The organism is Saccharopolyspora sp. NPDC045839, from assembly GCF_056431645.1.
Genome location: NZ_JBWKKH010000028.1, coordinates 80801 through 126140 on the forward strand (window position 1 = coordinate 80801; position 45340 = coordinate 126140).

Annotated in this window: 47 protein-coding genes; 31 read left to right on the forward strand and 16 right to left on the reverse strand. The window is 70.3% G+C overall.

All coding sequences use genetic code 11. The annotated features are described in order from the left end of the window. Positions 1-83: 83 nt before the first annotated feature. From AC07EQ_RS31425 to AC07EQ_RS31500, 16 genes are all read left to right on the forward strand, one after another. On the forward strand, positions 84-449 hold the full coding sequence (locus AC07EQ_RS31425; protein WP_478391461.1) for a DUF397 domain-containing protein: 366 nt from the start codon (positions 84-86) through the stop codon (positions 447-449). Between the two features lie 207 nt (positions 450-656). After that, positions 657-2468, forward strand: a complete 1812-nt coding sequence (locus AC07EQ_RS31430; protein WP_478391462.1) for a type VII secretion-associated protein — start codon at positions 657-659, stop codon at positions 2466-2468. Positions 2469-2472: 4 nt separating this feature from the next. Next, entirely contained in the window at positions 2473-2877 is a 405-nt protein-coding gene (locus tag AC07EQ_RS31435) for a hypothetical protein (RefSeq protein ID WP_478391463.1), read from the forward strand. A gap of 138 nt (positions 2878-3015) precedes the next feature. Further along, positions 3016-3327: a WXG100 family type VII secretion target gene (locus AC07EQ_RS31440; protein ID WP_478391464.1), complete on the forward strand. Its 312-nt coding sequence runs from the start codon at positions 3016-3018 to the stop codon at positions 3325-3327. A gap of 61 nt (positions 3328-3388) precedes the next feature. Further along, entirely contained in the window at positions 3389-3679 is a 291-nt protein-coding gene (locus tag AC07EQ_RS31445; RefSeq protein WP_478391465.1) for a WXG100 family type VII secretion target, read from the forward strand. Positions 3680-4046: 367 nt separating this feature from the next. Further along, positions 4047-4493 carry a 50S ribosomal protein L13 gene (gene rplM, locus AC07EQ_RS31450; protein ID WP_132491634.1) on the forward strand — a complete coding sequence of 149 codons (447 nt, stop codon included), beginning with the start codon at positions 4047-4049 and terminating at the stop codon, positions 4491-4493. Beyond that, positions 4490-5020, forward strand: a complete 531-nt coding sequence (rpsI, locus tag AC07EQ_RS31455) for a 30S ribosomal protein S9 (protein ID WP_478391466.1) — start codon at positions 4490-4492, stop codon at positions 5018-5020. The genes rplM and rpsI overlap by 4 nt, the downstream gene beginning before the upstream one ends. 327 nt (positions 5021-5347) lie before the next feature. Continuing rightward, positions 5348-6682 (forward strand): phosphoglucosamine mutase, encoded by a 1335-nt coding sequence (gene glmM / locus AC07EQ_RS31460; protein WP_478391499.1) that lies wholly within the window; start codon positions 5348-5350, stop codon positions 6680-6682. Between the two features lie 51 nt (positions 6683-6733). Next, on the forward strand, positions 6734-6889 hold the full coding sequence (locus AC07EQ_RS31465; RefSeq protein ID WP_165968348.1) for a hypothetical protein: 156 nt from the start codon (positions 6734-6736) through the stop codon (positions 6887-6889). Between the two features lie 9 nt (positions 6890-6898). Then, entirely contained in the window at positions 6899-7042 is a 144-nt protein-coding gene (locus tag AC07EQ_RS31470; protein ID WP_478391467.1) for a hypothetical protein, read from the forward strand. A gap of 212 nt (positions 7043-7254) precedes the next feature. Continuing rightward, positions 7255-7473 (forward strand): hypothetical protein, encoded by a 219-nt coding sequence (locus AC07EQ_RS31475; RefSeq protein WP_478391468.1) that lies wholly within the window; start codon positions 7255-7257, stop codon positions 7471-7473. Between the two features lie 14 nt (positions 7474-7487). Continuing rightward, positions 7488-7694 carry a hypothetical protein gene (locus tag AC07EQ_RS31480; protein ID WP_478391469.1) on the forward strand — a complete coding sequence of 69 codons (207 nt, stop codon included), beginning with the start codon at positions 7488-7490 and terminating at the stop codon, positions 7692-7694. A gap of 145 nt (positions 7695-7839) precedes the next feature. Continuing rightward, the gene (locus AC07EQ_RS31485) at positions 7840-8145 is read left to right on the forward strand and encodes a hypothetical protein (RefSeq protein WP_093265582.1); all 306 of its coding nucleotides are present in this window, start codon (positions 7840-7842) and stop codon (positions 8143-8145) included. Next, on the forward strand, positions 8145-10889 hold the full coding sequence (locus AC07EQ_RS31490) for a WXG100 family type VII secretion target (RefSeq protein ID WP_478391470.1): 2745 nt from the start codon (positions 8145-8147) through the stop codon (positions 10887-10889). The genes AC07EQ_RS31485 and AC07EQ_RS31490 overlap by 1 nt, the downstream gene beginning before the upstream one ends. Before the next feature lie 5 nt (positions 10890-10894). Then, positions 10895-11323 carry a hypothetical protein gene (locus AC07EQ_RS31495; RefSeq protein WP_478391471.1) on the forward strand — a complete coding sequence of 143 codons (429 nt, stop codon included), beginning with the start codon at positions 10895-10897 and terminating at the stop codon, positions 11321-11323. Between the two features lie 497 nt (positions 11324-11820). Beyond that, positions 11821-12405 carry a hypothetical protein gene (locus AC07EQ_RS31500; RefSeq protein WP_478391472.1) on the forward strand — a complete coding sequence of 195 codons (585 nt, stop codon included), beginning with the start codon at positions 11821-11823 and terminating at the stop codon, positions 12403-12405. 1 nt (position 12406) lies between these two features. On the opposite strand, the gene AC07EQ_RS31505 is transcribed toward AC07EQ_RS31500, so the two are convergent. Then, positions 12407-13243, reverse strand: coding sequence for a dienelactone hydrolase family protein (locus AC07EQ_RS31505; RefSeq protein ID WP_478391473.1), 837 nt, complete (start codon positions 13241-13243; stop codon positions 12407-12409). A 116-nt stretch (positions 13244-13359) separates the two neighbouring features. Between AC07EQ_RS31505 and glmS the strand changes: the two genes are divergently transcribed. The 6 genes from glmS (at position 13360) to AC07EQ_RS31535 (ending at position 20864) form a co-directional block, all read left to right on the forward strand. After that, positions 13360-15222: a glutamine--fructose-6-phosphate transaminase (isomerizing) gene (gene glmS, locus AC07EQ_RS31510; protein ID WP_478391474.1), complete on the forward strand. Its 1863-nt coding sequence runs from the start codon at positions 13360-13362 to the stop codon at positions 15220-15222. A 290-nt stretch (positions 15223-15512) separates the two neighbouring features. Then, entirely contained in the window at positions 15513-17030 is a 1518-nt protein-coding gene (locus tag AC07EQ_RS31515; protein ID WP_478391475.1) for an NAD(P)H-hydrate dehydratase, read from the forward strand. A gap of 399 nt (positions 17031-17429) precedes the next feature. Then, complete coding sequence (gene alr / locus AC07EQ_RS31520; protein WP_478391476.1) at positions 17430-18623, forward strand: alanine racemase; 1194 nt, start codon at positions 17430-17432, stop codon at positions 18621-18623. Further along, positions 18620-19714, forward strand: a complete 1095-nt coding sequence (locus AC07EQ_RS31525) for an alpha/beta fold hydrolase (RefSeq protein ID WP_478391477.1) — start codon at positions 18620-18622, stop codon at positions 19712-19714. The genes alr and AC07EQ_RS31525 overlap by 4 nt, the downstream gene beginning before the upstream one ends. Next, on the forward strand, positions 19711-20190 hold the full coding sequence (tsaE, locus tag AC07EQ_RS31530) for a tRNA (adenosine(37)-N6)-threonylcarbamoyltransferase complex ATPase subunit type 1 TsaE (RefSeq protein ID WP_452619464.1): 480 nt from the start codon (positions 19711-19713) through the stop codon (positions 20188-20190). The genes AC07EQ_RS31525 and tsaE overlap by 4 nt, the downstream gene beginning before the upstream one ends. Then, a complete protein-coding gene (locus AC07EQ_RS31535) occupies positions 20187-20864 on the forward strand; it encodes a DedA family protein (protein WP_478391478.1) in 678 nt (225 codons plus the stop codon). The genes tsaE and AC07EQ_RS31535 overlap by 4 nt, the downstream gene beginning before the upstream one ends. 95 nt (positions 20865-20959) lie before the next feature. Here AC07EQ_RS31535 and AC07EQ_RS31540 read toward each other — a convergent pair whose 3' ends face one another. Continuing rightward, the gene (locus tag AC07EQ_RS31540) at positions 20960-21739 is read right to left on the reverse strand and encodes an IclR family transcriptional regulator (protein WP_478391479.1); all 780 of its coding nucleotides are present in this window, start codon (positions 21737-21739) and stop codon (positions 20960-20962) included. Between the two features lie 240 nt (positions 21740-21979). Between AC07EQ_RS31540 and aceB the strand changes: the two genes are divergently transcribed. Both aceB and AC07EQ_RS31550 read left to right on the forward strand, forming a co-directional pair. Next, entirely contained in the window at positions 21980-23569 is a 1590-nt protein-coding gene (gene aceB, locus AC07EQ_RS31545) for a malate synthase A (RefSeq protein WP_478391480.1), read from the forward strand. Positions 23570-23707: 138 nt separating this feature from the next. Then, entirely contained in the window at positions 23708-24961 is a 1254-nt protein-coding gene (locus tag AC07EQ_RS31550; protein WP_452619383.1) for a DUF6986 family protein, read from the forward strand. 43 nt (positions 24962-25004) lie between these two features. On the opposite strand, the gene AC07EQ_RS31555 is transcribed toward AC07EQ_RS31550, so the two are convergent. Then, complete coding sequence (locus AC07EQ_RS31555) at positions 25005-25184, reverse strand: hypothetical protein (protein WP_478391481.1); 180 nt, start codon at positions 25182-25184, stop codon at positions 25005-25007. Between the two features lie 287 nt (positions 25185-25471). Here AC07EQ_RS31555 and AC07EQ_RS31560 point away from each other — a divergent pair, with 287 nt between their 5' ends. Next, on the forward strand, positions 25472-26575 hold the full coding sequence (locus AC07EQ_RS31560; protein ID WP_478391482.1) for an alcohol dehydrogenase catalytic domain-containing protein: 1104 nt from the start codon (positions 25472-25474) through the stop codon (positions 26573-26575). Between the two features lie 132 nt (positions 26576-26707). On the opposite strand, the gene AC07EQ_RS31565 is transcribed toward AC07EQ_RS31560, so the two are convergent. Then, positions 26708-27103: a nuclear transport factor 2 family protein gene (locus tag AC07EQ_RS31565; RefSeq protein ID WP_478391483.1), complete on the reverse strand. Its 396-nt coding sequence runs from the start codon at positions 27101-27103 to the stop codon at positions 26708-26710. 150 nt (positions 27104-27253) lie between these two features. Between AC07EQ_RS31565 and AC07EQ_RS31570 the strand changes: the two genes are divergently transcribed. Then, positions 27254-27580: a hypothetical protein gene (locus tag AC07EQ_RS31570; protein ID WP_478391484.1), complete on the forward strand. Its 327-nt coding sequence runs from the start codon at positions 27254-27256 to the stop codon at positions 27578-27580. 5 nt (positions 27581-27585) lie between these two features. Here AC07EQ_RS31570 and AC07EQ_RS31575 read toward each other — a convergent pair whose 3' ends face one another. Continuing rightward, positions 27586-28188, reverse strand: coding sequence for a TetR family transcriptional regulator (locus AC07EQ_RS31575; RefSeq protein ID WP_478391485.1), 603 nt, complete (start codon positions 28186-28188; stop codon positions 27586-27588). Positions 28189-28262: 74 nt separating this feature from the next. Here AC07EQ_RS31575 and AC07EQ_RS31580 point away from each other — a divergent pair, with 74 nt between their 5' ends. Next, entirely contained in the window at positions 28263-29156 is an 894-nt protein-coding gene (locus AC07EQ_RS31580) for an SDR family NAD(P)-dependent oxidoreductase (RefSeq protein WP_478391486.1), read from the forward strand. A 1-nt stretch (position 29157) separates the two neighbouring features. Here the strand turns inward: AC07EQ_RS31580 and AC07EQ_RS31585 are convergent, their stop codons facing one another. The 8 genes from AC07EQ_RS31585 to AC07EQ_RS31620 form a co-directional block, all read right to left on the reverse strand. Next, complete coding sequence (locus AC07EQ_RS31585) at positions 29158-30069, reverse strand: serine/threonine-protein kinase (protein ID WP_132491674.1); 912 nt, start codon at positions 30067-30069, stop codon at positions 29158-29160. A gap of 405 nt (positions 30070-30474) precedes the next feature. Continuing rightward, the gene (locus tag AC07EQ_RS31590) at positions 30475-31536 is read right to left on the reverse strand and encodes a S8 family serine peptidase (RefSeq protein ID WP_478391487.1); all 1062 of its coding nucleotides are present in this window, start codon (positions 31534-31536) and stop codon (positions 30475-30477) included. Between the two features lie 612 nt (positions 31537-32148). Further along, complete coding sequence (locus AC07EQ_RS31595; RefSeq protein ID WP_478391488.1) at positions 32149-33654, reverse strand: nucleobase:cation symporter-2 family protein; 1506 nt, start codon at positions 33652-33654, stop codon at positions 32149-32151. 280 nt (positions 33655-33934) lie between these two features. Then, positions 33935-34825 (reverse strand): factor-independent urate hydroxylase, encoded by an 891-nt coding sequence (gene pucL, locus AC07EQ_RS31600; RefSeq protein ID WP_478391489.1) that lies wholly within the window; start codon positions 34823-34825, stop codon positions 33935-33937. 7 nt (positions 34826-34832) lie between these two features. Continuing rightward, positions 34833-35168, reverse strand: a complete 336-nt coding sequence (gene uraH, locus AC07EQ_RS31605) for a hydroxyisourate hydrolase (RefSeq protein ID WP_478391490.1) — start codon at positions 35166-35168, stop codon at positions 34833-34835. Next, complete coding sequence (gene uraD / locus AC07EQ_RS31610; RefSeq protein WP_478391491.1) at positions 35165-35674, reverse strand: 2-oxo-4-hydroxy-4-carboxy-5-ureidoimidazoline decarboxylase; 510 nt, start codon at positions 35672-35674, stop codon at positions 35165-35167. Before uraD ends, uraH begins: the two co-directional genes overlap by 4 nt. A 359-nt stretch (positions 35675-36033) precedes the next feature. Beyond that, on the reverse strand, positions 36034-36432 hold the full coding sequence (locus AC07EQ_RS31615) for a helix-turn-helix domain-containing protein (protein ID WP_478391492.1): 399 nt from the start codon (positions 36430-36432) through the stop codon (positions 36034-36036). Then, on the reverse strand, positions 36410-36667 hold the full coding sequence (locus AC07EQ_RS31620) for a thiamine-binding protein (RefSeq protein WP_132491684.1): 258 nt from the start codon (positions 36665-36667) through the stop codon (positions 36410-36412). The genes AC07EQ_RS31615 and AC07EQ_RS31620 overlap by 23 nt, the downstream gene beginning before the upstream one ends. A gap of 208 nt (positions 36668-36875) precedes the next feature. Between AC07EQ_RS31620 and AC07EQ_RS31625 the strand changes: the two genes are divergently transcribed. From AC07EQ_RS31625 to AC07EQ_RS31640, 4 genes are all read left to right on the forward strand, one after another. After that, positions 36876-37673 (forward strand): hydroxypyruvate isomerase family protein, encoded by a 798-nt coding sequence (locus AC07EQ_RS31625; protein ID WP_478391493.1) that lies wholly within the window; start codon positions 36876-36878, stop codon positions 37671-37673. Between the two features lie 14 nt (positions 37674-37687). Then, entirely contained in the window at positions 37688-38629 is a 942-nt protein-coding gene (locus AC07EQ_RS31630) for a 2-hydroxy-3-oxopropionate reductase (protein ID WP_478391500.1), read from the forward strand. Between the two features lie 266 nt (positions 38630-38895). Continuing rightward, the gene (gcl, locus tag AC07EQ_RS31635) at positions 38896-40599 is read left to right on the forward strand and encodes a glyoxylate carboligase (protein ID WP_478391494.1); all 1704 of its coding nucleotides are present in this window, start codon (positions 38896-38898) and stop codon (positions 40597-40599) included. 265 nt (positions 40600-40864) lie between these two features. Then, complete coding sequence (locus tag AC07EQ_RS31640; RefSeq protein WP_358575032.1) at positions 40865-41992, forward strand: glycerate kinase; 1128 nt, start codon at positions 40865-40867, stop codon at positions 41990-41992. A 186-nt stretch (positions 41993-42178) separates the two neighbouring features. On the opposite strand, the gene AC07EQ_RS31645 is transcribed toward AC07EQ_RS31640, so the two are convergent. From AC07EQ_RS31645 to AC07EQ_RS31655, 3 genes are all read right to left on the reverse strand, one after another. Continuing rightward, positions 42179-42835, reverse strand: a complete 657-nt coding sequence (locus AC07EQ_RS31645; RefSeq protein ID WP_478391495.1) for a GntR family transcriptional regulator — start codon at positions 42833-42835, stop codon at positions 42179-42181. Between the two features lie 275 nt (positions 42836-43110). Next, positions 43111-44019, reverse strand: coding sequence for a polysaccharide deacetylase family protein (locus AC07EQ_RS31650; RefSeq protein ID WP_478391496.1), 909 nt, complete (start codon positions 44017-44019; stop codon positions 43111-43113). Between the two features lie 80 nt (positions 44020-44099). Then, on the reverse strand, positions 44100-45239 hold the full coding sequence (locus AC07EQ_RS31655) for an aspartate racemase/maleate isomerase family protein (protein ID WP_478391497.1): 1140 nt from the start codon (positions 45237-45239) through the stop codon (positions 44100-44102). Positions 45240-45340 lie beyond the last annotated feature (101 nt).

The window sequence follows — 45340 nt, forward strand, 5'->3', positions numbered from 1 at the left end:
ACCGGCGTTTCGCGTGCGTGGCGGCGCCGGTTTCGCGCGAAAACGCCACCTCCACCCGGACGTGTCAGGGGCGGGCGGCGAGGATGCGCCAGCAGTCCATATGCAGGTGCAACTCCAGCATTGCCTACGTCGAGAGCCTGACGAGCTCCGACTGCTTGTCTCGACCCCAGCACACCCGCGCATATAGCCTGGTCTTCGACCGGTTGCGGGTCGCGGCTCTGAGCGACCGGGACACCTTGCCCTTGATCAACCGAGAGATCGAAGCGTTGAGCTCGGACGGGATGATTTGGCGGAAGTCCAGCCGCAGCAATGGGGCGCCGAACTGCGTCGAGATCGCTCTGGCCGCCGGGTTGGCCGGGGTTCGGGATACGAAGGATCGAGCCGGCGGCACCGTGGTGTTCCGTCGTCGGCAGTGGCAGGACTTCATCGCAGGATTGCGTCGCGGCTGATCGGTTGGACGAGGACCCCTGCGGTGCCGTCGGATGGCAACAATCCGTGACGGGTGCTCGCGCTGATCGCCCGGTCAGGGGCAGACTGTTGGTGCGCTCGCACCCTTAACCTCTAGGGTGCTCGGGGGGGAGTCGGCGCGCCGGATCGGCGGTCGGACGACAGACGTCGCCGGAAAAGGCGCTTCGGCGACGGTGAAGGAGTTCTGGGTGTCCCTGCACGTCTCGATCGACTTCGGCACCTCGAGCACATGCACGGTGGTGTCAGTCGGCGGTGCCGAACCGCAGGTGGTCGTCATCGACGGGCAGCCGCTGGTGCCGTCCGCGGTGTTCGCCGCGGCCGACGGCACGCTGTTCGTCGGGCACGAGGCCGAACGCCAGGCCGCGGTCGACCCGGCCCGCTTCGAGCCGCACCCGAAGCGCCGCATCGACGAGGGCGAGCTGCTGCTCGGCAGCAGCGTGCTGAAGGTAGCCGACGTGATCCGCGCCGTGCTGCAGCGCGCGGTCGGCGAGGCCCGCCGCTTCGCCGGCGGCGCGGCCGTCGACCTGCTGGTGCTGACCCACCCCGCGGACTGGGGTTCGATGCGCACCGCGGCGCTGCGCCAGGCCGCCGCCGGCCTGGGCAAGGAACTCGTCATGGTGCCGGAACCGGTCGCGGCGGCGGTGTTCCACTCCGCCGGGCACGGGCTCCCCGACGGCGGTGCGCTGGCGGTGCTCGACCTCGGCGGCGGCACCGTGGACGCCAGCGTCGTGCGCAAGCAGGGCTCGTCGTTCCAGGTGCTCGCCACCCGCGGCGAACCGAACTTCGGCGGCGCCGACATCGACCAGGCGCTGCTGGACCACATCGGCCGGCTCGTCTCCGGCACCGATCCCGAGGCCTGGGAGAAGCTCGTCGAAGGCCGCGAGATGCCGGATCGCCGCCGTCGCCGGGTGGTGCGGCAGGACGTCCGCGGCGCCAAGGAAACCCTGTCCCGGCACGCCTACACCGACGTGCCGATGCCGCCGCCGTTCTCCGACGCGCACGTCACCCGCGTCGACCTGGAGGCGCTGGTCGCCGCGCCGCTGGCCAAGTCCGCCGACCTGGTGCTGACCACGCTGCGCGAGGGCAAGGTCGCCCGGCAGCAGCTGGCCGGGGTGTTCCTGGTGGGCGGTTCGAGCCGGATCCCGATGGTGGCGCGGCTGATCCACGAGCGCACCGGCGTCGTTCCGACCACATTGGACCAGCCCGAGACGGTCGTGGCGCGTGGCGCGTTGCGCGCGGTCCGGCTCGACCCGGACCGCAGCGGTGGGCTGGCGCCCGCCGGCGCCTGGGCGGGCACCTCGACGGTGCGATCGCATCCGCTCCCGGTGGTCCCGCCCCAGGCCGGCCCCGGCGTGACCGCGGGCGACTCGCTCAGCGGGGCCCGGACCGTCGTCATCGGCGGCAGCGATCAGACGATGCCGGTCGCGCACCAGCGCAGCCGCGAGAAGAACAACAAGCTGCCGTGGCTGATCGGCGCCGGCGCCGCGGCCGTGGTGGCCGCTGGCGTTGTGCTGACCCTCGTCCTGACCAGCACCGGCCGGCCGCAGGCCGGGCCGGAGGTGCCGCCCCGGATGATCGTGCAGTACGACTACGAATTCGCCTATCCCAGCGACTGGAAGCAGATCGGCGGCGACGCGAAGAAGTGGCAGACCATGATCGGCCCGCAGAACGATGAGCAGGACTCGCTGATCGCGGTCGAGGAGGGCAAGCTCAACTTCGACACCGACACCGACCGGAACCGGGCGGTCCAGCAGCTGTTCGGCGAGTACCAGCAGAACGTGGCGAACGGCGCGCAATTCTCCCTGTTCAACGCATCCACCAGTTTCGCGGGCCGGGACGTGGTCTACTACCGGCAGAAAATGCAGGCCGCGACGGTCGAGTGGTACGTGGTGCACCAAGGGCAATTCCGGGTCAGCGTCGGCTGCAAGTACGGCGAGGTCGGCAAGGATGACGTGCTGCGCGCCTGCCAGCAGGTCGTCGGGTCGCTCAAGCTGCGTTGAACCGATGGTGAATTCGCCGCGGCGGAATGGTTTTCGCGCGGCCGCCGGACAGGGAGGCATTGTCATGGCAGATCCAGCGGATTCCGTCCGGAGGTTGCGGTCCGAACTCGCGGATGCGGTGGGACGCGGCCGGCGAGCCCGCGGCGAAGCGAACCACCGCGCACAGGATTTCCAAAGGCACACAAGGGAACTCGCGGGAACGAAGCCGGCGGGTGCCGAATCGGACCGGCGGGCCGAGGCGATCGCCTACCGCGCCCGGATGGGATTGGAAGTCGAAGAGCTCGCCGAAACCGAGTCCAATGTGCGCCCGGACACCGCCGAGAACGAGTCGGCGACCGGGAAATCGCAAGAGCAAACGCCTTCCGACGGCAGTGATCTCGACTTTTCGCAAGCGCGAATCATGCGATGACCTGCGGGTTCCCCGTTCGGCGTTTACATCAGCAACGGGTTCCGGAGAAATCCAGGACAACATGGAACCGAACATGGCAATGTCTGCGTCGCAGGTTCATCAGGACTTGATGACGAGTTTGAAGGGGGTCACCCGAACATGGCTGGAATTGGTGCAGACACCGAGGCGATTCAGCAGGCGTCGGTCGACATCGACGAGGCTCGCAACGCGGTCGAGCAGGCGCTCTCGCAGCTGAGCGGCCAGCTGGAGGGGCCGGTCGCGAACTGGAAGGGCGCGGCTGCGGACGTGTTCCGCAAGCTGATGGACTCCTACGAGGACAGCGGCAAGAAGATCCTGCAGAAGCTGGACGAGCTGGGCCAGAACGTGCAGAGCTCCGGTGCCGACTACGCGGCGACCCAGGAGGAGCAGGCCGCGGAGATCTCCAAGATCACGAGCATGCTCGACGGCTGAGCCGGACTTCGACCTTCGCATCTTCCGTAATCTTCACCATAGGCATTTGAGGGGATAAGCAATGAGCGAGATCGCAGTCAACTTCGCGGAGCTGCAGCAGGCCTCCGACGACCTGCAGGCCGCCGCGCAGAAGATCCAGGGCGAGCTGGACGACCTCGAGGGCAAGATCCAGAAGCTCGTGGCCACCTGGGAGGGCGAGGCCGTGGCTTCCTACCAGGAGGCGCAGAAGTCCTGGGACGAGGAAGCGGCCCGCATGCAGGAGACCGCCGCGAAGATGGGCATGGCCGTTGGTGCCGCCAACGAGTCCTTCCAGGCCGGTGAGAAGAAGAACGCCGGTCGCTTCGGTGGCTGATCCCACCTGCTGAAGAGCGAGCTGCGGCCCCGGCGAACGCCGGGGCCGCAACGCTGTCCGGGGCCGCGCGGGTGCCGCGCCCGGCGTTCGCTATCCTGATAGCGGCGATCTGCCAGGTCAGAATCCTCCGAGCAAGTATCGAGGACCCGTTTTGACCGGGCCAGAAGCCACCAAGTACCCTCATTCTTTGTTGTGCGGTGCGCGGCTGCAGTTCGCGCCAGCGGATCGGGCCCCCAGCGGGTCACGGTCCCGGCGGCGGTACTGGCGGACGTGCCGGTTCCCAGGAGAGTTCCTGCGGGACCGACCGGCGTGATCGAGACGGGCTCCGCACTGACGATTCCGACGCGAACGACGACGAGGTAGATCCGTGCGCACGTACAGCCCGAAGCCCGGCGAGGTGACCCGCGCCTGGCATGTGATCGACGCCGAGGATGTGGTGCTCGGCCGGTTGGCAACTCAGGCCGCGACGCTGCTGCGCGGCAAGCACAAGCCGACCTACGCGCCGCACATCGACACCGGTGACTTCGTCGTCATCGTCAATGCCGAGAAGGTGGCCCTGACCGGTAACAAGCGCACCCAGGCGTTCCACTACCGGCACAGTGGTTACCCCGGTGGTCTGCGTAAGCAGTCCTTCGGTGAGGTGCTCGAGAAGCACCCCGAGCGGCTGCTCGAAAAGGCGATCAAGGGCATGTTGCCGAAGAACAAGCTCGGCCGCGCGATGGGCAAGAAGCTCAAGGTCTACGCCGGCGCGGAGCACCCGCACCAGGCCCAGAACCCGCAGCCGTTCGAGATCAACGCGAAGGTCGAGAAGTGACTGACGAACTTCAGCAGGAAGAGAACGTGACCCCGGCTCCCGAGGAGACCGCCGAGGTCACCGACGTCGCCGACGAGGAGACCGTCGAAGAGACCGGCGAAGAAGAAGCGGTCGCCCCGGCCCCGATCCCGGTGCCGACCGGCCGCCCGGTGCAGACCGTGGGTCGCCGCAAGGAAGCCGTCGTCCGGGTCCGGCTGGTGCCGGGCACCGGTGGCTTCAAGCTCAACGGCAAGACCCTCGAGCAGTACTTCCCGAACAAGGTGCACCAGCAGCTGATCAAGGAGCCGCTGGTCACCGTCGAGCGCGTGGAGAGCTTCGACGTGCTGGCCACCCTGCGCGGTGGCGGCCCGTCGGGCCAGGCCGGCGCGCTGCGCATGGCGATCGCCCGTGCGCTGGTCGCCTACGAGGCCGAGGACCGCCCGGCGCTGAAGAAGGCCGGCATGCTCACCCGTGACGCGCGGGAGAAGGAGCGCAAGAAGTACGGTCTCAAGAAGGCCCGCAAGGCGCCGCAGTACAGCAAGCGCTGACGCGAATTTCATCCGATCTGCGGGAGCAGCCTCGTCCGTTGTGGACGAGACTGCTCCCGCAGTCGTATGCACCGAAGGCCGGTCTCAAACTCGATCTGCGCAGGTGGTCCCGAAGCGGAACCTCAGACGTCCCTCGGTCCGGGATCCCCGACTCGTGTATGCCTGTCGGGGCTGTCCTCCCGGGGAGACGTCCGGGAATCCGCGGGTGGTCGCCTTGATCGCGTGGGCCAAGCGGCTTCGCCGCTGCAAGGACAAGAACTCGACGTGGCGCGTCCGGTCTCGCGCCCCGCGGAGTTTTCCGCGTCACACGAGGAGGACGTGCTGCTGATGGCTCGGTTGTTCGGCACCGACGGGGTGCGCGGGTTGGCCAACGCCGATCTGACGCCGGAGCTGGCGATGTCGGTGGCCGCTGCGGCGGCACGCGTGCTCTACGACCGGGACGATTCGCAGCGCCGGGTGGCGCTGGTGGGCCGCGACCCCCGCGCCAGCGGCGAGATGCTGGAGGCGGCGGTCACGGCGGGCCTGACCTCGGCCGGAGCCGATGTGCTGCGGGTCGGCGTGCTGCCCACCCCGGCCGTCGCGCACCTGGTCGCCGAGCTGGGCGCGGACCTCGGCGTGATGATCTCCGCCTCGCACAACCCGATGCCGGACAACGGGATCAAGCTGTTCGCGGCCGGCGGGAACAAGCTCCCGGACACCGTCGAGGACGAGATCGAGGCACGCCTGAACGAGCAGGTCGACCGGCCCACCGGGGCCCAGGTCGGCCGCGTCCGAGATGTCCCCGACGCGGTGCGGCGTTACGTCGATCACCTGCTGACCGCTGCTCCGCAGCCGCTCGGTGGGCTGAAGGTCGTCGTGGACTGCGCCAACGGCGCGGCTTCGGTCGCGGCGCCGGAGGCGTACCGCCGGGCGGGCGCCGAGGTGATCGCGATCAGCGCCGAGCCCGACGGCATCAACATCAACGCCGGAGTCGGCTCCACCCACCTCGAGGTGCTGCAGGCGGCGGTGCTCGAACACGGCGCGGACCTGGGCATCGCGCACGACGGTGACGCCGACCGCTGCCTCGCGGTGGACGCCACGGGCGCCGCGGTGGACGGCGACCAGATCATGGCGGTCCTCGCGGTGGCCATGCACGAGGCCGGCGAGTTGACCGAGAACACGCTGGTCGCGACCGTGATGAGCAACCTCGGCCTGCACCTGGCGATGCGCGAGCAGGGTGTGGCGCTGCGCACCACGGCCGTCGGCGACCGGTACGTGCTGGAAGAACTGCGGGCGGGCGGGTTCGCGCTCGGTGGCGAGCAGTCCGGCCACGTCGTGCTGCCCGGCCACGCCACGACCGGCGACGGCCTGCTCACCGCGCTGCGGCTGATGGGCCGGATGGCGGCCACCGGCACCCCGCTGGCGTCGTTGGCCAAGGTCATGCGGCGGTTGCCGCAGGTGCTGATCAACGTGCGGGTGGCCGACAAGGCCGCGGTGTGCGCGGCGGCCGACGTCGCGTCGGCGGTGGCGGCGGCAGAAGCGGAGCTCGGCGACACCGGCCGCATCCTGCTGCGCCCGTCGGGCACCGAGCAGCTGGTTCGGGTGATGGTCGAGGCGCAGAGCGAGGACCGAGCGCAGGCGGTGGCCGAGCATTTGGCCGAACTTGTTGCCTCAATCCGGTGATCTTGTGATTTTGATCTCTTGCGACGAGACGATCTGTGAGACCCTGCTCACATGGGTGCCATCGTTGTCGCCATGGTTGTCGGGCTTGTCGCTGTCGGGCTCGTCGTCGGTATCGTGATCTTCTCCGCGCTCGCGCTGGCCGGCATGAAAGCCGTCAACGCCGCGCACGAGAGCAGGTCGTGGTTCATCAACCGCAGGCGGAGCTGAGCGTGAGCCATGCGCGGACAACTCTTCGGTGACCTGCTGATCGTCCTGGTGGTACCCGTGGTGCTCATGATCCTGGGCGCATTCGTGTTCGCCGTCGTGCTGGCGCAGGGCTGGGGCCTGCCGTTGATCTTCGGGGGCGGGGGCCACTCCTGACCGCCGGCTGAGCCCGCGCGGTGTGATCCGGGATCATTCGGTGTTGTGATCTCCATCGATCTGCGACTCATCGTTCTGCTGCTCGGCCTCCTGGCCGCCATCGGCCTCATGGTGCTCGTGGTGGTGCTGTTCCGGCGACGTTGACTTCCCGCTGCCCGCCCGCCGACGCGGTGCCCTCCGATAGGTTCGGGGCCGGACGATTGGAGGCCGTAGTGATCTTCTCGATCCTGATCGTGATCGTGCTGAGCGTGATCTTCGGTGCCGGTGGCGGCGCCGTCGTCGCGCTGATCATGAAGAACAAGGCTCCGGCGCAGCAGCCGATGCCGCAGTTCCCGCCGCAGCAACCGCAGCACCCCCAGCCGCAGCCGCCGCAGCAGTTCCCGCCGCAGCAGGGCTTCGGGCAGCCGCCGCAAGGTCCCTACCAGCAGTGAATACAGGAGGAACGTTGCAACTGCTGATCGCGCTGGTGGGCAGCCTGATCTTCGGCGGCGGCGCTGGTGCGCTGACGGCGATGCTGATCCTGAAGAGCGGTGGTGGCGCGCAGCGGCCCGCGCCGTTCCCGCAGCAGGGCTTCGCCCCGCAGCCACCACAGCAGTTGCCGCCGCAGCAGGGCTTCGGGCAGCCGCCGCAGGGGCCGTACCCGCCGCAGTGATCGACTTCTCGCTTCGCGGATGCAAGCACCTCGCCGGATCTGCCGTTTCGCCTCGGGGAACCTGTCAAGATGAGGAACCGGTGAGGCACACGTGCCGTCACACCCCTGGTGCGACGTGCGCGACAGGTCCGGTGAAGGGGGCACTATGAGCGGGGCGCAGACCTCGGGGACCGACATCTCGAAGGCGGCCAATGCGTTCTCCGACGGTGCTGGGTCACTCAAGGAGCAGGCCAAGAAGGCCACCGATACGAAGCTGACCGCGGAGAAGTTCGGCAAGAAGTTCCACGAGGCCGGCAAGGCCTACAAGGACGCGTTGGACAAACTGGGGAAGAACATCGAGTCGTTCGGCGAGCACGGCTCGAAGCTGTCCGAAGACTTCTCGTCGACCGCGAAGGAATACCAGGCCAGCGACGAATCCGGGGCCAACGAGGTCGGGAAGGTGCAGGCCTGATGGCGGACGAGAAGAAGGAAGAGGAAAGCAGCTTCGGCGAGGAGTTCGGTTCCGTCGTCGGCGGCATCCAGGGCGGCGTCACCGGTCTGGTGGCGGGCCCGGCGGGCGCCGTGGTCGGCGCGAAAGTCGGCTCGGAGGTCGGGGAAGCGGTCGGCGGGGCCGTGCAGGACGCGGGCGAATGGGTCGGTGAGACCGTCGCCGACGCAGGCAGCTGGCTGGTCGACAACGCGGGCGGCATCGCCGACACCGCGATGAGCATCGTCAACCCGATCGGTGGCGGGCTCTTCGAGAAGATCACCGATGGCGGTTTCTCCGCGCTGCAGGAGAAGGCCAAGGCCGCCGAGGAGCGCAAGGGCAAGTTCGACGACGCCAAGAAGAAGCTCGAAGGCGGCGGCTCCGTCGGCACCTCCGACGAACTGCTCGACGACGGCAAGATGGGGCTGGACTTCTTCGAGAAGTTCCTGCCGCTGTACAGGGACTGGGCCGGCAAGGGCGCGGACTTCCAGGCCGATGTGGTCGAGCAGTACGACCAGCTCCGCGAGATCGACTTCGGTGCGTTCCGGGAGGACGCCGAGCGGCTGGGCGGCGTGCAGCAGGCGCTGCTGGACCAGAACGACTCGATGGGCCAGTCGTTCCAGGGCACCAGGCAGACCTGGCAGGGGAAGGCCGCCGAATCGGCCGAGGCCAAGGTCGGCAAGTACAGCCAGGCCGGCACGACGGTCACCAACGAGACCGAGAACATGGCCGGCGCCATCACCCCGGCCGTCGACGGCATCCAGCAGACCGTGCGCGAGTACGCGAAGTTCGTGCTGGAGCTGGGCAAAGAGATCAAGTGCGCGGGCAAGGACCCCGACGACACCAAGGACGAGATCCGCAAGGCGCGCGGCGACATCAATCTCGAGGACCTCAAGGACATCGGGATCGACGACATCTTCTCCGGTGCCTGGTCGATGATCAAGGACCAGGCGATCGGCCTGATCCTGGGCGGCCCGATCGGCGGGTTGATCGGCCAGTTCTTCGGGGCCAAGGACGCCTGCGACCAGATCCGCCAGGGCCTGATCGACGACGCCAAGAAGTGGCTCGACGAGTCGTTCAAGCCCGAGATGGAGCAGAAGTACCAGTCCTTCAAGGACCAGAGCAAGTCCACTCAGGACGCCGTCCAGGCCTCGTACGACAAGATGCTGGAGGCCGCCAAGGTCAGCGACGACCCGTTCAAGGGTCTCGACGGCGATGGCGACGGCGGCGGCAACGACAAGGGCGGTAACGGCACCGGCGGCGGTGGCAACGGAACCGGCGGCGGTGGCTCGGGCACCGGCGGTGGCGGCGGTGGTGCCGGCACCGGTGGCGGCGGCGGCGGTGGAGCGCCGGAGATGCCGGAACAGCCGGAGATGCCGAAGCCGCCGGAGACGCCGGGAATGGACGGCGGCGCCGGCGAGCAGGGCGAGCAGGAGAAGGTGACCCTCGGCGAGGGCGACGACGCGGTCACCGTGCAGAAGCCCGGCCCCGACGGCAAGACGCAGGTCGAGCTGATCGGGCCGGACGGCAAGCCGAAGACCTACGAGGTCGACTTCGGCCCGGCGGGCGGCGCTCCCGGCGGGGGCGCGGCCGACGGCGTGCAGACGATGCCCGCGCCGGGTGGGGTGCCGGGGCAGCCGCCGGTCGGTGGGCCGCCCGGTGGCGAAGGCCCGACCCAGGTGAAGGCGGGCGAGGACGGCAAGGCCGTGATCAAGGAGGGCGACCGCACCATCACGCTGGAGCGGACGCCGGACGGCCAGGTCAAGGTCAACATCGACAACGGCGGCGGGCAGCCGCCGATGAACCAGACGATCGACTTCGGCAGCGACCCGAAGTCGCCGGTCGACGCCGAGCGCATCGGGACCATGCCCGCCGACGCGGGCGGGCTCCGTCCGCCGGAGACCGGCATGCCCGCGCCCGACGCAGGTACGGGAACCCCGGAGAACGTGCGGACGATGCCCGCGGACATCGGTTCGCCGATGCCCGCACCGGACATGGGCGGCGGTCCGATGCCCGGGCCGGACATGGGTGCACCGATGCCTGCGCCGGATCTCGGGGCTCCGATGCCCGCTCCCGACGCCGGGTTCGGCACCATGCCCGCTTACGACGCCGGCGTGGGCACCATGCCCGCGGCGGATCCGGGCTTCGGCGCGGCCGCCTTCGGCGGCGGTGCGAGCACCATGCCCGCGTTCGACGCCGGTGCCGGTGTTCCGGCGGCCACCGAGGCCGCGTCGGCGGGCGCCCCGGCGTCCACCTCGCCGCAGTCGGCCGGCATGAGCTCGTTCAGCGGCCTGGGCGAAGGGGTGCAGAACTCGTTCGGCAGCGCCTCCGGCCAGCTCTTCGGCGGCCAGGACCAGCCCGGCATGCCCGGCGGCTCCGACCAGCACGGATCGACCGGCCTCGCCTCGCTGTCGTCATCCGCGGGCGACTCCGCCGGCGGCAGCCCGCAGGGTGCCACCGGCCTGTCGTCGCTGGGCGACCCGGGTGGTGCCGGGCAGGGCCAGTCCGGACCGCAGAGCGGCCAGGGGGGCAACCAGAGCGCCGCCATGGGCGGCGGGATGATGGGCGGCATGGGCGCGATGGGCGGCGGCCACGGCGCTCAGCAGGGCGGCGATCAGGAGCGGACCAACGACAGTCCGTGGCGCACCCAGGGCCAGCTCTTCGACGACGGGGTCGATGCCTCCGGTATGCGGTTCCGGTCGGTCCTCGGCGAAGACCGGGATAGGTGAGCGTGATGGTTCTGATCAACCAGCAGGTCGCGGACGAGATCGCGACCCTGGTCGCGCGGCACCGCTACGGCGTCGAGGACAGCATGGATGCGGTCCGTGCCGCGGAAGCCGCGTCGGCGCAGAAGAACGAGGAGATCAAGGCGGCCGCGGACGAGCGCAAGCAGGAGCTCGTCGAGAAGGCCGCCAACGCCCAGCCGCCGGAGGAGGACAAGCCGCGGAACGACTGGGCGGGCAAGCGGAACGAGCAGAGCAACGAGATCAGCCTCGGGGGCGACGACGAGTTCGAGGAGGAGCAGCAGTCGGCTGCCCGGCACACGCCGCCTCCCGCACCACCACCGCCACCGCCGCCTCCGGTGGCGCCGAAGCCGGCACCGCGCCGGCGGGCGGCGTTCGACGATGACGACGACTACGAGAACCAGAGCTGGTTGAGGTAGCGCCGAAGCGAGGCCCGGGCCGGGTGCGGCCCGGGCCTTCGCGTCGTCTCGAGCCGGGCTGGGGCGAGATCGGGCTTCGCCCAGCCGCGCAGCGAGCGTTCCGGCCGGGTGGTCCGTGGTGCGCGGAAGTCCTTGCGCATCAAAGGCTTCGTCCCGCCGTGCCGGTTCGGCGGCGGATTCGTCCAAACTAGACGTTTCCCGTGATCGGACGATAGCTTCGGGTGGTCGCCTATTCTTTCCGGGTGAATCCGCAACAGCCCGACCCGTCGGGGCAGCCGCAGTACCAGCCCCAGCAGCCGCCAGCTCCGCAGAGCCCGCAGGGACAGCCTGTTCCGCAGGCCGGGCAGCCCGTTCCGCCGCCCGGGCAGCCCGTTCCCCAGGCGGGGCAACCGTTTCCGCCGCCGGGGCAACCGTTTCCGCAGCCTGGGCAGGCTGTTCCGCCGCCGGGTTACCCGGTTCCTCCGCCGCCGAAGAAGAAGAGCCGTGTCGGCTGCATCGTGGCCGTCATCCTGGTCTCCATCCCGATGCTCCTGATCGGGCTCGTCGCCGGCGGCTACTTCTACTTCAGGCACCAGCACGTCGCCGAGCCGGCCGGGCAGGCACCGAGCGGCGAGCCGATGGTCCCCGAATGCGACCTGCTGAGCGAGAAGACGCTGAAGGACCTGCACACCACGAACTTCATCAGCGGCGCCGTCGGCGAAACGAGCTCCATCTGCATGTGGCGGCCGACGAAGGGCAAGGACGGCACCAACGAGCGCTACCTCGACATCAGCGTCTCCGACTACGCCGACTACTCCGAGCCGATCGAGGAAGCCGAGTCGAACTACGACTACGAGCGGCAGAACGTGCCCCCGGGGGCGGCGCGGGTCAGCGACGTTTCCGGCTCGTGGGACACCGGTTTCCTGGTCGCTGACGGGGAGACGTCCGCGGCGGAGCTGGTCTTCCGCAAGGGCACCAAGATCGTGAGCATCAGCTACGACGGAACCGACAAGTCCTACGGCTTCAGCGACGGGCGGATGCCGATCGAAGAGGCGGAAGCCGCCGTGAAGAAGGTCGCCGAGGAGGTCGCGCCGAACCTGTGAGTCACGCCGCGGCGAGGTCGCCGCGGCTGTGCTCGTGATCGATGCGGCTGCCGCCGATGTCGGCGGTCAGCAGCGCCTCGCCGCGCCGGTCGCCGGCCAGCGTGCGGAGGAAGAACGCGGTGAGCAGGGCCTTCGTGACGCGCTGCGTCGCGTACTCGGGCTTGCCGTGCAGCAGCAGCTGGGTCCAGTGCCGTCCCTCGGTGAAGCCGAGGTGGCTGGCCTTCTTCACCGTCCGCAGCTGCACCGGGCCGCCCCAGGCCCGGGCGATCGGCTCGGCGTTGGCCACCGGCGGCGCCAGCAGGTCCTGGCCCGCGGCGATGTGCAGGCCGGGCACCTCGACGCGGCTCGCGGTCTCGAACGCCGACGGCATGGTCTCGGCGGCGGCCAGCGTCGCGACCGAGCGGATCCGCGGGTCGTCGGCCGCCGCGAGCACCGCGCAGCCGCCGCCCATGGCGTGCCCGGCGACCCCGAGCCGCTTCTCGTCGACGCTGATCTCGCCCTCGCCGAGCCGGACGCCGACGCAGATGTCCAGCGCGGTCCGCAGGTCCCCGGCGAACAGCCGGTGCGATGCGAACGCGCCGCGCTGCGAGCCGGGCGCGGCGACCACGATGCCCCACGACGCGAGGTGCCGGAGCAGGCCGAGGTACCGCCGGGGCGGCTGGAGCCAGCCGTGCCCGAACGCGACCGCCGGCAGGCCGAGCCCGCTGCGCGGCGTGCAGACGATGCCGGGCAGCCCGACGAGGGCGAGATCACCGTGCAGGACGTCGTGCGGTCCGCGGCGGGACAGCTCTTCGAACGCGTTCTTCGGGGAAGGGGCCTTCTTGGCAGTGCGCGCCATGGTCAGCAACGGTAGCGGACCTGCTCATGCGCGCGCGGTAGCCGCCACGGGAGGGGTTCGCCGTTCCGGCTGACGCGAACAGGTTCAGACCATGTGGAGTAGCTACGCTGGGCCGAGTGTGCGGCATCGTTGGTTACGTAGGACATCGCCAGGCGCTCGAGGTCGTCCTCGGCGGACTCCGGCGACTCGAGTACCGGGGTTACGACTCGGCCGGGGTTGCGCTGCTCGACGGCGAGGGCGGCCTCGCGGTGGAGCGCGCCGCGGGCGCGCTGTCGAACCTGGAGAAGCGCCTCGCCGAGGTCGACGGCAGCAAGTTCGCAGGTCACAGCGGCATGGGGCACACCAGGTGGGCGACGCACGGCGCGCCGACCGACCGCAACGCCCACCCGCACCGCGACGCCAGCGGCCAGGTCGCGGTGGTGCACAACGGCATCATCGAGAACTTCGCCGCGCTGCGCGCCGAGCTGGAAGCGGCGGGCATCGAGATGGCCAGCGACACGGACACCGAGACCACGGCGCACCTGGTCGCCGCCGCCTACGACGACGGCGCGACCGCCGGTGACCTGACCGCCAGCGTGTGCGCGGTCGCCCGGCGCCTGGAGGGCGCCTTCACCCTGGTCGTCACGCACGCCGCCGAGCCCGGCAAGATCGTGGCCGCCCGCCGGTCGTCGCCGCTGGTCGTCGGGGTCGGCGAGGGCGAGCACTTCCTCGCCTCCGACGTCGCCGCGTTCATCGAGCACACCCGCGACGCCGTGGAGCTCGGCCAGGACCAGGTGGTCACCATCACCCGTGACGGCTACCGGGTGACCGACTTCTCCGCCGCGGACGTCGAGGCCAAGCCGTTCACCGTGGACTGGGACCTGTCGGCCGCCGAGAAGGGCGGCCACGACTACTTCATGCTCAAGGAGATCGAGGAGCAGCCCGAGGCGCTGGAGAACACGCTGCGCGGGCACTTCTCCGGCGGCGGCATCGTGCTCGACGAGCTGCGGCTCACCGAGCAGGACCTGCGGGACATCGACAAGGTCTTCGTCGTCGCCTGCGGCACCGCCTACCACTCCGGGCTGCTCGCCAAGTACGCCATCGAGCACTGGTGCCGGGTGCCCGTCGAGGTCGAGCTGGCCAGCGAGTTCCGCTACCGCGACCCGGTGCTGGGGCGGGACACGCTGGTGGTGGCGATCTCCCAGTCCGGCGAGACCGCCGACACGCTGGAGGCGGTGCGGCACGCGCGCACCCAGCGGGCGCGGGTGCTGGCGATCTGCAACACCAACGGCGCGCAGATCCCGCGCGAGTCGGACGCGGTGCTCTATACCCACGCCGGGCCGGAGATCGGTGTCGCGGCGACCAAGACGTTCCTGGCGCAGGTGGCGGCGAACTACCTGGTCGGGCTGGCCCTGGCGCAGGCGCGCGGAACGAAGTACCCGGACGAGGTGGCGCGGGAGTTCGCGGAGCTGTCGTCGATGCCCGACGCGGTGCGCCGCACGCTGTCCACGGTGGAGCAGGTGCGGGAGCTGGGCCAGGAGCTCGCCGACGCGAAGGCGGTGCTGTTCCTGGGGCGGCACGTCGGCTACCCGGTGGCGCTGGAGGGCGCGCTCAAGCTCAAGGAGCTCGCGTACATGCACGCGGAGGGCTTCGCGGCGGGTGAGCTCAAGCACGGGCCGATCGCGCTGATCGAGGAGGGCCTGCCGGTGGTCGTGGTGATGCCGTCGCCGAAGGGGCGGGCGCTGCTGCACTCCAAGCTGGTCTCCAACATCCGCGAGATCCAGGCGCGCGGCGCCCGGACGATCGTGATCGCCGAGGAGGGCGACGACGAGGTCCGGCCGTTCGCGGACGAGCTGGTCACCATCCCGGCGGTGCCGACGCTGCTGCAGCCGCTGGTGTCGACGGTGCCGCTGCAGGTGCTGGCGGCGGAGATCGCCCGGGCCTGCGGCTACGACGTCGACAAGCCCCGGAACCTGGCCAAGTCCGTCACCGTCGAGTGATTCTTTCCGACGAGGGGCGCCTCCGCTCCGGGGTAGGTCGGCAGGCGGCGATTTCGCGCGAAATCGCCGTCACTCCCGTGCCCTGAGGTGCTGTTTCGCACGACCTCCTGGCCGGTCGGAGGCCCTCCGCCGGTACCTGAAAGCGTGATTGATGGGCTCGTGATCGGTTCCGGAGCCCCCGGGCCGAAAGCGCTCGCGGGACCGGTTGGCGAAATGCCCGGATGGGATGGCGTGGATCGCCGGGGCGAGCGGGCAGACTGTGCGGCATCGCCGACTGCGAGGAGGACGCGATGCACGGAGTGTGGACGCCCGATCAGATCCGCGCCGCCGAGCAGCGGCTTTTCACCAGGACACCGGAGCCCGCGGTGATGCGGCGCGCCGCGTACGCCGTCTCGGTCCACACCGCGCGGGTCCTCACCGAGTTCACCGGCGGCGTCGCCGGTCGCCACGTCACGCTGCTCGTCGGCGCGGGCAACAACGGCGGCGACGCGCTGTGGGCCGGGGCGTTCCTCCGGCGCCGCGGGGTCGGCGTCACGGCGGTGCTGCTCGCCCCGGAGCGGGCGCACGCAGCGGGCCTCGCCGCGCTGCGGCGGGCCGGTGGCCGCGCGGTCCCGGCGGAGGGTGCGAGCCCGGACACCGCGGGGATCGGGGCGGAGTCCGCGGATGCGGTGGAGCGGGCGGACGTGGTGATCGACGGGATCGTCGGCCTGTCCGCGCGCGGTCCGCTGCGGCCGGTGGCGGCGGAGCTGGTGCGCCGGGTCGACGTGCCGATCGTCGCAGTCGACCTGCCCAGCGGCGTCGATCCGGTCACCGGCGCGGTCGACGGCCCGGCGGTGCTGGCCGACGTCACGGTGACCTTCGGCGGGCGCAAGCCCTGCCACGTGCTGGGCGCGGGCGCGGTGCACTCCGGGGACGTCGAGGTGATCGACATCGGACTGGCCGACGACCTGCCCGATCCCGATCTCTACCTGCTGCAGGACGCGGAGATCGGCGCGGGCTGGCCGGTTCCGGGCCCGGCCGACGACAAGTACAGCCAGGGCGTGGTCGGGGTCGCCGCCGGGTCGGCGACCTACCCCGGCGCGGCGGTGCTGGCCAGCGGGGCGGCGGTGCAGGCGACCGCGGGCATGGTGCGCTACGCCGGTCCCGCCGCTGACGTGGTGCGCACGCACTGGCCGGAGGTGGTGGCGACGGGTTCCGTCAGCGACGCCGGGCGCGTGCAGGCGTGGGCGGTGGGGCCGGGCATCGGCACCGGGGCCAGCGGCCGCGACGTGCTGCGGCACGTCCTGGATTCCGGGCGTCCGGTGTGCGCGGACGCCGACTCGATCACGCTGTTCGCCAACGACAGCACGCTGTGGGACGCGCGCGACCCGGATGCGCCGCTGGTGCTGACGCCGCATGCGGGCGAGTTCGCGCGGCTGGCGGGCGGGGAACCCGGCGAGGACCGGGTCGCCGCGGCGCGGGACGTCGCCGCTCGCTTCGACGCGGTGGTGCTGCTCAAGGGCAACACCACCATCGTCGCCGCGCCGGACGGCCGGGTGCTCGTCAACGATTCGCGGCACGCCTGGCCGGCGACGGCGGGCTCCGGCGACGTGCTCACCGGGTTGATCGGCGCGCTCCTGGCCAGCGGCGTGGAGCCGTGGCTGGCCTGCGGCTACGCGGCGCACGTCCACGCCCTCGCGGCGGACCTCGCCGCCCACGGCGCCCCTGCCCGGAACCCCGGGGAGGTCGGCGCCCCGATCGGCGCCTCGGCGCTGCTCGCGGCGGTCCCCACGGCGATCCGAACGGTCCGCGAAGCGGCGCTGTCCTGAGCTGCTGAGCAGCGTATTCGCAGGTCAGCCCTCGTGCGTACTTTGATCCGCTATAGCGGTCCAAAGTACTCACGAGCCATGAGCTGCGGAGACATCGCACCGATGCATGGAGATGCGCCACGGTCGCGGCTCTGGACGGGCGCTGGGAGGGCCTCGGTGGTTTCCGATTTTGCCTAAAATTGGGAACCCGATCTCGGTTTGAGCCCTGTCCGATTTTAGGCAAAATCGAGCACCCCAAAAACTACTTTTCGTATCGTGGAAGTATGGGTGGGGCGATTTCGCTGGAAGGTCATGTTCGGTCGGGTCGGTCCTGCAGGGTGGGATGCGGCCGGTCGGGGAGGGTCGGAGGCCCGGTACCTCGGGAGGGGCATCGGGGTGGTGTGCGACCATGTGCCTGCCATGAGTGACCAGCCCGCGTACCGCGCCGACCTGCGCATCGACGTCGACGCGATCCGCCACAACGTGAGGGTGCTCTCGGCGCGTGCCCGCGATTCGGGTGCCCGCACGATGGCCATCGTGAAATCCGACGGCTACGGTCACGGCGCCCTGACGGTCGCCGCCGCCGCCCTCGAATCGGGCGCGGACCGGATCGGCGTCGCCGCCATCGGGGAAGCACTGCAGCTGCGTGCCGGCGGCATCACCGCCCCGGTGCTGTGCTGGCTCTACGTCGAGGACGACGACTTCGGCCCGGCCGTCGCCGCGGACATCGAGCTCTCCGCTTCTTCGCAGGAAAGCCTGCGCCGGATCGCCGCCGCGGCCGAGCAGCAGGGCCGCGTCGCCCGCGTGCACCTCAAGATCGACACCGGGCTGTGCCGCAACGGCTGCCCGGCCGAGCTGTGGCCCGCGCTGGTGGAGGACGCGGCGAAGGCCGAGGCGGACGGGCACGTCGAGGTCGTGGCGGTGTGGTCGCACCTGGCGTGCGCCGACGAGCTCGACCACCCCTCGATCGACCGGCAGGCCGAGCGCTTCGGCCTGGCCTACGAGCAGGCGCGGTCGGCGGGGCTGAACCCGATCCGGCACCTGGCGAACTCGGCGGCCGTGCTGACCCGCCCCGACCTGCACTTCGAGCTGGTCCGGCCGGGCATCGCGGTCTACGGCCTGGATCCCGTTCCGCAGCACGGGGATCACGACCTTCGCCCGGCCATGACCTTCCGCTCCTCGGTGGTGTCGACCAAGCGCATCGCGGCGGGCGAGAGCGTCTCCTACGGGCAGCAGTGGACGGCCGAGCGCCCGACGAACGTCGCGCTGGTGCCGGTCGGCTACGCCGACGGCGTGCCGCGCACCCTGTCGGGCCGGATGTCGGTGTGGCTGGCCGGGAAGCGGCGGCCGGTGGTCGGCCGGGTGTGCATGGACCAGCTGGTGGTGGACCTCGGCGACGACCAGGTCGCGGACGGTGCCGAGGTGCTGCTGTTCGGGCCCGGCGACCGGGGCGAGCCGACGGCCGCGGAGTGGGCCGACACGATAGGGACGATCCACTACGAGATCGTCACCGGCATGTACCGGCCGCGGGTCACGCGCACCGTCGTCGACGCGCTCGTGAGCGTTGATTCCGGTTCTTACCGGAACGACCACTCACGACAGGAGCTGCCGTGAAGCCGGTCTGGCAGGCGCTGGCCTGGACGAGCGGGGTGCTCGGCGCCGCGATCACCGGCGCCGCGGTCGGCGTCGCCGCGCGCAGCTCGCGGATCGCCGCGCAGCGCAAGGCCGACGACCCCCACGCCGACGAGCCGCTCGGCAGGCTCCGCCCGGACCGGCAGTCCACTGTGGCCGCCGACGACGGGGTTCCGCTGTCGGTGCAGGAGATCGGGCCCGCCGACGGTGGCGAGGCGGAACTGACCGTGGTGCTCGTGCACGGCTTCGCGCTCGACTCCCGCTGCTGGCACTTCCAGCGCCGCGACCTGCCCGAGCTCACCGAGCCGCGGGTCCGGCTGGTGCTGTTCGACCACCGCAGCCACGGCCGTTCCGGCCACTCCGCCAAGCGCAACAGCACGATCGAGCAGCTCGGCAGGGACCTGGACGCGGTGCTGCGCTCGGCGGCGAGCCGGGGGCCGATCGTGCTCGCCGGGCACTCGATGGGCGGCATGTCGATCATGGCGCTCGCCGAGCAGCGTCCTGAGCTGTTTCGCGACCGGGTTCGCGCGGTCGCCCTGATCGGCACCTCCGCCGGCGCGGTCGGCGCCTCTGGGCTGCCCCGGCCGTGGCTGCACCGCGCCAACCCGGTGCCGCGCGGGCTCGCGCTGCTCGCGGACTTCCAGCCGGACTTGGTGGAGCGCACCCGGCGGCTCGGCGACAAGCTGACCTGGACGCTGGTGCGCAACCTCTCCTTCGGGGATCGCGACATCTCGCCGAAGATCGTGGACCTGATGGCCGAGATGATCGGCGCGACCACCGTCGAGGTGGTGACCGACTTCCTGGAGACGATCAGCCTGCACGACCGCAAGAAGGCGCTGGCGGCGCTGCGGACCTGCGAGGTGCTGGTGCTCACCGGCGACGCCGACCGGGTCACGCCGTTCTCGCCGCACGCCGAGGTGCTCGCCGCGGAACTGCCGGGCGCGACGCTGGTGCGCGTCGAGGGCGCCGGGCACCCGGTGATGCTGGAGCGACCGGAGCTGGTCACCGAGGAGTTGATCGCGCTGATCCGGCGGGCCGTTGGAGGAGGAAGCGGAGAGGTGACCGGGAGTTGAGCCCTGCACTGCAGACCGTCGAGTTGCCGGCGGAGTCCGACACGTTGGAGTTCGGCCGCCGGCTGGGAGCCGTGCTGCGCGCCGGCGACCTCGTGCTGCTGGACGGGCCGCTGGGCGCCGGGAAGACCGTGCTGGCGCGGGGGATCGCCGCGGGCATGGGCGTCACCGGCTCGGTGACCTCGCCGACGTTCGTGATCGCGCGGGTGCACCGACCGGAGTCCGGCGACGGCCCGGCGCTGGTGCACGTCGACGCCTACCGGCTGGGCGGGTTGGACGAGATCGACGACCTCGACCTGGACACGGATCTGACGGATGCCGCGGTGGTCGTCGAGTGGGGCGAGGGCCTCGCGGAGCGACTCGCCGATGCGTACCTGCTGCTGCGGATCCGCCGCCGGGACGACGACGTCCGCGAGATCACCCTTGAGCCCCATGGTGAATCCTGGGAACCCCGGCTGGGCGAGCTCGCCGCTCGATGACGGATTTCCTGGCCGGGATCCCCGGCCCGCTCGCGCTCGTCGTCGTCGCGGTGCTGCTGTTCGCCGAATCCGGCCTGCTGATCGGGGTTTTCCTGCCGGGGTCGGGCACCGTGCTGGCGCTCGGCTGGCTCGCCGGGCAGGGTGTCGTGGAAGTGTGGCTGGCCGCGATCTGCGCCTTCGGCGCGACGGCTTTGGGCTGCCAGCACGGGTACTTCCGCGGCCGCCGGGACGGAGTGCTGCGGCGGCAGCTGGTCAAGCGCTTCGGCGAGCAGCGGTTCGCGCGCGCGGAGTCCGCTTTGGACGGACGCGCGGAGGTGACCGTGGCGGCGTCGCAGTGCTTCGCCGTGGTTCGCACGCTGGTGCCCCGGCTGGCGGGGCACGCCAAGGTCACCCACCTGCGGTTCACGATCTGCAACGTGCCGGTGGCGGCGGCCTGGGCGACGACGCTGGTGCTGCTCGGAGCCTGGTCGGGCGAGGCCTACGAGCAGGTGCAGGCGACGGTGGGCCTGCTGGGGCTGCCGCTGCTCGGCATCGCCGCCGTGCTCGCGCTGGCGGTGTGGTGGCTCCGCCGCCGAAAGCAGCTCCGCCAGGTCTCGCAAGTGCCTTCGCCGCTTGCCGGACCTGCCTCGACCTCGCCTAGCCCGCCGGTCGGTCAACGCGAGACCTCAGGCTGACGGTTTCAATTGAAACCGGACCCCGGTTTCAATTGAAACCGCCGGGTGCGCCGGTCCGCCGGTGCCCGGGCAGGCGCAATTTCAATTGCGGTGGGTCAGGCCGTGTTGCTGATGCTCAGCTCGGCCGACAGATCGTTGGCCAGGCGTTTCATCAGCGGGATGACCTCGTCCGTCGAGATCCGCGTCATCCGGCCCTCCGGACCGGAGATCGAGATCGCCGCGCCCGCCGGCGCTCCCGGCACGGCGACGGCGTAGCAGCGCACGCCGACCTCCTGTTCGCCGTCGTCCAGCGCGTAGCCCTGCTGTCGGATGCGGCCCAGCTCCTCCTGCATCGCCTCGACCGTGACGATGGTGCGCTCGGTCTGCGGGTGCATCGTCGTGCGGGAGAGCAGCTGCGTCACCGTCTCCGGCGGCATGGTGGCCATGACGGCCTTGCCGACGGCCGTGGCGTGCGCGTCGACCCGGCGGCCGACCTCGGTGAACATCCGCATGGAGTGCTGCGAGGGGACCTGCGCGACGTAGACGATCTGCTCGCCGTCGAGCACCGCCATGTTGGACGTCTCGCCGGTGGCGTCGGTGAGCTCGGCGAGGTACGGGCGTGCCCAGGAGCCGAGCGCGCGGCTGGCGGTCTCGCCGAGCCGGATCAGCCGGGGGCCGAGCGCGTAGCGGCGCGAGGGCTGCTGGCGGGCGTAACCGTTGCTCACCAGCGTGCGGATGATGCGGTGGATCGTCGGGAGCGGCAGGCCGGACTTCTCGGCGAGCTCGGACAGGGCGACTTCACCGCCGGCGTCGGCCATCAGTTCCAGGAGCTCGAAGGTGCGTTCGACCGACTGCACCCCTCCGCCCTGAGTCGCCCGCTGCGGGCCAGTGGTCATCGCAGAACTCCCTTTCCACTGTGCTGGCTGAGCAGAGTCTAGTCCGTGGCGGGTGCGCCAGCTCATGTTGCTTCGAACGATATATGGAAACTAACATCCACGATGCAGAAAACATAACGGGCGTACCGCTAGCGGAACGGCCGCCGCGCACCTCGTCGGGTGCGCGACAGTCCGCCACGCGGCAAGGTGAGCCAACAAGCCACCGTCTTGAACCCGGCAGCAGAAAGAGGTGGACTTCCCATGTCCGAAATCCCAGCAGGAGTGCAGGTGCTCGGCGGTGCCGTCGAGCGCGAGGACGAGATCCTCACCAAGGAAGCGCTTGAGTTCCTCGCCGGTCTGCAGCGCGCCTTCGGCGCCCGCCGCGACGAGTTGCTCGCCCGCCGCAAGGAGCGCCGCGCCGAGGCCGCCGCCAAGGGGCGGCTGGACTTCCTGGAGGAGACCCGGCACATCCGCGAAGGCGACTGGCAGGTGGCCGCGCCGCCGGCCGACATCGCCGACCGGCGCGTCGAGATCACCGGCCCGACCGACCGCAAGATGGCCATCAACGCGCTGAACTCCGGCGCGCGCATCTGGCTCGCCGACCTCGAGGACGCCAACACCCCGCACTGGCGCAACGTGGTCTCCGGCCAGGTCAACCTCTACGACCTGGTGCGCAAGCAGATCGAGCTGACCACGCCCGAGGGCAAGCAGTACAAGCTGCGCGACGACGTCAAGCACGCCGTTCCGCTGGTGCGCCCCCGCGGCTGGCACTTCGACGAGAAGCACATCCTGGTCGACGGCAAGCCGGTGGTCGCCGCGTTCGTCGACTTCGGCCTGCACTTCTTCCACAACGCCAAGGAACTGATCAGCCGCGGCAGCGGACCGTACTTCTACCTGCCGAAGATGGAGAGCCACCTCGAGGCTCGGCTGTGGAACGACGTGTTCACCCACGCCCAGCAGGAGCTCGGCGTCCCGCACGGCACGGTGCGCGCCACGGTGCTGATCGAGACCTACCCGGCCGCGTTCGAGATGGAGGAGATCCTCTACGAGCTGCGCGACCACTCCGCCGGCCTCAACGCGGGCCGCTGGGACTACCTGTTCAGCGTGATCAAGACCTTCCGCGACTCGGACAAGTACATCCTCCCGGACCGCAACTCGGTGACCATGACCGCGCCGTTCATGCGCGCCTACACCGAGCTGCTGGTGCGCACCTGCCACAAGCGCGGCGCGTTCGCGATCGGCGGCATGGCCGCGTTCATCCCGACCAAGGACGAGTCCAACGCGGCCGCGATGGACAAGGTGCACGCCGACAAGAAGCGCGAGGCCGGCGACGGCTTCGACGGCTCCTGGGTCGCCCACCCAGGCCTGGTGCCGATCTGCTTCGAGGAGTTCGACGCGGTGCTGGGCGACAAGCCCAACCAGATCGACCGCACCCGCGACGAGGTCTCGGTGACCGCCGACCAGCTGCTGTCGGTGGCCGACACCCCCGGTGAGAAGACCATCGAGGGCCTGCGCGCCGCAGTCGACGTCGGCGTCCGCTACATCGTGTCGTGGCTGGGCGGCAACGGCGCGGCGGCGATCCACAACCTGATGGAGGACGCCGCGACCGCCGAGATCTCGCGTTCGCAGATCTGGCAGTGGCTGCACAACAGCGTGGTGCTGGCCGGTGGCGAGCAGGTCACCGCGGACCTGGTCCGCGAGGTGCTGGCCGACGCCGAGAAGCAGCTGCGGTCCGAAGACGGCTTCCCGGTCGACAACCTGGGCCGGGCCGTCGAGCTGTTCGAGCAGGTGGCGGTGGCCGACGAGTTCGTCGACTTCCTGACGCTGCCCGCCTACGAAGAGATCGACTGAGTACGGAAAGGCCGCGGTGAGCCTGGGGTCGTGAGTGGTTTTGGTTGCTGCAGCAGCCAAAACCACTCACGACCCCCTCGCCGTAGCCGAACTGGGCAGCCGGGGACGCCTCCCGGCTGCCGGACGAAGGGAGCGCAAGTGGCCAGAACCTCGCTGGAATCCACCGAGATCGCGAAGCGGCTCGCCCGCCTGTCCGAAGTGGACGAGCACATCGCCCGCACGTACCCGGGCGCGAGCGCGGCCCGGCAGCCGGTGCACACCTGCTACGTGCCGGCGAGCAAGGTCGACGCCGACACGGTGCGGCAGTGGGGACGGGAGGCGCTGGCCGCGCTCGACCGGGACGCCGCCCGGCCCGAGGACCTCGTCGAGATCCTCGGCCTGGACGAGCAGATCGCCCGGGCCGTGCACCCGCGGGTGCGGGCGAAGCTGCAGAACTCGCCGGTCGAGGACCTGCGCATCGACTTCGAGGACGGCTACGGGCGGCCCGGTGACGACGTCGAGGACGCCGACGCCGAGCGGACCGCCGGGGTGGTCGCCGGGTGGCTGCGCGACGGCGTGGAGCCGGCGAACTTCGGCCTGCGGGTGAAGTCCTTCGACACCCCGGAGCTGCGCGCCCGCTCGGTGCGCACGCTGGACGTCTTCCTCACCGCGTTGCTGCAGCAGTGGGGCAGCCTGCCCGCCGGATTCGTGCTCACCTTCCCGAAGGTCGTCGACGTCGCGCAGGTCGAGGTCTTCGTCGAGCTGCTGGAGCTCTTCGAGCAGCAGCTGGGCATGCCGGAGAAGTCGCTGCGCTTCGAGATCCAGGTGGAGACCACGCAGTCCATCGTGGACTCGCACGGTCGCTTCGCACTGCCGCTGTTCCTGCGGGCGGGCGCCGGCCGCGTCACCGGGCTGCACTTCGGCACCTACGACTACACGGCGAGCTGCGGGCTGACCGCCGCGCACCAGCACCTCGCGCACCGCGCCTGCGACTTCGCGCGGCACGCGATGCAGGTGTCCGCCGCGGGCACCGGGGTGTTCCTGTCCGACGGCTCGACGAACGTGCTGCCGGTCGGCGACCAGGTGCACCACGGCTGGCGCACCCACTACGAGCTCACCCGCCGGTCCCTGGAGCACGGCTTCTACCAGGGCTGGGACCTGCACCCGGCGCAGCTGGTGACCCGCTACGCGGCGGTGTTCGCGGCGTTCCGCGACTCGGCTCCGGCGGAAGCGGCGCGGCTGTCGGCGTACGTGTCGGCCAGCGGCAGCGCGGTGCTGGACGAACCGGCGACGGCGCGAGCGCTGGCGGCGTCCTTCGTGCGGGCGCTGGACAACGGCGCCACCGACGCGGACGAGGTCAAGGAGATGACGGGCCTGGCGGAACCGGAGATCCGCAAGCTCGGCCGCCTCTAGGCCGGTAGGCCGCCGGTCCCCGGCACCGGCGGCCCTCATCGCGTCAGCCGCCGTAGGTCGCGGCGTACTGCCGCGTGTCCCCGCCTCCGTCGAGGCTGGCCTCGGTACCGACCACGAGCAGTCGGCCGTCGTCCCGGACGACACCGTCGGCCAGGGTCACGTGCCTGCCCTGCGGCGGGACCGGACCTGGCACCTTCTGCCAGGTCGTTCCGTCGTACCGCATGATCTACGAGCTGCCCGGTCCGTAGCCGATCGCCCAGAGCTCGCTCTTGCCCTGGACCACGTCCGCAGGAGGACCGCATTCGGTTCACGGACGGCGTCCTCCGGCGTGTCGGGGTCCGACACGCCGATCGTTGTGGAGAACTCCCGCAATTTCAATGGAAATCGGGCCTTCGATTTCCATTGAAATTGCGGAAGCAGGATGCGGGCGGCGCCGGGGGGGAGGGGTTGAAAGTCGGTGTTCGGTGTGAGCGGATGGGCATGGTTCCGGCGGCTTGGAGGAGCGTGGTGATGGAGATCAGGGGTGCGGTGCTGCAGGAATGCGGTCGGCCTGGGTCGTGGGAGCGGTCGCGGCCGCTCGCCGTCACCGAACTCGACCTCGACGCGCCCGGGCCGGGCGAGCTGCTCGTGCAGCTGGAGGCCGCCGGGGTCTGCCACTCCGATCTGTCCGTTGTGGACGGAAACCGGGTGCGCCCGGTGCCGATGCTGCTCGGGCACGAGGCCTGCGGCCGGGTCACCGAGGTCGGCGCCGGTGTCACCGATCTCGCCGTCGGACAGCGTGTCGTCCTGTACTTCGTGCCGCGGTGCGAGGAATGCGACGCGTGCCGAGCGGGTGGGCGGGCGCTGTGCTCGCCAGGCTGGGCCGCCAACGGTGCCGGCACGCTGCTCTCCGGCGCTCGCCGTCTGAAGTGGGACGGCCGGGAGGTGCACCATCACTGCGGCGTTTCCGGGTTCGCCACGCACGCCGTGGTCGACCGCCACTCCGTCGTGCCGGTCGCCGACGACGTGCCGCCGGAGATCGGCGCGCTGCTCGGCTGCGCGGTGCTCACCGGCGGTGGCGCGGTGAAGAACGCCGCCCGCATCGAGCCCGGCGAAGACGTCACGGTGGTGGGCGTCGGCGGTGTCGGCATGGCGGCGGTGCTGGTGGCGCTGGCCTGCGGCGCGGGCAGCGTGACCGTCGTGGATCCGTTGGCGGGCAAGCGTTCTCGCGGCCTCGAACTCGGCGCGACGAAGGCGTTGACGCCGGAGGAGGCCGTCGAATCCGGGCACAAGACCTCGGTGGTCGTCGAGGCGAGCGGCAACGCGAAGGCGTTCGAGACGGCGGTTTCGGTGACCGCGCCCGCCGGGCGGACGGTCTCGGTCGGCCTGGCCTCGCCGGAGGCGCGCAGCAGCATCTCGCCGTTGGCGCTGGTGAGCGAGACCCGCACGATCATCGGCTCGTTCCTCGGTTCCGGCCTGCCCGCGCAGGACATCCCGGAGTACGCGGACCTGTGGCGGGCCGGGAAGCTGCCGGTCGACCAGCTGGTGTCGGGCACCATCGACCTGGACGACATCAACCACGCGATGGACGAGCTCGCCGCCGGGCGGGCCATGCGCCAGGTCATCCGCTTCTGATCCGTTTCGGCTCGCCAGGTCCGTGCGTCTTTTGTGTCGCTATAGCAGCACGAAGTACGCACGGGCTTTGCCGGGCCGTTCGCGCCGAACTCCCGCGCAGGGCCCGCTGCGAGCAATACCGAGAGTAGGCCGTTATGCGGCGGCTTCGGCGACGGTGAGGCTGTCCTCGTAGATGTGGTAGCGGGTGATCAGGCCGTCCTCGCCGGTCAGGTGCAGGGCGAACGGGGCGGTGAAGGCCCGGCCGTTGGCCCTGATGACCTGCGATACCTCGCCGAGCACTACCGCGTGCGGCCCGTCGACGAGGATGTGGCCGAGGCGCACCGCGGTCTCCTCGGGAACGAACCCGGCCAGCATCGTGCGGAAGAACTCGGCGACATCGGCGCGGGTCGTGCAGTGCCGGATCCACGGCACGGCGGGTGATCCCACGATCTTCCAGTCGACGGTCTCGGCGAACAGCGCGGCGATGGCGTCGGGGTCGCCGCCGGCCAGGGTCTGCAGGAAGTCGTCGACGGTTTTCCTGAAGGTCATCGCGTTTCTCCTCGGGTCGGAACTGCCATGAGTCTCGCGGCGATCCCGCATCGCGTCGATTACCCCGCGGGTAATGGGAGAACTGCACGGCACGGCGCCGCGGCACCGGCTAGCGTCGGTCCGGTCCGACAGCGTCGCGAGGAGCAGGTCATGGAAGAGCAGTCCGCCCGGGGGGACATCCTGGAGACGTTGGCCGAGCGGCTGGGCAAGCGCCAGGTCTTCGGAGAACCCGTGCGGCAGGGCGACACCACCCTGCTGCCGGTCGCCCACGTCCGCACCGGCGGCGGTCGCCACGGTCGTGACGACGGCGTCGGCATCGGCGTGGATGCCCGCCCGGTCGGCGCGTTCTCGGTCTCCGCCGACGGCAAGGTCGCCTGGCACCCGGCCGTCAACGTCAACAAGATCGTCTGGGGCGGCCAGCTGGCGCTCGCCGCTGTCGTCGTCTCCTTCGCGATCGCCTTCCGCCGCAAGCGCTGACCCGCTCAGGCCTTCGAGGCTCCGGCGGCGAAAGCCGGTGCCAGCTGCTCGAAGGCCCGGTCGATCGACTTCATCCGGTCCTCGTCGCCGCGCAGCCACTCCCGGGACGCGGTGTCGAGGGCCGCTGTCGCCGCGTTGGTCAGCAGATCCGCGGTGAACGCGTCGAGTCCGGAGCGTTCGCGCAGGACATCGGCGACGTCCTGGCGCCACTGCTCCCGCTTCTGGTGCAGCCGGGCGCGCAGCGACTGCGTCGTTTCGATCAGCCGGAGGCTGGTCGCGTCGCGCTGCGAGGAATGGATCTTCTCCGCCCAGCGGCGCAGCACGTGGTGCAGGCATGCCCACGGCGGCTGGTCGGCGGGCCGGGCGCGCAGGTCTTCGACGACCTGCTCGCCGAGCGCGTCGATCCCGCCGAAGACGGCGTCCTCCTTCGACGGGAAGTACCGGAAGAAGCTGCGCTTCGTCAGCCCAGCGGCCCGGGCTATCTCGTCCACGGTCGTCTCGTCGAAGCCGTGCTCGACGAACATCTCCAGGGCCAGCTCGGCGAGCTCCGTGCGGACCGCACGCCGCGCCCGCGCCCGCAGCCCATCGGTGCCACTCGCACTGTTCACGCACCCTAGTCTACTTTATGTCACCAGGTGTCAAAATAGACATCTGGTGACATGGGAGGCGAGAAGTGGCGACGATGAGCGGCAAGACGGTGCTCGTGACCGGTAGCACCGGTGGGATCGGCAAGGAGACGGCGCGCGGCCTCGCGCGGCTGGGAGCCGACGTGATCCTGGTCGGGCGCAACGCGGATCGAGCCGAAGCGGCGGCCGCGGAACTCCGGCGCGACACCGGCAATCCCGGCGTCGAGACGCTGATAGCCGATGTGACCAGGCAGGACGACCTGCGTCGCCTGGCGGAGCAGGTGCGCGCTCGCGACGGCGGCCTGCACGTGCTGATCAACAATGCCGGGGTTGCCAAGGAAGGCCGGGAGCTGACCGCGGACGGCGTCGAGGTGGCGTTCGCGGCCAACGTCCTGGCCCCGTTCGTGCTCACCCATTTCCTGCTGCCCGAGCTTCGGCGCGCCGGTCGCGGGCGGGTCGTCAACATCGCCGGTGGGGTGCCGCGCGGCCGGATCGACCTGGACAACCTGCAAGGCGAGAAGTCCTACGTGGGGCTCGCGTTCTACAACCAGACCAAGCTCGCGCTGATGGCGATGAGCCGCGCCTTCGCCGAGCGGCTGCGGGAGCCCGGGATCACGATCAACGTCGCGTATCCCGGACACGCCTACACATCCATGAACAAGAACCTGACGACAAGCGCGTATCCGTTGGTGGCGCGGCCGTTGGTGCCGTTGCTGAGGCTCCTGATGCCGGTCCTCTACGGCGGTGCGGCGGTCGGGAAAGCGGCCGCTTCCAGCATTCGCCTGGCGTCCGATCCGGACCTCGCCGAAGTGCACGGCGTCTACTTCAGCAGCAAGGCCGAACGCGCCCCGTGGCCGGCGAGCGTCCGCGACCGGCGCAACCGGGACGCGATCTGGGCGCTGTGCCGGGAGCTCAGTCGGTCCACCTTGCCGCGCGAGGAGATCCGGTAGCTCAGGTGTCGATGGTCTCCGGGTTCATGCCGGACCAGGCGATCAGGCGGTCCGCGACCTCTCCCACCGTCGGACGGGACTTCGGGTCCGGGTCGAGGCAGGCGTCGACGGTTCGGGACAGCGCCGCGGGCAGGCGCCGGTGGGTGCGCAGCGGCGCGGCCGTGTTGTGCCGCTGCGGGTAGTAGCGGGTGCCGTCGTCGTTGCGCCCGCTGGAGGACACCTCGGCCCACGGTGTGGTGCCGGAAAGGGCCTCGTACAACGTGATGCCGAGGCCCCAGGTGTCCGCCGCCGGCGTCATCTCGCCGCCGGCGGCCTGCTCCGGGGAGAGGTAGTCGAACGTCCCGGCCGAGCTGTGCTCGCCGATCCGGCAGGCGAGGCTGAGGTCGAGCAGCACCGCCCGGCCGCCGACCTCGACCACGTTCGACGGCTTCACGTCGATGTGCACCCAGCCGCGGCGGTGCAGGTAGCCGAGCACCGAGCACAGCTGGATGCCCAGCACCGCGGTGTCGACCGGCCGCAGCCGCCCGAGCTCCTCGATCAGGAAGCCCAGCGTGTGCCCCGGCAGCGTCTCGGTGATCACCACCGGCCGCGCCGGCTCGTCGGCCTGCGCGATCTCGTAGCCGCGCACCAGGTGCGGATGCGTGAACTGGGTCAGCAGCACGCCTTCGTTGCGCAGCCAGCCGATCGCGCGCTCGTCCGCCGCGCGCTCCGGCCGGACGGTCTTGGCGATGCAGCGGCAGGACCGCTCCTCGCTCCACACGTCGTAGACGTCCAGCCGGCTGCCGCGGCGCAGGTGCCCGACCACCCGGTAGCCGGGGGCGAGCACATCACCCGGCGCGAGCGGCGGTCCCGGCGGTCCCCAGTCCTGGTCGGGTTCGCCGTAGTAGTAGGAGCTCAACGAATCGATCAGCACCGAACCGAGCCGATTGCGCGGCGTCAGCTGTGGCTGCGACGGCGGTAATGGCCGTGGCTGCTGCTGCTCGAGTGGCGGCGACGGCGGTGGCCGCTGCTGCTGTCGTATCGGCGGCGGTGCCCACCGCTGCTCGAATGCCTGCGGCGGTGCCCGCCGCTGCTGGAGTGCCCGTGCGAATGGTGCTTCGCCGGCGACACCATCTTGAACAGCTTCGAAAGGTCCATCGGCCCAGCTCCCGGATCGATCGGTGGCCGCGCGGTCGCGCGGTCCTTTGATCATTGTTCCTGGATTCGGGGGCGCGGTCGAGGAGTTTTGCACCTTTCGCGAATTCGGCCCAATGGCGGACTCGTCGGCGGCGATGGCCGGTGGTATGACCATCACCGCCGACGAGCGGTCATTGCCTGGTCACAGCGGTTGCTGGACGGCCGCGGCGGCATCGACGACGCCGTAGCCGTAAACCGGGTTGAAGACACCGCGCAGCCCCACCAGCGGCGTGCGGGCGGTGGTCATCAGCGCCTTCTCGATGCCGTCGGCGTTGCGGCCCTGCGCGCCGAGCAGCGCCGCGACACCCGCGACCTGCGGGGCCGCCATGGAGGTTCCGGCGAAGGAGTCGTAGTCGGCCTGCCCGCACTTCGCCGAACCGGCACCGCGCGGCACCGTCGACCAGACGTCGTCGTCGCAGCCCTGCTTGGACGCGCCGCCCGGCGCCGACACGGCCCTGGTGTCCAGCTTGAGGGCGAGGTTGGAATACGTGGAGTGGAGCTCGTTGGCGTCCGTCGCGGCGACGCACAGCGCGCCGGACTCCCAGGCCGGGGTGTCGCACAGCGGAGCGGTTTCGTTGCCCGCCGAGGCGACCACGACCACGCCCTTCTCGCGGGCGTAGGCGATGGCGTCCTTCGTCTCGTTGGCCAGCCCGAGCAGCGTCAGGACCTGCGTGCCGGGCTGCGCGCCGAGGCTGAGGTTCACGACGTTCGCGCCGTGGTCGGCGGCGTAGCGAACGCCCGCGCCGATGTCGGCGAACGTGCCGGAGCCGTTCTCCAGCGCCTTGATCGGCATGATCCGCGCGTCCGGCGCGACGCCGGCGATCCCGATGCCGTTCCCGGCGACCGCCGCGGCGATGCCCGCGACGTGGGTGCCGTGCACGTCGGTCGGCTGACCCACGCCGTCCACGCCCAGCCAGTCGCCGTTGCCGCACGGTGCCGGCCGGTCGCCGCAGCCGGCGAAGGTCGCGCCCGTCACCAGCTTCGGCGCCAGGTCGGGGTGGCCGAGGTCGACGCCGGTGTCCACCACGGCGATGACCTGGCCCGCGCCGGTGCTGGTGGCCCACGCCTCGGGGGCCCGGAGCTGGGCGAGTCCCCACTGCTTCTCGCCGAGCGGGTCCACCGCGGACTGCCCGCTCGCGGCCGCCTGGGTCGCGAGGACCGATAAACCGACCAATCCGGCGGTGATCAGGGCCCGCATCCGCATCGAGATCTCCCAACTTCGGCAGGAATTTCGCCGGATCAACGAGCCCCGCCGGGGGCCGGTGCGCGGCGCGGGGCAGAAGCGGCCGTTCGCCGCGCCAAGTTCGGACGCTCGGCCCAACGCCGACGCCGGAAATGCGTTCCCCGCCCCGGATTTCCGGTTCCGCCCGGAGAGCTGTGTCGCCCGGCTGCAGGCCGCACCGAGGTCCGGAGGTCCGCAATTTCCATTGAAATCGAACCTTCGATTTCAATGAGCCTTTTTCATCCTCGTCGGCCCGCAGCCGCGGGTCGCAAAGCTGCACGCCGGATGGGGTGTCGCATGCGCCGCAGGCGCATAGCCCACCTCCGCAACTGGCACCGCCGCGGGTTCTCAGAGGTTCCCTGGCGAGGACGGCCCTGACGCCGTGTATTGGACATACATAAGTCAGGGCATCCACAGTCCAGGGAGCCTCTGAGGTTCCGCTACCCGCACCGCCACGCAAAACGAGGTTGGAAAACCTCAATTGGAAATTGCGGACTGCATGGGGATGCTTGCGAAGGGGGAGCTTTGCAAGAGCGGAGGGCGTCCTTCGCCGGTGCAACCGGTGAAGGACGCCCTCCGCTCTTGGGTGGGGTGTTACCTGGTGGATTCGGTTTCCTGCGCGGACGTTCGCGGCTCCGGGACGGAGTTCGGCTGACCGGCGTCGGCCTCGTCGCGGTGGTACTCCCCGGGGGCCGTGCCGACCACCGCGACCGTGTCACCGCCCACCGTCGGCTCCGCCTCCGCGGGCTGCTTCCGCCAGGCGTTGAACAGCAGGTTCAGCAGCAGGGCCGCGATGCAGCCGGTGCTGATGCCGGAGTCGAGCACAGTGCGCAGCGCGGCCGGGAAGTGCTCGTAGAAGTGCGGCGCGACGACCGGGACCATGCCGATGCCCAGCGACCCCGCCACGATCAGCGAGTTGAACGGGTCGCCCAGGTCGGACTTGCCGAGCGTCCGGATGCCGCTGGTGGTCACCGAACCGAACAGCACCAGCGCGGCGCCGCCCAGCACCGGCTGCGGGACCAGCGAGACGACCGCGCCGACCACCGGGAACAGGCCCAGCAGCACCAGCACACCACCGGCGGTGGCGACCACGTACCGGCTGCGGACCCGGGTCAGCGCCACCAGGCCGATGTTCTGCGCGAAGGCGCTGCAGGTGAAGCCGCCGAAGACGGCGCTGATCGCGCTGCCCGCGCCGTCGGCGCGCAGGCCGGCCGCGATGGTCTTCTCGTCCGCGGGCCGGTCCACGATCTCGCCGAGCGCGATCATGTCCGCGGTGGTCTCCATCATCGCCACCAGCATCACGATGCAGATCGAGATGGTCGCGGTGATGTTGAAGGCCGGAGTGCCCAGCGCGAACGGGGTCGGGAAGTTGAACAGCGGCGCCGACTCGAAGGTCTCGGTGTCGATCAGCCCGACCGGCCAGGCGATCAGGGTGCCGGCCACCAGTCCGAGCAGCAGCGCGATCCGGTTCCAGAAGCCCTTGAGGAACCGGTTGAACAGCAGCACCAGCGCGAACGTCACCGCGCCGAGCGCGATCTTCTCCGGTGCCGCGTAGTCGGGCGCCTCGGCGTTGTTGCCCGCGATCCACTTGATGCCCACCGGCATCAGGGACAGCCCGATGAGCGTGATCACGGTGCCGTTGACCACCGGCGGGAAGAACCGCACCAGCCGGGAGAAGTAGGGGGCGATCACGAAGGCCAGCACGCCGGCGATCAGCACCGAGCCGTAGATCACCGACAGCGGATTTCCCTGGCCCTGCTGCGCGACGATGGCCAGCATCGGCGCGACGGAGCCGAAGGTGACGCCGTTGACGAACGGCAGCCGGGCACCGATCTTCCACACGCCCAGCGACTGCAACATGGTGGCCAGACCCGCGGTGAACAGGCTCGCGCCGATCAGCAGGGTCATCTCCAGCGGCGCCAGGCCCATGGCCTCGCCGATGATCAGCGGCGGCGCCACCACGCCGGCGTACATCGCGGCGATGTGCTGGATGCCGAACGCCAGCAGACGCGCCGGCGGCATTACCTCGTCCACCGGGTGGACATCGGTGGGTTTTCCGTTTCTGGTGCCGCGGTTGCGACGGGTCTTGAAGAGGGCCATAGGGGACTCCTGGGCCGCAGGGGCTGGTCAGATCAAGTCACTATCAGCGCCGGGTTTGTTCGCTGTTTCTCTTCATTGCCGGTAGATCAACCTTCGATCCACAATGGACCGATGGTTTCTCGGGCGACTGCCGGGCGCCCGAAGCTCGGGTAGCAGAAGGGGCCACCAGGGAATCTCCGGTGGCCCCAACTGCAGGATCAACGGTGATCCTCGATTGCCGGTCCTCCTCGCGCGTGGGGAAGGGCCGGCGGTCGAAAACTGCGAGAACTGCGGTGAACGATCAGAACTGCGGCAGGCTGTACCAGGCCTGCGGTGCTTCCTCGACGTCGTCGCGGGTGACGACGCCTTCGATCAGGCCGTACGGCCGGTCCGCGGCGAAGAACACCTCGTTGTTGTTCTCCAGCCCGCAGTACTCGAGGTCGACCAGGAAGTGGTGCTTGTTCGGCAGCGACAGCCGGACCTCGGCCACCTCCGGGTGCTTCTCCATCGCGGCCTTGCCCATCTCGTACAGGCTCTGCTGCAGCGCCAGGCTGTGCGTGGTGGCGAAGGCCTCCAGCATCGTCGCCCGGATCGACTCGAAGCTCTTGCCCCAGTCCACGTCGGTGTGGAGGTAGCGCCAGCGGGCGGTCACCGCGGTGGCCAGGATCCGGTCGTTGGTCTCGGCCAGCGTCGTGTACTTGTCCTTGGGGTAGCCCCAGAACTCCGAGCCGGTGGACTTGAGGACGATCAGGTCCTTCAGCCCGGACACCACGTGCGCCTGGTCGCCGTCGATGGTGACCGCCGTGGTGCGCTTCTCGTCGGTGGAGCGGGCGAAGGAGTGGTCGTGGCCGGTGCCGCCGACCGGGATCCGCTCCCAGCTGTACTCGTCGATGAGGATGCGCGCGCCGGTGATGCCGTCGGCCGTGCCGACGAAGTGCCGGCCGAGCCGCAGCGCGAAGTCCTCGATCTCGCCGATCGGTGCTTCCTTGGCGAAGGCGTAGACCGTGTTCTTCTGCGTGTCGGTCGGCAGGCAGTTGCTGTTGTCGCCGGTGAGGTGCACGTCATCGAGGTCGCCGCGAAGCGAGGAGCTGACGTTGAGGTCCTTGATGGTGTGCCGCGCGTTGTCCCGGTTCACCGAGACGATGCGGACCTCGGCCTTGCCGTACTGGTTGGGGCCCATGACGATGCCCATGCGGTGATCAGCTCCCTCGGTAGGTGGAATAGGCGAACGGGCTCAGCAGCAGCGGGACGTGGTAGTGCTGCGCGGGGTCGGCGATCCGGAAGGTGATCTGCACTTGCGGGTAGAAGGTCGCGACGCCCTGGCGGTCGAAGTACTCGCCGGTCTCGAAGGTGAGCCGGTAGTCCCCGGCGTCCAGCCGGTCCGGGCCCAGGTCCTTGATCCGGCCGTCGTCGTCGGTGCGGCCGGCGGCGATCGAATTCCAGTCGGGGCCCTTGGCGGCCTCCAGCCGGATCGCGACCCCGGCGGCGGGGGCGCCCCGTGCGGCGTCGAGCACGTGGGTGGTGACGGCACTCATCCTTCGATCACCTTTGCCAATCTCAGACGTGCGATCTTGCGGAGTTCGTCGGCGACGATCCGCAGCTCTGCTCCGGGCTCGTTGTCCAGCCGCGAGTGCAGGATCTCCAGCAGCTCCGCGCCGCTGCGACCGGCGGCGCAGACCAGGTACACGTGCCCGAACCGCTGTTCGTAGGCCTCGTTGCCCTCGCGCAGCGCGCGGGCCAGCTCGGCGTCACCGCCGTCGACCCCGGACTGCTCGTTGCGGGAGAACTTGGCCGAGGTGTCCTCGCCGGTGGCGCGCTCGCCGATTCGGGGGTGTGCGGCGAGCGCGCCGTCGATCTCCTCGGGGGCCAGCTCCGGCGCGGCGGCGTCGGCGGCCTGGTAGACGGCGTCCACGTCGGTGAACGGGCGCCGGTCGGCGATGTCGGCGGCCCAGCGGGGGATGTCCAGGCAGGCGAGGAGCTGCTGGACGAGTTCCGCTCGGGGTAGGCCGTTCAGCCGGTCCGTTTCGGTGGTTGTTGACATCGCAAACTCTCACAGGATGTGCGGCCCCGAAGAGGCTTTCGGGATTGGCGGAGGCGGCGGACGAGAGTCCGAGCATGCCTGGGCTGTGCTGCGGTTGCCGGTCACGAGCTCCGGTGCGGCAAAAGCTACGACCGCGCTCCGCCAAGTGTCAACACTTTGTTGAAAAATCCTGGTCGAGCGTTGTGCGGTTGGCACAAATCCGGGCGAACCGCCCGGCGCGTGGAGGCGTGCGCCGACGCCTCGGTGGGGGTGTGGTTCGGGAGCCGCTGTGGCCCGTGCGCACTTCGTGTCGCTCTGGCAGCAAGAAGTGTGCACGGGTGTGACCAGCGGGAACGGGGCGCTTCGAGGTGCTGCCCGGGTCAGCTCCGGTTGGCCTGCTCGCGGTTGAGGTAGTTGTAGACCGTGAAGCGGCTGACGCCGAGCGCCTTGGCCACCGTCTCGACGGACTTGCGCAGGGTGAACGCGCCGCGCTCCTCCAGCAGCCGGACGGCGCGCTGCTTGTCCGGGCGCGGCAGGTCCGGCAGGCGGCCGCCGAGCTCGCCCTCGACGTCCCGGATCATCCGGTCGAGGGCGCTGGTCAGCTCCTGGCCGGGCAGTCGGACCGCGACCACCGGCGCGCCCTCCCAGTACAGGACGATGTCGCCGGGTTCGCGCTCGTCTGCGGGCACGGCGGTGCCGCCGATGTGCTCCAGCAGCGGAGCGATCGCGTTGGCGAGCGGATGCACGCCGACCAGCCTAAACCCGGTCGTCGTCGGCATCGCCGACGGTCACCTGCAGGGTGATCCGGTTCGCACCGGTGCTCAGCACGGTTTCCATCACGGCGGCGAGCGCGGGCAGCAGCTGCTCGCGCTCGCCGCTGATCGAGGTGCCCAGCGGGCCGAATTCGGGCTCCAGCCCGGCGGCGAGCAGGCAGTCTCGGGCGGCCACGGCGTGGGCCGGCGGCTCGCCCTCCCCTTCGAAGGGCTCGGTCGTGAACTCAGCTCGCAAGATCATTGGTGTGACCTCCCGGTTGAACCGTATCCGCCCAGGTGGGGCCGCCGCGCAGGACTGGCTCTCCGCGGCTTCTGCGCTGGTGGGGCGGCCGTGGGTGACCGGCGGGTAACCCGGGGTGGGGCGTTGACCGCCGACTCCCTTGTCGCTAATCTATCGTTGTACGAAATAAGACTTCCGCATAACGAAACTTCTCCCGAGGGGGGTGCCGATGAATCCGAACCGCTACGACGTCAACCTCTCGATCCTGTTCACCGAACTGGACGTGCTGGACCGTCCCGCCGCGGCGAAGGCCGCCGGATTCGACAAGGTGGAGTTCTGGTGGCCGTTCCCGGTCGCGGTGCCCACCGACCGCGAGGTGGACCGGTTCGTCCAGGCGATCTCCGACGCCGGGGTTTCGCTGGTGGGCCTGAACTTCTTCGCCGGTGACATGCCCGCGGGAGATCGCGGCGTGCTGTCGAACCCGGACCGCGCCGGCGAATTCGCCGACAACGTCGACGTCGCGGTCGGCATCGGCGAGCGGCTGGGCTGCCGGGCCTTCAACGCCCTGTACGGCAACCGGATCGACGGGGTCGAGGCGGCGGCGCAGGACGACGTGGCCGTCGAGAGCCTGGTGCGCGCGGCGAAGGGCACCGAGCGCATCGGCGGCGTGGTGCTGATCGAGCCGGTCAGCGGCACGCCCGCGTACCCGCTGAAGACCGCCGCCGACGCGCTCGCGGTGATCGACCGCGTGCACGCCCAAGGCGTCGACAACCTGCGGCTGCTGTTCGACCTCTACCACCTGACGGTCAACGGCGACGACCCGAACGCGGTGATCGACCAGCACGCGAACGCCATCGGGCACGTGCAGATCGCCGACGCGCCGGGCCGCAACGAGCCGGGCACCGGCGAGATCGACTTCGAGCACTACTTCGACAAGCTCGACGCGGCGGGCTACACCGGCCACATCGGACTGGAGTACAAGCCGAGCGGCGCCAGCGCCGACAGCTTCGGCTGGATCAAGCGCTGAGCGCTCGTGAGCGGATTCCCCGCTTCTCACCGGAACATTCGCTCACGACCGGCGACAACCACGGAGGTACCACAACCATGAGCAAGATCGGGTTCATCGGGCTGGGCATCATGGGCGGCCCGATGGCGGCCAACCTGGTCAAGGCCGGCCACGAGGTCACCGGCTACAACCTCAGCCAGGACAAGATCGACCAACTGGTCGCCGACGGCGGCAAGGGCGCGAGCAACATCGCCGAGGCGGTCCGCGACGCCGACATCGTCATCACCATGGTGCCCGACTCGCCGGACGTCGAGGGTGCCGTCTACGGCGAGGATGGTGTGCTGGCCAACGTCAAGCCGGGCACGCTGCTCATCGACTGCAGCACGATCCGCCCCGACGTCTCGCGGAAGGTCGCCGAAGCCGCCGCCGAGAAGGGCGTGCAGGCGGTCGACGCGCCGGTCAGCGGCGGCGAGCCCAAGGCGATCGACGGCACGCTGTCCATCATGGTCGGTGGCGAGGCGGACGCCTTCGCGACGGCTCGTCCGGTGCTCGAAGCCGTCGGCACCACCGTCGTCCACGTTGGGCCCGCCGGGGCCGGGCAGACCGTCAAGGCGGCCAACCAGCTCATCGTCGCGGGCAACATCGCGTTCCTCGCCGAGGCCCTGGTGTTCCTGGAGGCGCACGGCGTCGACACCGAGGCGGGTCTCAAGGTGCTGGGCGGTGGGCTCGCCGGGAGCACTGTGCTCCAAGCCAAGGGCGAGAAGATGCGCAACCGCGAGTTCGCCCCGGGCTTCCGGCTCGAACTGCACCACAAGGACATGGGCATCATCCAGGCTGCTACCCGCGAAGCAGGCCTGACGCTTCCGCTCGGTTCGCTCGTGAGCCAGCTCGTAGCCGCGACCGTCGCGCAGGGCGACGGCAAGCTCGACCACTCCGGGCTGTTCAAGCAGATCACGCAGCTCAACGGTCGCGACTGAGACCGCGGTGTCGCGCGGGGAGTTCCTCGTCTCCTGCGGCCACGGCCCCGCGCGGCACCGCCACCCCACTCCTCAGGTCCGCAATTTCAATGGAAATTAGAGGTTCGATTTCCATTGAAATTGCGGAAGAACTCGCCCGGCCGGGCGATCTCGAAGCAAGACGGTCACGGGTCAGCGGTTCCAGCGCCGCCAAGCAACCAAAACCACTGACCCGTTCCCAACAAGGTGCGCGTCGAAGCGCGGCACCCGAGAGGAAGTCTTACACCATGCCCAAAGTTCCTGTCATGCAGGCCGTCGTCGACGTGCTGAAGTCCGAGGGCGTCGACATCACCTTCGGTTGCCCCGGTGCGGCGATCCTCCCGCTGTACGCGGCGATGGAGGACAGCGGCATCAAGCACCTGATCGTCCGCCACGAAGAGGGCGCGACCCACATGGCCGACGGCTGGGCGCGCACCAACGGCAACGTCGGGGTCGCGATCGGCACCTCCGGCCCGGCGGGCACCAACATGATCACCGGTCTCTACACCGCGCAGGCGGACTCGATCCCGATCCTGTGCATCACCGGCCAGGCGGTGTCCACCAAGCTGCACCAGGAGGCGTTCCAGGCGGTCGACATCGTCGACATCGCCAAGCCCGTGACGAAGTGGGCGGTGCAGGTCAAGGAGGCCGCGCAGGCGCCGTGGATCTTCCGCGAGGCGTTCCGCGTCGCGCGCTCCGGCCGCCCCGGCCCGGTGCTGATCGACCTGCCGCTGGACGTGCAGAAGCAGGAGATCGAGTGGGACCCGACGCTGGACGCCCCGCTGCCGATCCCGGCCGTCGAGCCGCACCTGCCGCGGGTCGAGCGCGCGCTGGACCTGCTGCTGGAGGCCGACCGGCCGCTGATCCTCGCCGGTGGCGGTGTCATCCTCGGTGACGCCCACGAGCAGGTCCGCGAACTGGCCGAGCTGCTCGGCGTCCCGGTGCAGATCACGCTGATGGGCAAGGGCTCCTTCCCGGAGGACCACGAGCTGTTCGCCGGCATGACCGGTATCCAGACCAGCCAGCGCTACGGCAACCAGTCGTTCCTGGAGGCCGACCTGGTGCTGGCGCTGGGCGCCCGCTTCGGCGACCGGCACACCGGTGCCCTGGACACCTACCGCGGTGAGCGCAAGTTCATCCACGTCGACATCGAGCCCACCCAGATCGGCAAGGTCTTCGGGCCGGACCTGGGCATCGTCTCGGACACCCGGCTGTTCCTGGACGCGCTGATCGAGGCCGCGCGCAAGCGCAACGCCAAGAAGGACTACTCCGAGTGGGTCTCCCGGGTCGGCGTGCTCAAGCAGACCCTGACCAGGCCGGACGACTACGACACCGTGCCGATCAAGGCGCCGCGCGTGTACCGGGAGATCAACCAGATCTTCCCGCCGGAGGCGTACTTCGTCACCGCGATCGGCCTGTACCAGATCTGGGGCGGGCAGTTCCAGACCGCGCACCTGCCGCGGCACTACCAGGTGTGCGGCCAGGCCGGCCCGCTCGGCTGGGAGATCCCGGCGGCGATCGGCGTGAAGTCCGCCGAGCCGGACGCCGAGGTCGTCGCGGTGGTCGGTGACTACGGCTTCCAGTTCCTGGTCGAGGAGCTGGCGGTGGCCGCCCAGTACAACGTCCCGTTCGTGATCATCATGCTGAACAACGAGTACCTGGGCCTGATCCGCCAGGCCGAGGGCGACGCGTTCGGCATGAAGACCGAGGTGGACATCCACTACGACGAGTACGGCACCGACAACGTCAAGATCATGGAGGCCTACGGCTGCTCGGGCCGCCGGGTGTTCGCGCCCGGTGACCTGGTCGAGACCATCGAGTGGGCGCGCAAGGAGGCTGTCGCCACCAGCCGCCCGGTCCTGGTCGAGGTGATGATCGAGCGGGAGGCCAACACGGCCCGGGGCATCCGCATCGACGCCATGATCGAGCCGGAGCCGGTGCCCAACGCGTAATGGTCCTCGGGGTGCGGAGGCCGGCCGACGCGTACGGGAACCGCGTCGGTTGGTCCTGTCACACACTCCCGCACCCCAGGCGGGGCTTCAGGGCAGCCCTGCGCGAGGTGCGCTCGCCGGCGACGCGCGGTGGCGTGGTCGGCGAGCGTGCCCCGCATTTCCCACGGACGGGGTCCTCGGGTGGAATATCCGTAAGACCCCTTGGTGTCCTCCGCCGGGTTCGTGCCGGGCGTCCCGGCGGAGGATGCCGCCCTAGCGATCGGAGTTGGTTGTGCCAGGACCCGTCCTCATCGCGCCGGACAAGTTCAAGGGCTCGCTGACGGCGCCGCAAGTCGCCGAGGCGGTGGCCGCCGGGCTGCGCCGGGCCCGACCCGACGCGCAGGTGCGCTTGGCGCCGGTGGCCGACGGCGGGGACGGCACCGTGCAGGCCGCGCTGGCCAGCGGATACGCGCCGATTCCGGTGCGGGTCGCGGGCCCGGTCGGCGAGCCGGTGGACACCGAGATCGCGATCAGCGGCGACACCGCCGTGGTCGAGCTGGCCTCGGCCTCCGGGCTGGCGCTGCTCGACCCGGAAGAGCTCGCCCCGCTGGCGGCCTCCAGCGAAGGCACCGGCGAGGCGATCCTGATGGCTTTGGACGCGGGAGCGCGGACCGTGGTGCTCGGCGTCGGTGGCAGTGCGAGCACCGACGGCGGCGCCGGAATGCTCACCGTCCTGGGGGCGCGGGTCTTGGATGCTGCGGATAACCCGTTGCCCCCAGGCGGTGGACCACTGGGTCGAGTGGCCACAGTGGACCTGTCAGGCCTGGATCCCCGGCTGGCCGAAACCGAATTCATCCTCGCGTCCGATGTGGACAACCCGCTGCTCGGCGAGCGCGGTGCGGCGCACGTGTACGGGCCGCAGAAGGGTGCGGACCCGGAGCAGGTCCGCTTCCTGGACGAGGCGCTGGGCAACTGGTCGCGTGCGGTGCTGGCCGCGGGCGGCCGCGACGTCGCCGAGCAGCCGGGTGCCGGGGCGGCCGGCGGCGTCGGCTACGGCGCGCTCGCGGTGCTGGGCGCGCGGATGCGGCCGGGCGTGGACGTGATCCTGGAGCTGATCGACTTCGACCGGCAGCTCGAGGGCGCGGGCCTGGTGATCATCGGCGAGGGCGCCATCGACGAGCAGACCCTGCACGGCAAGGGCCCGGCCGGAGTCGCCGCGCGCGCCCGCGAAGCGGGCGTGCCGGTGGTGGCGATCGCGGGGCGCTGCGACCTGACGCCGGAGCGCCTCCGCGAAGCGGGCGTCGAAGCGGCGTACGCGCTGACCGACATCGAGCCGGACCCGCAGCGCTGCATCCGCGAAGCGGCGACGCTCCTGGTCGACCTCGGCGAACGCCTCGCCCAAGAGCACCTGTAGGAGCTGCGGGGCGGCAGGACGCCCCCCAATTTTGCCTAAAACCGGAAACCCCACCCGGCACCGCGCCAGGTGGGGTTTCCAATTTTGCCTAAAATTGGACGCCGACACCCGCACCGCAGCGATGAGACCTCCCGATTTTGCCTAAAATGGGAGATTCCGATCTCTGGACCGCGGGGTCGGCGCCGGTCAGGCCTCGAAGAGGAGGCGGAGGGCCGTGTCCCTGTTGTGGTGGATGTGGCGGATCGCTTCGGCCGACGCTCGGTCCGGGTCGCCGGAGGCGATCGCCTCGTAGAGGTTCGTGTGCTCCAGGCACAGCTCTTCGGGGTCGTCGACCTGCCGGAACAGCCAGTGCAGGCGGCCCTGGAGCGGGTCCAGCATGCCCGCCAGCAGGTGGTGGTCCGCCAGCCGCACGATCTCGTCGTGGAAGTCCCCGTTCGCCTTGCCCACCGCCTGCAGGTCGCCGCCCTGCAACGCCTTGTCCGCCCGGGCGAGGTGCCGCTGCAGCGCCCGCAGGCCGCGCGCGTCGGCCTTGCTCGCCGCCAGCCGGCACGCCAGGCTCTCCAGCGCTTCGCGCACGTCGAAGAGCTCCTCGACGTCGCGGCGCTCCAGGCGTCGCACGATGACGCCACGCCGCGCGACGTCTTCGACGAACCCCTCGACCCGCAGCGTGCGCAGCGCTTCGCGCACCGGCACCCGCGAGACAGCCAGCTCCGCGGCGAGCTCGCGCTCGACGATCCGGTCGCCCGGCGCGAACCGGCCGTCGATGATGCGGTTGCGGATCTCCTCGCAGACCTGGTCGCGCAGCGGCCGGTCGCGGGAACCCAACGGGATCGGCTGGGCCACGTCCGCTCCTTTCCCCTCAGCACTCGCCCAAAGCGTAGTCAGTCGCATCCCCGGGCGTGATCCGCAGTTTCTGCGAGCGTTTTCATCCTGGTCTGCGGTGTCGGATCCGGGGCCGAATGCGCAGGGGTCGTGAGTGCCTGTGGTCGTCATAGCGACCATGACCACTCACGACCCAGCGGCACAGACATACCGCACCGAGGCCGGAAAGCGCTCATTGAAACCGCCACCCCGGGAACCAGGGGGCGCAGTTTCAATTGAAACCGCGCCCCCGCACGTCACGGGCCGGCGGGGGACGGCCGGCCGGGTTCGGCGAACGGGTAGCGGTTGCGGAAGTCGGCCGCGGCCTCTTCGAAGGTGACGAAGCGGACCCCGTCCAGGGAACGCCAGTAGTCGATGAGCCGTTCCAGCATCAGCAGCACCTGCGGCCGCCCGGAGACGTCCGGGTGCAGGGTGACCGGGAAGACGCCGTAGTCGAACTCGCGGTACACCCACTCGAACTGGTCCCGCCACAGCTGCTCGACGTCGCGCGGGCTGACGAAGCCGTGCGAGTTCGCCGCGTGCTTGTTGAACAGCATCGGCGGCAGGTCGTCGACGTACCAGTTGCCGCAGAACTCCACCAGGTCCACCTCGTGGCCGTGCTGCAGCGGCTTCATCCACGATTCGGCGGGACCGGCGAAGTCGATCTTCGTCCAGGAGTCGCCGACCCGCGCGTAGAACGGGTGGAAGTCGTTGTAGTTCTGGCTGTGGTCGTAGCTGAAGCCGTTCTCCATCAGCAGCGCGGCGGTGTGCTCGGACATCTCCCACCACGGCGCGACGTAGCCGCGCGGGCGGCGGCCGCTGGCCTTCTCCACCAGCTCGATGCACTTCAGCAGCACGTCGCGTTCCTGCTGCTCGGTCATCCGCACGGGGTTCTCGTGCGAGTAGCCGTGCGCGCCGATCTCGTGCCCGGCGTCGACCACCGCCCGCACCTGGTCCGGGAAGGTCTCGATGGAGTGACCGGGGATGAACCAGGTCGTGGGGATCTCGTAGCGCTCGAAGAGCTTCAGCATCCGGGGCGTGCCGACCTCGCCGGCGAACACGCCGCGCTGGATGTCGTTGGGCGAGTCCTCGCCGCCGTAGGAGCCGAGCCACCCGGCGACGGCGTCGACGTCCACCCCGAGGCAGATCTGGATGTCCTTGCTCATGTACCTCTCCTCCGATTTCGCTGGTCGTGGGGCCGTGAGTGCTTTGGGGCGCTATGGCACCCCAAAGCACTCACGGCTGTTCAGCCGGCCAGCAGGGCCCTGACCTCGGCTGCCGCGGTCTCGATGGCCCGGATGTCCGCCGGGCGCCAATCGCGCTCCGCGAGGCTGTGCACCGACAGCCAGCCCGCCATGGCGTCGTCGACCTCGACCGGGGCGAGCATCTGGGCCTGCACGCCGTAGGTCTCGATCAGCGCCTGCGGCGGCTGCGGGTCCGCCCGGAAGTGCGGCTGCACCAGCGTGCGGCGGTGTTCTTCCAGCCACTGCACGGTGTTCAGCTTCCGCTGGTCCAGGCCCGGGTCGTGCTGGATCGCGCGCACTCCGGGCCCGGTGTCCTCCGCCGCGGCGAGGTCGACGCCGAGCCGCTGGGACGGCAGGTCGAGCCGCATCGTCGTCCGGTCGGCGCCGGTCGCCTCCCGCAGCGAGGCGCAGATCCTCTTCAGCGCGGCACGCGTCGAGCCCGAGAGCAGCACGCTGCCGCGGTCGATCGGGACACCGGCGCCGAGCACGTCCAGCGCCTTCCACAGCGTCGCGGAAACGCTGTCCAGCACCGGGATTCCGGCCTTCGCCTCCAGTTCGGCCGCGACGAACGCGCCGCGAAGGTTCGTGCACACCAGCGACACGGCGTGCACATCGGCGGCGGCTGCTTCGATCATCGAGGCCAACCGCTGCTCGGGGACGGAGCCGAAGCTGAAGTTGTCGGTGATGTCGAGCCGCTCGTCGTGGACGACCTCGATGCCTTCCGCGGCGTAGGTTTCGGCGATCTTCGCGGTGACGTCGCCGGTGTACGGCGTGACCAGGCCGAGCCGCGTGACGCCGAAGGCGCGGAAGGAGTCCAGCAGCGCCAGGGTCGACGTGGTGGCCGGCACCCCGCACGCCTCCGAGATCGCGGCGCTGACCTGCCGGTCGTAGTCGAGCCCGAGCCACGAGCCCGCGGTCCCGTTCCACACCACCACGTCCACGGCGGCGTCCCGGAGCAGCTCGGCGGCGGCCGACATCCGCTCCAGCGAGAACTGGCTGTTCTCCTTGTCGGACAGGGAGATAGCGGTGACCGGCAACCTGCTGAAGTGGACGCTCACGTCCTCGACGCCGGACAGCAGCCGGTAGGTGACGGGTTCCAGCACGGTGTTGGACGACGGCGTCAGCATTCCGATGCGTGGCATGTCATTCCTAATCAGTTCTGGGAGTGAGCCGTCGGGCACACTCCTGGTGGTAGCCGGCCGGCAGGTGAGCACTCTGTTGTCCTGGACGTTCGAGTCCTGAT

Coding starts and splice junctions, on each gene's coding strand:
- AC07EQ_RS31655 (WP_478391497.1), bottom strand. CDS start 45,239: ATGCCACGCATCGGAATGCTGACGCCGTCGTCCAACACCGTGCTGGAA.
- AC07EQ_RS31435 (WP_478391463.1), top strand. CDS start 2,473: ATGGTGAATTCGCCGCGGCGGAATGGTTTTCGCGCGGCCGCCGGACAG.
- AC07EQ_RS31560 (WP_478391482.1), top strand. CDS start 25,472: ATGGAGATCAGGGGTGCGGTGCTGCAGGAATGCGGTCGGCCTGGGTCG.
- AC07EQ_RS31615 (WP_478391492.1), bottom strand. CDS start 36,432: ATGCCGACGACGACCGGGTTTAGGCTGGTCGGCGTGCATCCGCTCGCC.
- AC07EQ_RS31625 (WP_478391493.1), top strand. CDS start 36,876: ATGAATCCGAACCGCTACGACGTCAACCTCTCGATCCTGTTCACCGAA.
- AC07EQ_RS31465 (WP_165968348.1), top strand. CDS start 6,734: ATGGGTGCCATCGTTGTCGCCATGGTTGTCGGGCTTGTCGCTGTCGGG.
- alr (WP_478391476.1), top strand. CDS start 17,430: ATGAGTGACCAGCCCGCGTACCGCGCCGACCTGCGCATCGACGTCGAC.
- AC07EQ_RS31595 (WP_478391488.1), bottom strand. CDS start 33,654: ATGGCCCTCTTCAAGACCCGTCGCAACCGCGGCACCAGAAACGGAAAA.
- AC07EQ_RS31540 (WP_478391479.1), bottom strand. CDS start 21,739: ATGACCACTGGCCCGCAGCGGGCGACTCAGGGCGGAGGGGTGCAGTCG.
- AC07EQ_RS31565 (WP_478391483.1), bottom strand. CDS start 27,103: ATGACCTTCAGGAAAACCGTCGACGACTTCCTGCAGACCCTGGCCGGC.
- AC07EQ_RS31440 (WP_478391464.1), top strand. CDS start 3,016: ATGGCTGGAATTGGTGCAGACACCGAGGCGATTCAGCAGGCGTCGGTC.
- AC07EQ_RS31620 (WP_132491684.1), bottom strand. CDS start 36,667: ATGATCTTGCGAGCTGAGTTCACGACCGAGCCCTTCGAAGGGGAGGGC.
- AC07EQ_RS31580 (WP_478391486.1), top strand. CDS start 28,263: ATGAGCGGCAAGACGGTGCTCGTGACCGGTAGCACCGGTGGGATCGGC.
- aceB (WP_478391480.1), top strand. CDS start 21,980: ATGTCCGAAATCCCAGCAGGAGTGCAGGTGCTCGGCGGTGCCGTCGAG.
- AC07EQ_RS31515 (WP_478391475.1), top strand. CDS start 15,513: ATGCACGGAGTGTGGACGCCCGATCAGATCCGCGCCGCCGAGCAGCGG.
- gcl (WP_478391494.1), top strand. CDS start 38,896: ATGCCCAAAGTTCCTGTCATGCAGGCCGTCGTCGACGTGCTGAAGTCC.
- AC07EQ_RS31505 (WP_478391473.1), bottom strand. CDS start 13,243: ATGGCGCGCACTGCCAAGAAGGCCCCTTCCCCGAAGAACGCGTTCGAA.
- AC07EQ_RS31570 (WP_478391484.1), top strand. CDS start 27,254: ATGGAAGAGCAGTCCGCCCGGGGGGACATCCTGGAGACGTTGGCCGAG.
- AC07EQ_RS31490 (WP_478391470.1), top strand. CDS start 8,145: ATGGCGGACGAGAAGAAGGAAGAGGAAAGCAGCTTCGGCGAGGAGTTC.
- AC07EQ_RS31470 (WP_478391467.1), top strand. CDS start 6,899: ATGCGCGGACAACTCTTCGGTGACCTGCTGATCGTCCTGGTGGTACCC.
- AC07EQ_RS31650 (WP_478391496.1), bottom strand. CDS start 44,019: ATGAGCAAGGACATCCAGATCTGCCTCGGGGTGGACGTCGACGCCGTC.
- uraH (WP_478391490.1), bottom strand. CDS start 35,168: ATGAGTGCCGTCACCACCCACGTGCTCGACGCCGCACGGGGCGCCCCC.
- AC07EQ_RS31590 (WP_478391487.1), bottom strand. CDS start 31,536: ATGCGGATGCGGGCCCTGATCACCGCCGGATTGGTCGGTTTATCGGTC.
- AC07EQ_RS31555 (WP_478391481.1), bottom strand. CDS start 25,184: ATGCGGTACGACGGAACGACCTGGCAGAAGGTGCCAGGTCCGGTCCCG.
- AC07EQ_RS31535 (WP_478391478.1), top strand. CDS start 20,187: ATGACGGATTTCCTGGCCGGGATCCCCGGCCCGCTCGCGCTCGTCGTC.
- AC07EQ_RS31425 (WP_478391461.1), top strand. CDS start 84: ATGCGCCAGCAGTCCATATGCAGGTGCAACTCCAGCATTGCCTACGTC.
- AC07EQ_RS31485 (WP_093265582.1), top strand. CDS start 7,840: ATGAGCGGGGCGCAGACCTCGGGGACCGACATCTCGAAGGCGGCCAAT.
- AC07EQ_RS31445 (WP_478391465.1), top strand. CDS start 3,389: ATGAGCGAGATCGCAGTCAACTTCGCGGAGCTGCAGCAGGCCTCCGAC.
- pucL (WP_478391489.1), bottom strand. CDS start 34,825: ATGGGCATCGTCATGGGCCCCAACCAGTACGGCAAGGCCGAGGTCCGC.
- uraD (WP_478391491.1), bottom strand. CDS start 35,674: ATGTCAACAACCACCGAAACGGACCGGCTGAACGGCCTACCCCGAGCG.
- AC07EQ_RS31495 (WP_478391471.1), top strand. CDS start 10,895: ATGGTTCTGATCAACCAGCAGGTCGCGGACGAGATCGCGACCCTGGTC.
- glmM (WP_478391499.1), top strand. CDS start 5,348: ATGGCTCGGTTGTTCGGCACCGACGGGGTGCGCGGGTTGGCCAACGCC.